Origin of the sequence: Streptomyces sp. NBC_00028 (genome assembly GCF_045041065.1) — a bacterium.
In the GTDB taxonomy this organism is placed as follows: Bacteria; Actinomycetota; Actinomycetes; order Streptomycetales; family Streptomycetaceae; genus Streptomyces.
In genome coordinates, this window is record NZ_CP108293.1 from 5138771 (window position 1) to 5195191 (window position 56421).

A 56421-nucleotide genomic window follows, 5' to 3' on the forward strand; every position below is an offset into this window, starting at 1 on the left:
ACGTCCGAGCCGAGCCGGGTGGCCTCCTCGGCCAGCCGCTCGTGCCCGAAGCCGTAGCCGTTGCCCTTGCAGACCGGGACGAGCCCTGGGAACTGGTCCTGCACGTGCTTGTGGTGCGCACGCCAGCGCGCGGTGTCGACGTAGAGCGTGAGCGCCATGGCCGGACCTGGAACCTTTCTCGTGGCTGCGGTGTATCAGAGGTGTGAAAGCAAATTGTGGTGTCTCAGCGGCGCGACATGTAGATGTCGAGCGCCTTGTGGAGCAGCTTGTTGAGCGGGAAGTCCCACTCGCCGAGGTACTCGGCGGCCTGACCACCGGTGCCGACCTTGAACTGGATCAGGCCGAAGAGGTGGTCGGTCTCGTCCAGCGAGTCGGAGATGCCGCGCAGGTCGTAGACGGTCGCGCCGAGCGCGTAGGCGTCGCGCAGCATGCGCCACTGCATCGCGTTCGAGGGCCGGACCTCACGGCCGATGTTGTCGGAGGCACCGTAGGAGTACCAGACATGCCCACCGACGATCAGCATCGTCGCCGCCGACAGGTTCACGCCGTTGTGGCGGGCGAAGTACAGCCGCATGCGGTTGGGGTCCTCGGTGTTGAGGGCCGTCCACATGCGCTGGAAGTACGACAGCGGGCGGGGCCGGAAGTGGTCGCGCACGGCCGTGATCTCGTACAGCCGCTGCCACTCCTCAAGGTCGTGGTAGCCGCCCTGGACGACCTCGACGCCGGCCTTCTCGGCCTTCTTGATGTTGCGGCGCCACAGTTGGTTGAAGTTCTTGTGGACCTCTTCCAGGGAGCGGTTCGCCAGCGGCACCTGGTAGACGTAACGAGGCTGGACGTCACCGAAGCCCGCGCCACCGTCCTCGCCCTGCTGCCAGCCCATACGACGGAGCTTGTCGGCGACCTCGAAGGCACGCGGCTCGATGAAGTCGGCCTCGATGTCGCGCAGTCGCTTCACGTCGGGGTTCTGGATGCCCGCCTTGATGGAGGTGGCCTCCCAGCGCCGGATGATCACCGGCGGGCCCATCTTCACGGAGAAAGCGCCCTGGTGCTTGAGGTGGGCGAGCATCGGTTCCAGCCAGTCGGTCAGATTCGGCGCGAACCAGTTGATGACCGGGCCCTCGGGCAGATAGGCCAGATAGCGCTTGATCTTGGGCAGTTGGCGGTAGAGGACCAAGCCCGCGCCGACCATGTCGCCGGTCTTGTCGTCGAACCAGCCGAGGCTCTCCGAGCGCCACTCCGCCTTGACGTCTGCCCAGGCCGGAACCTGCATGTGGCTAGCCGCCGGCAGGCTCTGGATGTACGCCAGATGCTGCTCGCGGCTGATCGTCCTCAGGGTCAGGCTCATTCGGGGCGCTCCTCGGGCTGGTGTGTCCCCATGGGTACAGGGGCTCCGGCTCTCGCGCCGAAGCCTACTGCGCCCAGCGAGCGCCCCGACTGGGCGTACGGAACCTGCGCCCCGGCTCGAGGGCCGCCGAGGTGTTCCGTGGTGCTTCTGGGTGATGTGAAGAGGACGGTGTCCCTGGCGTCAGCTGATCCAGCCGCCGAAGAGGCCGCCGTGGGCCATGCCGAGGAAGAAGCCGACCGCCGAGGCGCCGAGGCCGAGGATCAGTCCGAAGCGCTCACGGGTCGTCTCCGAGATCCACTGGCCGTACGCGCCGGTGCAGATCCCCACCAGGCCGGCCCAGGAGCTGAGCAGGTGGAGGTTGTGGAACATCGCCGTGACGAAAGCCAAGATCCCCAGCACCAGGGTCACCGCGAGCAGCGAGTCCTGGAGAGGGTGGGGTTTTCCGTCCGTGGCGAAAAGGCCTCCGACGGCGGTGTTGGGTCGCATTGCCTGTGCCATAGGGCACCTCCTGCGGAAGGCGGCGCATCGTAGCGCCATACACACCCGATGTGTACAGATTGTCGGTCCTGGCGGCCGGATTTCAACCGGAAGCCGGTGTGCGGGTAGTCTGTACCGTCTGCACTGGTGTCTGCCCATGTCACGACCGGGACTACCGCGAGGAAGCCCCGATTGTCAGTGGCGGCCGATACCGTTGCGTACGCATCACGACCCTCCTGCCACGGAACGACCGTGGCCGCTGAGTCCAAAGGAGGTGGGTTCCACATGCGTCACTACGAGGTGATGGTCATCCTCGACCCCGATCTGGAGGAGCGCGCTGTCGCCCCCCTGATCGAGAACTTCCTTTCCGTCGTCCGTGAGGGCAACGGAAAGGTCGAGAAGGTCGACACCTGGGGCCGTCGTCGTCTCTCGTACGAGATCAAGAAGAAGCCCGAGGGCATCTACTCGGTCATCGACCTGCAGGCCGAGCCTGCGGTCGTCAAGGAGCTCGACCGCCAGCTGAACCTGAACGAGTCGGTCCTCCGGACCAAGGTCCTCCGCCCCGAGACCCACTGAGCTCTCCCGCTCAGCTGATCTCGGGATTCGAGTAGCAGCAACCAAGCAGCCAGAGCAGCAAACCCGCCGAGAGGTACCCCCATGGCAGGCGAGACCGTCATCACGGTCGTCGGCAATCTTGTCGACGACCCCGAGCTGCGCTTCACCCCCTCCGGTGCGGCGGTCGCGAAGTTCCGTGTCGCGTCCACCCCCCGCACCTTCGACCGTCAGACGAACGAGTGGAAGGACGGCGAGAGCCTGTTCCTGACCTGCTCGGTCTGGCGTCAGGCGGCGGAGAACGTCGCGGAGTCGCTCCAGCGAGGCATGCGCGTCATCGTGCAGGGCCGGCTGAAGCAGCGGTCCTACGAGGACCGTGAGGGCGTCAAGCGCACGGTCTACGAGCTGGACGTCGAGGAAGTCGGCGCCAGCCTGAAGAACGCCACGGCCAAGGTCACCAAGACCGCCGGCGGTGCCGGCCGAGGTGGCCAGGGTGGTTACGGCGGCGGTGGCGGCCAGGGTGGCGGCGGCTGGGGTGGAAACTCCGGCGGCGGCCAGCAGGGCGGCGGCGGTGCTCCCGCCGACGACCCGTGGGCTACCGGCGCTCCCGCCGGTGGCAACCAGGGCGGCGGCGGTGGCGGCGGCTGGGGTGGAAACTCCGGCGGCGGCCAGCAGGGCGGCGGCTACTCGGACGAGCCCCCCTTCTAAGGGCTCGTATCCCCACTTCTTGATCACACAGGAGAAACACCATGGCGAAGCCGCCTGTGCGCAAGCCTAAGAAAAAGGTCTGCGCTTTCTGCAAGGACAAGGTCACGTACGTGGACTACAAGGACACGAACATGCTGCGGAAGTTCATTTCCGACCGCGGCAAGATCCGTGCCCGCCGCGTGACCGGCAACTGCACGCAGCACCAGCGTGACGTCGCCACGGCCGTCAAGAACAGCCGTGAGATGGCGCTGCTGCCCTACACGTCCACCGCGCGATAAGGGAAGGGTGACCGACTCATGAAGATCATCCTCACCCACGAGGTCTCTGGCCTCGGTGCCGCTGGCGACGTCGTCGACGTCAAGGACGGTTACGCTCGCAACTACCTGATCCCGCGGAAGTTCGCTATCCGCTGGACCAAGGGTGGCGAGAAGGACGTCGAGCAGATCCGTCGTGCTCGCAAGATCCACGAGATCCAGACCATCGAGCAGGCCAACCAGGTCAAGGGCCAGCTCGAGGCCGTCAAGGTCCGTCTGGCCGTGCGCTCCGGCGACGCTGGTCGTCTCTTCGGTTCCGTCACCCCGGCCGACATCGCCTCGGCGATCAAGGCTTCCGGTGGCCCCGAGGTCGACAAGCGTCGCATCGAGCTCGGTTCGCCGATCAAGACCCTGGGCGCCCACGAGACGTCCGTGCGTCTGCACCCCGAGGTTGCCGCCAAGGTCAGCATCGAGGTCGTCGCGGCCTGACCGCTGCGCTCGGCTTGAGCAGTTGTGAGAGGGGCCGTACCCACTGGGTACGGCCCCTCTTGTTCGCCCGAGTCGAGCGGCTTGGCGTCTCTCGGTGTTTCACGTGAAACGTCCCGGACCGGCATGCTTCATGTGAAGCGAAATATCGCGGGCTGACATCCCAGGAGGGCGTGTTTCACGTGAAACGAGCCAGCATCGAGCGTCGTTTTCATGGGAAACGTCAGCGGGTCGCGCCCGTGACGATCCAGCGCCCGGAACGAGCGCGCAGCCACAGGGTCAGCATGCGAACAGCCATCATCAGCGTCATGGCTCCCCACAGGGCGGTCAGGCCACCGCCGAGCACCGGTACCAGCAGAGCCACGGGCGTGAAGACCGCCAGCGTGAGCACCATCGCCCATGCCAGGTATGGCCCGTCTCCTGCACCCATCAGTACGCCGTCCAGGACGAACACGATTCCGCAGATCGGCTGGGAGAGTGCCACGACGAGCAATGCGGGCAGCGCGGCATCCTTCACTACGGGGTCACTGGTGAACAGGGGCAGGAACACGGGTCGGGTCACGACCACCAGCAGGCCGAGTATCACGCCGACCGCGATCCCCCACTGCACCATGCGGCGGCATGCCTCGCGTGCGCCCTGGGCGTCGCCCGCACCGAGGTAGCGGCCGATGATGGCCTGCCCCGCGATGGCGATGGCGTCCAGGGCGAAGGCGAGGAGGCTCCACAGGGACAGGATGATCTGATGCGCCGCGATGTCGGCGTCGCCGAGACGGGCCGCGACCGCGGTGGCGATCATCAGGATGGCCCGGAGCGAGAGCGTTCGGACGAGCAGGGGGACGCCGGCCTGAGCCGAGGCTCGGATGCCCGCCGCGTCGGGACGCAGAGAGGCGCCGTGGGCTCGGGCTCCGCGGACGACCACCGCGAGGTAGACGGTCGCCATGCCGCACTGGGCGATGACGGTGCCCCAGGCGGAGCCGGCGATGCCGAGGTCGGCGCCGTAGACCAGGCCCACGTTCAGGACCGCGTTGGCGACGAAGCCACCGATGGCGACGTAGAGGGGAGTCTTCGTGTCCTGCAGGCCCCGCAGAACTCCGGTCGCGGCGAGAACGATAAGCATGGCCGGGATGCCGAGGGAGGAGATCCGGAGATACGTGGTCGCGTACGGAGCGGCCGTGTCCGAGGCACCGAAGAGCTCCACCAGGGCGGGCGCCGTGGGCAGGACGACGGCGACGACCGCGGCGCCGATCAGGAGCGCCAGCCAGATGCCGTCCATGCCCTGCCGGATGGCGGACTGGAGGTCACCGGCGCCGACCCGCCGGGCGACAGCCGCTGTGGTGGCGTAGGCGAGAAAGACGAAGACGCTGACGGCGGTCACGAGGAGGGCCGAGGCGACGCCCAGACCCGCGAGTTGTGCGGTGCCGAGATGGCCCACGATCGCGCTGTCCGCCAGGACGAAGAGTGGCTCGGCGACAAGCGCGCCGAAGGCCGGGACGGCCAGGGCGACGATCTCTCGGTCGTGCTGGCGCCGGGCGGCGCGCGAGGTCGCGGGAGCGTGTGTCATGAGCACCAATCTAATCGTCCACAGGTAATGGATGCAATTGATTAGAGACCCTTACTTGGTGTCTTGTGCGGCACGCTTGCGCGGCTCGTTCGATCTGATCTTGGTCCGACTGGGAAAGTTTTTCTTCTGCACAGCCGGTGGATGGGAAGTATGCAGGTCAGGGTGGGTCTCTCGGAAGAAGGGCGAGCTTGTTCACAGGGCTGTCCACCGGGTCGTGCACAGGTTTTGCGGAGTTCTCCACAGCATCCGGGCCGTCGTCCACATGGCCTGTGGATAACCAGATTGGCTGACGGTGCCGACGGGCCTACGGTGGTCCGGCGCCCGCTCCATCCGTCGGCCGGGAAACCATCACAAAACCGACGCGCCACAAACGGAGTTGGGCCTCTCATTTGTCAGTGCCGTGCCGTAGAAAGAGACGCACGGCGAGGTCCGCTCGGCGGACGGGAGGAGGTGGCTCGGTGAGTATTTCCGAGCCCTTGGACGATCCGTGGGCCGACAGCGGTCCCAGTGATCGTCTGCCTGCCTCGCGCCGACGCGGCGAGGGGGGCAGGGGCCGCGACGAACAGCACGACCGCGGCCGGGAGAACGGTGAATGGGACGGCGGAGGCACCTCGTTCGAGCGGGTGCCGCCGCAGGACCTCGACGCGGAGCAGTCCGTGCTCGGCGGCATGCTCCTGTCCAAGGACGCCATCGCCGACGTCGTCGAGGTCATCAAGGGCCATGACTTCTACAAGCCGGCCCACGAGACGATCTTCCAGGCCATCCTCGACATCTACGCCAAGGGTGAGCCGGCCGACCCCATCACGATCGCCGCCGAGCTGACCAAGCGCGGCGAGATCAACAAGGTCGGCGGCGCATCGTATCTGCACACCCTCGTCCAGACGGTTCCGACGGCGGCAAACGCCGAGTACTACGCGGAGATCGTCCATGAACGGGCCGTGCTGCGGCGGCTGGTCGAAGCCGGCACCCGCATCACCCAGATGGGATACGCGGCCGACGACGACGTCGACGAGATCGTCAACCGCGCCCAGGCCGAGATCTACGCGGTCACCGAGCAGCGCACCAGCGAGGACTACCTCCCGCTCGGGGACATCATGGAGGGCGCGCTCGACGAGATCGAGGCGATCGGCTCCCGTACCGGCGAGATGACCGGTGTGCCCACCGGCTTCACCGACCTCGACTCGCTCACCAACGGGCTGCACCCGGGCCAGATGATCGTCATCGCGGCCCGACCCGCCATGGGTAAGTCCACCCTGGCGCTGGACTTCGCGCGGGCTGCGTCGATCAAGAACAACCTGCCGAGCGTCATCTTCTCCCTCGAAATGGGGCGCAACGAGATCGCGATGCGTCTGCTGTCGGCCGAGGCGCGCGTGGCCCTGCACCACATGCGGTCCGGCACCATGACGGACGAGGACTGGACACGCCTGGCCCGTCGGATGCCGGAGGTGTCGGCCGCACCGCTCTACATCGACGACTCCCCGAACCTGTCGATGATGGAGATCCGCGCGAAGTGCCGTCGGCTCAAGCAGCGCAACGACATCAAGCTCGTGATCATCGACTATCTCCAGCTGATGCAGTCCGGCAAGCGATCCGAGAGCCGTCAGCAGGAGGTCTCGGACATGTCCCGTAACCTCAAGCTCCTCGCCAAGGAGCTCGAAGTCCCGGTGATCGCGCTCTCGCAGCTCAACCGTGGCCCCGAGCAGCGCACGGACAAGAAGCCCCAGGTGTCCGACCTGCGTGAGTCCGGCTCCATCGAGCAGGACGCGGACATGGTGATCCTGCTCCACCGCGAGGACGCCTACGAGAAGGAGTCGCCGCGCGCCGGCGAGGCGGACATCATCGTCGGCAAGCACCGTAACGGCCCGACAGCGACGATCACGGTCGCCTTCCAGGGCCACTACTCCCGCTTCGTGGACATGGCCCAGACCTGAGCCGTCCCTCCCGCGCCAAATCAGCTCGACGCCCCGGCACTCGCCGGGGTGGACTGGGGCCATGACGACATCCCAGGAAGAGCTGCTCCCCGGCACGTGCCGCGCACTGCTGCACCGCATCGCCGTGGCCCAGGCCGAAGGGCGGACACCGTCGCTGGTCGCGGCGGTCGTGCGGGGCGGCCGGGCCGTCTGGCACGGCTCACGGACCTCGGTGGACGGACACGGCCCGGACGAGAACGTGCAGTACCGGATCGGCTCGATCACCAAGACCTTCACCGCCGTACTCGTGCTCCGGTTGCGCGACGAGGGCGTGCTGGACCTCGGTGACCCGCTGGAGAAGCACGTGCCGGGGACCGGCGCGGGGGAGGCGACCATCGCCGAACTGCTCGCACACACCGCCGGGTTGGCGGCCGAGTCACCGGGGCCGTGGTGGGAGCGGACCCCGGGCGCCCTGCGTCCCGAACTGTCGGACGTCCTGGGCGAGCAGCCCTTCCTGCATCCGGCCGGCCGCCGCCATCATTACTCGAACCCTGGTTACACCCTGCTGGGCGCCCTGGTGGAGAAGCTGCGCGGGGCACCGTGGGAAGAGGTGCTACGGCGTGAGGTGCTCGAACCCCTGGGCCTGGACCGTACGAGCGCTCAGCCCCGGGCGCCCCATGCGGGCGGCTGGGCCGTGCACCCCTGGGCCGACGTGATGCTGCCAGAGCCCACCGAGGACCTGAAGAGGATGGCTGCGGCGGGCCAACTCTGGTCCACGACGGGAGACTTGGCGAAGTTCGCGGCCTTCCTGGCCAACGGGGACGACCGGGTACTGAGCGCGGAGACGGTACGGGAGATGCGTACGCCCGCCGCGCCGGCCGAGGTCGCCGATGTGGTGGACGGTGCCTCCTACGGCCTCGGGTTGCAGATCCAGCACCGGGACGGCCGACTGCTGGTGGGGCACTCCGGTTCCCTGCCGGGGTTCCTGGCCAACCTCACGATCAGCGTGGCGGACGATGTCGCGGCGGTGGTGCTGACCAACTGCACCTCCGGACCGATGCTGTCCTCCGTGGGCGCCGACCTCGTCCGGATCGTCGCCGAGGCCGAGCCGCGCATTCCCGACCCGTGGCGCCCGCTGCCCGAAGTCGACGCCGACGTCCTGGAGTTGGCGGGGCAGTGGTACTGGGGCACGCACGCCTTCGCCCTGCGGCTCACCGCCGAGGGAGGAGTCTCCATGGGGCCGTTGTCCGGCGGTGGCCGTCGCTCACGCTTCCGCGCCAACGGTGGCGGCACCTGGACGGGGCTGGAGGGCTACTACGCCGGAGAGCTTCTACGGGCCGTACGGCGGCCGGACGGCAGCGTGAGCCACCTGGACCTGGGGTCGTTCGTGTTCACGCGTGAGCCGTACGACGAGGGGGCTCCTGTGCCGGGTGGGGTGGACCCGGAGGGATGGCGCGGCATCGGTTGAGCGGTGCGGGGGCTTGTTTCACGTGAAACAAGCCCCCGCGCTACACGGAACATCAGAGCGGCAGTTTGAAGCCCACGTGCGAGGCCTCGAAACCGAGCCGTTCGTAGAAGCGGTGGGCGTCGGTACGGGTGACGTCGGAGGTCAGCTGTACCAACTGGCAGTTCTGGCGCCGGGATTCGTCGATCGCCCACTCGATGAGCTGCGTGCCCAGACCGCTGCCGCGCTCGTCGGCGTGTACGCGGACGCCTTCGATGATCGACCTGGTGGAGCCGCGCCGGGACAGGCCGGGGATGACCGTGAGCTGGAGGGTGCCGACGACGCGGCCCTCGCGCACGGCGACCATCAGGTGCTGGTTGGGGTCGGCGCTGAGCCGCTCCAGGGCCGTCAGATACGGGGCGAGGTCGTCGGGTGACTCGCGCTGGGCACCCAGCGGATCGTCGGCGAGCATCGCGACGATCGCGGCGACGTCGTCGGAGCCGGCGGCACGTATTTCAAGATCTCCCATGCCGTCAGCCTATGCGGGCGCCTTCAGCGACTCGACGACCTTGACCAGGGGCGCCAGCTCGGGGTTCCTGGCCGCTTCGTCCAGCGCCTCGCGCAGCGCGGAGTCGTTGGTCGGCCGCGCCTCCTCCAGCAGGGCAAGGCCTGCCGGCGTGACGTTGGTGTAGATGCCGCGGCGGTCGGTGGGGCACAGGTAGCGGGTCAGCAGGCCGCGGTCCTCCAGCCGGGTGACGAGTCGCGTGGTGGCGCTCTGGCTCAGCACGACCGCGTCGGCCACCTGCTTCATCTGGAGGTGGCCGCCGTCGCCGTCGTGCTGGCGGCTGAGGACGTCGAGCAGGGAGTACTCGCGCACGCTGAGGTCGTGCCGGGTCTGGAGGGCTCGCTCGATATGCGCCTCGATCCTCCCGTGCAGCAGGGAGAGGGCGCACCAACCCTGGGCGAGGGCGGTGAGTGCGGGGTCCGTCGCTGTCATTGGCGCTTCCTTCGTCCCGGAACGGCTGAAACCAGGATAGGGCAGACCCGCAATAGCCTGCGCTTGCAATTAACGAGCGTCTGCAAGTATTGTCATCAACCGTAAAGCGCTCATGCAATCAACCGGGAAGGTGCAGACCTCCATGCCTCTCGCGCTTCTTGCCCTCGCGATCGGGGCCTTCGGCATCGGAACCACCGAGTTCGTGATCATGGGCTTGCTGCCCGAGGTCGCGGGAGACTTCGGTGTCTCCATCCCCACGGCCGGCTTCCTGGTGACGGGCTACGCGCTCGGCGTCATGTTCGGCGCCCCGCTCATGACCGTGCTCGGCACCAAGGTCTCCCGCAAGCGCATGCTGATGGCGCTCATGGGCCTGTTCATCGCCGGCAACCTGCTCTCCGCCCTCGCCCCCGCGTTCGGCGTCATGCTGATCGGCCGGATCGTCGCCTCGCTCGCCCACGGCGCCTTCTTCGGCATCGGATCGGTCGTCGCGGCCGATCTGGTCGCCCCGGACAAGAAGGCCGGCGCCATCGCGATGATGTTCACCGGTCTGACGGTCGCCAACGTCGTCGGTGTGCCGCTCGGCACCCTCGTCGGACAGACCGCCGGCTGGCGGGTCACCTTCGCCGTCGTCGCCGCGCTCGGCGTCGTCGGCCTGGTCGGCATCGCCAAGCTGGTCCCCGACCTGCCCAAGCCCGAAGGCGTGCACCTGCGCCACGAACTGGCCGCCTTCAAGAACACCCAGGTCCTGCTCGCCATGGCGATGACCGTGCTCGGCTTCGGCGGTGTCTTCGCTGCGATCACCTATATCGCGCCGATGATGACCCACGTCACCGGCTTCGCCGACGGCTCCGTCACCTGGCTGCTCGTCCTCTTCGGCCTCGGCATGGTCGGCGGCAACCTGGTCGGAGGCAAGTACGCGGACCGAGCCCTGATGTCCATGCTGTACGTCTCCCTGGGCGCCCTCGCGATCGTCCTCGCGCTCTTCACGCTCACCGCCCACAACAAGGTGCTCGCGGCCGTCACGATCGCGCTCATCGGCGCCCTCGGCTTCGCCACCGTCCCGCCGCTCCAGAAGCGCGTCCTCGACCAGGCGCACGGCGCCCCGACGCTCGCCTCGGCCGTGAACATCGGCGCCTTCAACCTCGGCAACGCACTCTCCGCCTGGCTCGGCGGCCTCGTCATCAGCGCCGGCCTCGGCTACACCGCCCCCAACTGGGTGGGCGCGGCCCTCGCGGCGGGCGCCCTGGGCCTCGCCGTCCTCTCGGCGGCCCTGGAACGCCGGGACAACGGGCCCAGCGTGATAGTCGCCGGAGCCGGAGCCGGAGCCGGAGCCGGAGCCGGAACTGGGACTGGGACTGGAGCGGCAGCCGTGTCCGCCGAGCAGCGGTCCGTCGCCCACCACTGAGGCTGCGCCCGCCGCCGACCTGGCGGTGCGGACATCGCGCCGGTCCCCGTAACTCCTCGGGGACCGGCGCAGTCGTATATCGGCGCTCCTCAGCTCTCCGTGGCGGTCACGGTCACCCCGCCGCCACCGTCACCGGCGCGAACCGACGGTTCCAGTCGCCCGGCAGCTCCGGGATGCCGTACGTCATGACCGCGTTGAATGCGATGGACGCCAGGCCGTGCTCCTTCGCCCAGGCCAGCAGTTCTTCGTGACGTACGTCGATGTCGGTGCGCAGCGGGCGGTCCGTGTGGGCGGCGAGGGAGGCGATGAGCGCCTTGGCCGTCTCCGTGTCCCGGGCCACGAGCGGGCCCACGACATGGGTGTCCATGTTGGGCCACGCGGCCGCGTATCCGATGATCCGGCCGCTCTCCTCGGCGACCCGCAGCTGGTCGGCGAAGGCGGGCAGGCGCGTGACGATGTGCGTGCGGTCGGCGCCGAACACCGCTTCGTCGAGCCGGAGGATGGCGGAGAGATCTCCACCCGTGGCCGCCCGTGTCGTGACGGTGGGCCGGTAACCGTCGGCGTTGAAGTGGCCTCGCACCATCTCCGCTCGGCCGGTGGCCTTGAAGCCGAGTTCCTCGTAGAGGGGGCGGCCGTTCGGTGTCGCGTGCAGGGTGAGGGGTGTGGTGCCCATCGCCGCGAGCACATGGCGCATCAAGCGGCGGCCGATGCCTTTCCGGGCGTGCCGTTCGGCGACCAGGACCATGCCGATGGCTCCCAGTTCCGGGCGCTCCTGCGGCCCGTACGTGGTGACGACGCAGGCGCTGACGAGTCCGCCCTCGGGATCGTCGATGCCGTATCCCGTTCCGGAGGCGAGGAGGTAGCCCCACTTGTGCTCCTCGCGCGGCCACCCCCGGTCCTCGGACAAGTCGGCGCAGGCGACGAGATCGCGATGCGTCAGACGGCGGATGGGCAGAGAAGCGGGGGAAGGTGTCGACACGCAGGTCAGGCTGTCTGAAGGGCACCCCTGGCGTCCACCTGTTTCCGCGGAGAAGTACGAGCTTTTGGCCATGCCGTAGCCGTCCGCACAGCCCGACGACAGCTGGTCGTCGTTTCACGTGAAACATGGGCGAGCCGCAGGAATCCGGCGTCCTCGTCGATGTACCGAAAGCCGGCCCGGCTAGCCTCGGGGCCCATGGCCAGACTTCATCTCTTCGATCTCGACGGCACGTTGTTGCACGGAACCTCCGCCCCTGTCGAGATATCCCGGCAGCTCGGCCTGGAAGCCGAGGTCGTGGCCCTCGACCAGGCGATCTCGTCGGGTCTCATCGAGCCGCCCGAGTATGCGACGCGGGTGCACACCCTGTGGGCGGATCTCACGGACGCCCATGTGACGGCCGCATTCGAGGGGGCGCCTTGGCTGGCCCGTATTCGTGAGGTCTGGGGGGAGATCCGAAGCAACGGCGACTACTGCGCCGTGGTGTCGCTGTCGCCGTCCTTCTTCGTGGAGCGACTCATCGACTGGGGTGCGCATGCGGCGCACGGGTCGCGCTTTCCCGCCGTGCCGTTCACCGAGCCCGTGGATCCGGCCGGGGCGCTCAGTGCGGCGGCCAAGGTCGTGATTGCCGATCGGTTGTGCAAGGAGTTCGGGGTCACTCGGGCCGATTGTGTCGCTTATGGAGACTCGTCGTCCGACAGGGACCTCTTCGGTGTGGTTCCGGTCTCCGTGGCGGTCAATGCCGACAGTCATCTGACCGGTCTCGCGACCCACTCCTATGCGGGGAAGGATCTGTGGGGAGCCTATGAATTGGCGCGTCGCTCCTGGTAATTGAGCGAATTCATGGTGAGTGCCCTTGGCTCATTCATGGCGGACCGAGGGGGGACTTGTGTGCGGAGCGGTGCCCGGTAGGGTCGACTCCGGTTCTCGTCCGGCGAGGAGCGTGTTCTCTGTGCACCTCCCCGTGTCGGGCCGCGAACGAGGCAACGCAGCCTAATGGGACGGAGAGATCGAAGACCCGCATTTTCGGTTATGCGGCCGGGTATCCGTGCGCGATGGGATGCTGCGGTGAGAGCGCTGCGGCCAATGTCGCACTGTCTCCTTACTTGTCCGTATGGGGCGTTAATACGGGTCGAACAAGGCCGCATCGGCCGTGGCCATCGACGGAGAAAGCAAGCCGTCTGCGGGGGCAGCAGGCACATTCCGACCGGGGAAGTGCGCAGACCGACCGAAAGATGTTCGAGGCGAGGCACACCATGGACGCTCCGACCACCACGTCGGCCGACAACGGCACTTCCGGCGGCGGGGGCGGCTGGTTCACGCCGCACCAGCAGCCGGTGACGGCGCCGGACGGTGAGCAGGAAGCTGCCGAGGGCAACCGATTGGCGGCACTGCGCCCCGTCGGCAGGACCACGACCGGCCACGACGAGCACACGGCGGCACCAGAGACGGGGCAGCATCACCAGCCCGCACCACCTGCCCCTCAGCAGCCCGTATCCCCCGTCCCGCAGTCACTCGCCCCTCACCAGCCCGCGCCCCCCGCCCCGCCGTCACCCGTACCGACCCCACAGACGCCCCCGATATCGGCCTCCGCGGCCCCTCCAGCCGAACGGCGTGTGCCGCCTCAGCGGGCCGCCTCCGCGAGGGCTCAGCAAGCCTCCCCGGACGCGGTTCTCATCCGCCGGACCATGGCGGAGGTCGGCCCCGTGGCCGACAAGGTCACCTCGTACTTCTACGCCCTGCTCTTCGTCCGCCACCCCGAGTTGCGCTCGCTCTTCCCCGCGGCGATGGACACCCAGCGGGACCGGCTGCTCAAGGCGCTGCTCACCGCCGCGGAACACATCGACAACACCCCCGTGCTCGTTGACTACCTCCAGAACCTAGGCCGCGGTCACCGCAAGTACGGCACCCGTCCTGAGCACTACCCGGCCGTCGGCGAGTGCCTCATCGGCGCGCTGAGCAAGTACGCCGAGCACGTCTGGGGGCCGGAGTTCGAGGCGGCGTGGGTCCGGGCGTACACGACGATCTCGCAGGTGATGATCGACGCGGCAGCCGCGGATGAACTGCGTGCGCCCCCCTGGTGGCACGCGGAGGTCGTCGCGCACGACCTGAGGACGCCGGACGTCGCCGTCGTGACCGTCCGCCCGGACCAGCCCTATCCCTTCCTCGCCGGGCAGTACACGAGCCTGGAGACGCCCTGGTGGCCGCGGATCTGGCGGCACTACTCCTTCGCTTCGGCACCCCGTTCCGACGGCCTGCTGTCGTTCCATGTGAAGGCCGTCCCCGCGGGCTGGGTCTCGGGCGCCCTGGTGCACCGCGCCCGGCCCGGCGACATCCTCCGCCTCGGCCCGCCGGCCGGCTCGATGACCGTGGACCACACCACCGACAGCGGCCTGCTCTGCCTGGGCGGCGGTACCGGCATAGCGCCCATCAAGGCACTGGTCGAGGACGTGGCCGAACGCGGCGAGCGCCGCCCGGTCGAGGTCTTCTACGGCGCCCGCACCGACATCGACCTGTACGACATCGACACGATGCTCCGTCTCCAGCAGTCCCACCCCTGGCTCTCGGTCCGCGCGGTCATCGACCAGCAGGCGCGTCTCCAGCTCCCCGACGCGATCCGCAGGTACGGCCCCTGGAACGAGTACGACGCCTACGTCTCGGGCCCTCCCGGGATGATCCGCAGGGGTGTGGACGCGCTGAGGGACAGCGGCATCCCTTCCGAGCGCATCCGCCACGACTCGGTCGAGGAGCTCGTCGTCATCGGCGACTGAGCAGCCCGGCTCTGCCTCATCCCAGGTCGGGCGCGTGCATGGCACGTACGCCCTCGATGTTGCCGTCCAGGTAGTGGCGCAGCGACAGCGGTACGAGGTGGACGGAGGCGATCCCGACCCGGGTGAACGGCACCCGCACGATCTCGTACTCGCCGATGGGCTCATCGACCTCGGGGCCGTGCCGCAGGGAGGTGTCCATGGACTCCAGACGGCAGACGAAGAAGTGCTGGACCTTCACCCCGGTCGCACCGCCGTCCTCGCCGATGTGCTCGACGGTGTCGACGAAGCAGGGGACCACGTCGGTGATCTTGGCGCCGAGCTCCTCGTACACCTCGCGGTGCAGCGCGTCGACGACGGTCGTGTCACTCGGCTCGACCCCGCCACCGGGGGTGAGCCAGTAGGGATCCACACCAGGCTTGGTGCGCTTGATCAGGATCAGGTCGTCGCCGTCCAGGAGAACGGCACGTGCGGTGCGCTTGACCACGGGTCGGACGGTCATGGGTGAAATGTGGCCCGCTTGGTTCCACGTGAAACATCGCCCGCGGTCATTGCCCGAGTGCATCGGGCACCTGGTCGAGAATCGCAGGTCAGCCCCAGTCGTCTGCCGCCCGCAACAGCCACTCGTGCGCCCGTGCCACATGCGGCATCGCCAGCGTGCCGGTGCGGACCACCAGGAAGTACGTCCGCAACGGCGGCACCGCGGGATGGTGCAGCGCGACCACGTCCCCTCGCTCCAGCGCCTCGGCGCACAGATAGCGGGGCAGCACCGCCAGCCCGGCTCCCGCCGCAGCGCAGGCCAGTACGGCGCGCAGGTCGGGGACGATGACGGTACCCGGAGCGGCCGGTCGGGAGTCGAAGACGGACGCCCAGTAACGGGAGACCAACGGCAGCGACTCATGCACCTCGACCACCGGAACGTTCTCCAGGGCGTGCGCGCCCTTGTGGCGCACTGTTCCCGCGCCGATCTGCTCGGCCCGGCGCGGGGAGGCGACCAGGACGTGGACCTCGTCGCAGAGCGGAGTCGCGGTGAGCAGGGCACCGCGCGGACGGGCCGTGCAGATGGCCAGATCATGATGTCCGGCGGCCAGCCCCTCCAGGGTCTCCTCGGCGTTCCCGAAGGAGGCGCGCAGTGCGAAGCCCTGGCCGTCCTCGCCGGTCAGTTCGGTGAGCGCGGGGAGGGCCCGTTCGGCGGTGAACTCGGGTGGCCCGGCGAGGTGCAGGGTGCGTAAGGACGACTCGTCGTCGAGCCCCGTCTCGGCTATCTCCACGAGGGCGTCGAGGTGCGGCGCCGCCTTGTGGGCGAGCTCGTCGCCGATGGTCGTCGGGGTCACGCCACGCGCCTGCCGCAGGAACAGGGGGCGGCCCAACTGCCGTTCCAGGGTGCGGATCTGCGAGGTCACAGCGGGCTGCGAGAGGCCCAACAGCGCGGCGGCGCGGGTGAAGGAGCCGGCCCGGTGCACGGTCACGAAGGTCCGCAACAAGGCCAGATCCATGCTGCGCCCTCCCCTTCCGTGCCTGTTCCAGCCCCCGGCCGGGCCCCAACTATAAATATGTCGATAGGTCTCTGTCGCTACTGTGATTGGACACTGACACAGAGTCAACTAGCCTTGTTCGCGCGGTTCTTCGCGCGCGGAACCGAGGACGGTCCGAGCCACGAGGGGGGAGGCTCGGACCGTCCGTTGTACGTAGCTCGACACCGACCGACGGGTACGTGTAGCGGTCATTCGGCCGACTCCCGCAGCGCACGCAGCACATCCGTCACCAGGTCCTCGGTGTCCTCGGCGCCGGCCGAGAAGCGGATGAAGCCTTCCGGCACCGCGTCCCCGCCCCAGCGCCCTCGCCGTTCGGCCGTCGAGCGCACCCCGCCGAAGCTGGTCGCGTCGTCCACGAGCCGCAGCGCCTGAAGGAAGCGCTCGGCACGCGCGCGCGTGGGCAGCGTGAAGGAGACCACGCACCCGAAGCGGCGCATCTGCCGCGCGGCGATCTCGTACGACGGGTCGTCCGGCAGCCCCGGATAGCGCACCCCGAGCTCCTCCGGCCCGTCCCGCAGCGCCTCGGCGACGGCCAGCGCGTTGGCGCTCTGCCGCTCGACACGCAGTTGGAGCGTGGCGATCGAGCGGTGCGCCAGCCAGGCCTCCATGGGCCCGGGGATCGCCCCGACGAGCTTGCGCCAGCGTCGTACGGCCGTCATCGCCTCGGCGTCGCGGGCGCTGACGTAGCCCAGGAGGACGTCTCCGTGCCCTGTGAGCTGCTTGGTGCCGCTCGCCACGGAGAAGTCGGCACCGAGCTCCAGGGGGCGCTGTCCGAGCGGTGTGGCGAGCGTGTTGTCGACCGCGACGAGGGCACCACGCGCGTGTGCCGCGTCCACGAGCCGCCGGATGTCGCAGACGTCGAGCCCGGGGTTGGACGGCGTCTCGAGCCACAGCAGCCGCGCGCCCTCCAGCACGGCCAGCTGGGCGTCCGCGCCGGTCGGAGCGGTGCGGACCTGGATGCCGTACGCCCGCAGCTGTTCGTGGACCAGGGGCAGCGCCTGGTAGCCGTCGTCGGGCATGACGACCGTGTCCCCGGCGCGCAGTTGGGAGAAGAGCACCGACGAGATGGCGGCCATCCCGGAGGCGAACACGAGCGTCCGGACGTCGTCCCGCCCGGGTGCCTCCAGCTCACTGACGGCCCGCTCCAGCAGGGTCCAGGTGGGGTTCTCGTCGCGGCCGTAGGTGTACGGCCCCTCGACGTCGCCCGGCAGATGGAAGTGGGCGGCGAAGACCGGGCCGGGAAGGGTGGGCTCGTTCTTGACGGGCTCGGGGAGTCCGGCCCGCACCGCGCGCGTGCCCTCCCCGGTGCCCCCGGTCGATTCGCTCATGCGGCCTGTCCCTCCACGTGTTCACGGACGGCGGCGAGCAGCCCCTCGCTCGCCGCCTCCACCATCTCCAGACACTCCTCGAAGCCGTCCATGCCGCCGTAGTAAGGGTCCGGTACGTCGAGATCGTCGCCCGCCGACCTGTCGTACGAGCGCAGCAGACGCACCTTCGCCGCGTCCTCCGGGGTGGGCGCGAGACGGCGCAGGGCCCTGAGGTGGCCGTGGTCGAGGGCGATCACGAGGTCGAGGCGGGCGAACCACGACGGCCGGAACTGACGGGCCGTGTGGGCGCTGTCGTACCCGTGTTCCTCGAGGACGGACACGGTGCGCGGATCGGCGCCGTCGCCCTCGTGCCAGCCGCCCGTGCCGGCGCTGTCGACCTCGACCCGGTCGTCGAGCCCGGCCTCCGCGGTGCGGGCGCGGAAGACGGACTCGGCCATCGGCGAGCGGCAGATGTTGCCGGTGCAGACGAAACAGACGCGGTAGGTCATCCCCGGGCTCAGTCCCCGTCGGGGAGGATGACGTTGAGCGCCCAGGACACGATCGAGATGATCAGGCCACCGAGGACGGCGGTCCAGAAGCCGTCGACGTGGAAGCTCAGGTCGAGCTTGTCCGCCAGCCACGACGTCAGCAGCAGCATCAGCGCGTTGACGACCAGGGTGAACAGGCCGAGCGTCAGGATCAGCAGCGGGAGGCTGAACAGCTTCACGATCGGCTTGACCAGGAAGTTGACCACGCCGAAGATCAGCGCGACGAGGATCAGGGTCCCGATCTTCTTACCAGTGCTGTCACCGGTCAGGGTGATCTTGTCGAGCAGCCACACGGCGACCGCCAGGGCGCCCGCGTTGGCGATCGTCTTGACTACAAAATTCTTCATGTGTCTGATCGTGGCAGAAGAGATCGGTTACCAGCAGTGGGACGAGGGTGGACAACGGCGATGAAGGCATTCCGGCTGGACGAACTGGAGGCGGAGCGCGCCGCCAATGACGGCGCCTACCTGCAGTTTCTGCGGGAACGGAACATGTCGGTCGGCCTGTACGCACTGGACGCCGGTGAGCATGATCCACAGAAGCCGCACAACCAGGACGAGGTCTACTTCGTTGTGAGCGGCCGTGCCGCGATCACGGTGGGGATGGAGACGACCCAGGTGGCCCGGGGCAGCGTGGTGTACGTGCCGGCCGGTGTCGCCCACAAGTTCCACCACATCAGCGAGGACCTGAGGGTCCTGGTGGTGTTCTCTCCGCCGGAAAGCTGAGCAGCCGTCTCGGGGTTCCCTAGGGGTTCGATCAGGGGAGGACGGGGGGTGCGAAGCCCCCGCCCGGGCCCTTGCCCGTCCTAGCATCGAAGCAGGACATCGGAATGATCCGGCGCCAAGAGAAGCCGGGACGAGAGAGGTAAGGGCGATGCGTGAGATCTTCGCGGGACTGCCGTGGTGGGTGAAGTGGATCGCGGTGCCCGTCATCGCCCTGGTCGTGTTCGGCGGGCTGATAGCCAGTGTTCTGCACTTCGTCGTCTGGCTGCTCTTCAGGGCACTGGTCTTCGTGGCCCTGGTCGGCGGGCTCATCTATGTCGTACGGAAGTTCACGTCGAGCTCCTCGTCGCGCAGCGACTGGTGAGGAGCGCGTGGGGCATCGGTGATCGGTAACAGGAATCACCGGTTCCCTCGGGCGAGGGAAGTTTTCGGCACAGGCCGTCTGTGAGCGGTGGCAGGCGGTTAAAGTCCGGAATTCGACGCGGGGACGATCCCCCGCGAGCGGCGTACACCCCCTCCCGTGTCCCCCCGCACGGGCAGCCCCCTCGTGCTTCGGGAGTGACCCTTGGCCACGGTTGACACCGCCCCCGCAGAACTTCACGTACCCCTACAGACGGCGCCCCCGGCACGACCGGAGAGTTCCGTACGACGGGACGGGACGACGGCGGCCCCGGACCAGCCGGATCCGTCCGAGCAAGCCCCTTCCGGGACCCTCATCGGCTCCGTGCAGCGCGCGATGCGCCTGCTGGAGTCCGTCGCCGGACACGAGCACGGCGCCCCCGCCAAGCAACTGGCCCGGGAGACCGGCCTGGCCCTGCCGACGGCCTACCACCTACTGCGCACGCTGGTCCACGAGGGCTATCTGCGCCGCGACAAGGGCCTGTTCTTCCTCGGCGCGGCGGCTGAGCGACTGAGCAGCAGCGGAGCCCAGGAGAAACGTCGCAGCACCGTTGTCGAGGCCCTCGCGCACTGGCGGGACGTGATCGGCGTACCCGTGTACTACGCCATGTACCGCGACGGCGAGATCGAGGTCATGTGCGTCTCCGACACCCCGGGCAATCCCGCGGTCGAGGAGTGGGCCGACTTCCGTGAGACCGGGCACGCGCACGCCATCGGTCAGTGCCTGCTCTCCCAGCTCGACGAGAGCGCCCGCCGCGACCACCTCGAGCGCTACCCCGTACAGGCCATCACCCCGTACACCGTGCGTGACAGCCATGTGCTGCTCCGGCGGCTGGACCGGATGGGGCGGATGGACCCGGTCTTCGAAGAGCAGGAGTACGCCCTCGGGACGGTGTGCGCGGCGATTCCCATCACCATCGGGCCCACCGCCGCGACGATGGCCATTTCTCTCCCTTCCCACCAGGCCGATCGACTGCTAAGCGCCACACGTCAGCTACAGAGCGAGATCGGACAGCTCCTGGGGTCGCTCGCGATCTCTATCAGTATCTGAAAACTCACTCCTTGTGATCTCCCGTATACGTTCAGCAAGATTCCTACAGTGTCAAAGGGATCATTCCCGGCCAGTCAACTCAGATGACGGGGTAGGCGATGGACGAGTCCGTGCAGGCAGAGGTCATGATGAGCTTTCTCGTCTCCGAGGAGCTCTCTTTCCGTATCCCGGTGGAGCTGCGCTACGAGACCTGTGATCCCTATGCCGTGCGACTGACCTTCCATCTGCCCGGGGACGCGCCGGTGACCTGGGCCTTCGGGCGCGAGCTGCTGATCGACGGTGTGGGACGGCCGAGCGGTGACGGGGATGTGCGGATCGCGCCGGCCGAGGCGGACACGCTCGGTGAGGTTCTGATCCGGCTTCAGGTCGGTGCCGACCAGGCGCTGTTCCGTTCGTCGACGGCGCCGCTGATCGCCTTCCTCGACCGCACCGACAAGCTGGTGCCGCTGGGGCAGGAAGGGGCCCTCGCGGACTTCGACGCCCATCTCGACGAGGCGCTGGACCGCATCCTGGCGGAGGAGCAGAGCGCGGGCTGAAGCGCCCCGCCGGGAGGGAGGCGGAACGCTTCAGCGGGAGACGTGGAGCTATGCAGGAACGCTTCTTCTGGGATCCTCTCGGAGGATCTCCTCTAGGCAGATCCTCTGTGGAGGCGGGGTTCCTGGTGCCGCGGTTTCCACAGACCTCGGGCTTCGGCGGCGGACCGCCGGACCGGCGTCAGCGCTTGCGCCGGCGGCCACGGCCACCCCGTGCGGCGGCAGCCTGCGGAACTTGGGCGCCCTGCGGACCGTACGCTCCCGCCTGGCCCCCCGCCCCCGCCCCGGCCGGAGTCGGCTCGCCGCCCGTGGGAACCGTCGCGGAGCCCGGCCGGTCGGCCGCGACGACCAGGGCCGCGAGAGCGGTGGTGACCGGTACGGACGCCACCAGGCCGATCGAGCCGACCAGCGTGCGCACGATCTCCTCCGCGACCAACTCGCTGTTGGCGACCGTTCCCACGCTGCTCTGCGCGATCGAGAAGAGCAGCAGCAGGGGGAGCGCGGCGCCCGCGTAGGCCAGGACGAGGGTGTTGACGACCGAGGCGATGTGGTCGCGGCCGATGCGGATGCCCGCGCGGTACAGCCCGCGCCAGCCCATCGAGGGGTTGGCCTCGTGCAGCTCCCAGACCGCCGAGGTCTGTGTCACGGTCACGTCGTCGAGGACACCGAGCGAGCCGATGATGACACCTGCGAGCAGCAGACCGCTCATGTCGATCGACGGATAAAGGCCGTGGATCAGACCGGTGTTGTCGTCCGTGTTGCCGGTCAGCGCCGCCCAGCCGATGAACAGCGAGCCGAGGACGCCGATCAGCACCAGCGAGATCAGTGTGCCGAGCACCGCCACGGAGGTTCTCGCCGACAGCCCGTGGCACAGATACAGCGCGATCAGCATGATGGCGCTCGCCCCGACCACTGCCACGACCAGCGGGTTCGAGCCCTGCAGGATCGCGGGCAGGATGAAGAAGTTGAGGATCAGGAAGCTGATGGCCAGCGCGACCAGCGCCATGACGCCCCGCAGCCGCCCGACGACCACGACGGCGAGCGCGAAGATCCCGGCGAGCAGCGCCATGGGGAACCTGCGGTTGACGTCGGTGACCGAGTACTGAAGATCCTTCGGCGCGGAAGGCTCGTAGGCGACCACGACCTTCTCACCCTCGTCCAGCTGACGTGACTGGTCCGGTTGCACGATCTCGGTGAACGTACGGCCCTTGTCCTTGCCGGTGTCGACTCGGATCGTGGCCTTCTTGCAGGTGCCGTCGGCCTCCTGCTGGGCGGAGGAGCCCTCCGCGGTGGAGGTGTCGCCGGTCGGGGTCCCACCCGAGGCGTTCACGGACTTGCAGCTCACCTTGTCGACCTTGGTGACCGTGGCCTGCTGGGTCTGCCGGTCGAACCCGACGCCGGTGCGCTCGTGCGCGGGCGCGCCCCCGGGCCACAGCACGGCGAGACCGACCAGGACGGCGGCGCCGAACGGGATGAGGATCGCCGCGATGACCTTGCGCAGGTGCTGGGAGACGGGGGCGGCCGGGCCGTGGCTGTGACTGTGGCCGTGCGAGTGTCCGTTCCCGCCGTTCCCTCCGGCGCCACCACCTCCACCCTCACCGTCACCGCCGCCGGGGCCTGAGCCGGTGCCGTGCCGGTGTACGACATCGGCGCCGCGGCCGTGATCGTGGTCGTGGCTCTGCTGGCCGTGCTGGCCGTGCTGGCCGTGCTGGCCGTGCTGGCCGTGCTGGCCGCGGTGGTCGTCGTGACCGCCGCCAGGCCCGGGTCCGCGCTGACCTCCGCCGCCACCGATGCCGGGACCGCGCTGCCCCGGGCCACCGACGGCGGGACCGCCTCCGACCGGGCCGCCCGTGCCGGGACCCTGCCTGCTCCAGTCACCCGGTCCAGGCGTGTTCCAGCTGCCCGTTGCGGGCCCGCTCCAGTCGTCCGATCCGCGCTGGGGGCCGTACCCGGAACCGTGCCCAGCACCATGCCCGGTCCTGCCGCCGACGCCGCTGCCCGCGTCGCCCGCGCCTCCGCTCCCGGGCCGGCGCCCGCCCCCGGTGCCAGGCGCTTCGCCTCTGCTGCCGGGGCCACGGGGTGGCTCGGGCGGGTACGGGGGCTGAGGTGTCGTGGTCACCGACCGATCATCGCAAGAACGGCAGGGGCCCTCTGTTCACCGCGCCCGAATTGACGCTAGCGTGGAGGCACCTTTGTACACGCGGGAGCTCGGAGCACCGGGCTGAGAGGGCGCTGACCTTCGTCCCAGCGATGTTTCACGTGGAACGTCGTCACCAGTGAGTGACGTTCCCCACGAAACGTCGGCGGACGGAAGCCGCTGCGTCGACCGCCGAACCTGTTACCGGGTAATGCCGGCGTAGGGAGTAGGTCTCATGACCATCAAGGACGCACGCACGCCTGCCTCCAGCCAGGACGAACAGCCCATTCAGGGCGAAGAGTCCACGGAGAGCGGGAAGTCCATCGGCTGGCACAAGGCGTACGTCGAGGGTTCGCGCCCCGACCTGCGGGTGCCGGTCCGACAGGTGCACCTCACCAACGGGCAGTCGGTCACGCTGTACGACACCTCGGGCCCGTACACCGATCCAGCGGCCGAGACCGATGTCCGCCGTGGCCTGGCCCCGCTGCGGGAGAACTGGATCATCGCCCGCGGCGACACCGAGGAGTACGCGGGCCGCCCCGTCCGTCCCGAGGACGACGGCATCAAGCACACCTCGCCGCGCGGCGGCAATCTGCGCAACCTCGACGCCGTCTTCCCGGGTCGCCCCCGACTGCCGCGCCGGAGCCGTGACGGCGAGGCGGTGACCCAGCTGGCGTATGCGCGCCGCGGCGAGATCACGCCCGAGATGGAGTACGTGGCCATCCGGGAGAACGTGGCGCCCGAGGTCGTACGGGAGGAGATCGCCGCGGGACGCGCGGTGCTCCCGGCCAACGTCAACCACCCGGAGATCGAGCCGATGATCATCGGCAAGCGGTTCCTGGTGAAGGTCAACGCCAACATCGGCAACTCGGCGGTCACCTCCTCCATCGAGGAAGAGGTGGAGAAGATGACCTGGGCGACCCGCTGGGGCGCCGACACGGTCATGGACCTGTCCACCGGCCGCAACATCCACACCACGCGCGAGTGGGTGCTGCGCAACTCCCCCGTCCCCATCGGCACGGTGCCGCTCTATCAGGCGCTGGAGAAGGTCGACGGCCGTGCCGAGGAACTGACCTGGGAGATCTACAAGGACACGGTCATCGAGCAGGCCGAGCAGGGTGTGGACTACATGACGGTCCACGCGGGTGTGCGGCTGCCCTACGTGCCGTTGACCGCCAACCGCAAGACGGGCATCGTCTCGCGCGGCGGGTCGATCATGGCGGCGTGGTGCCTGGCCCACCACAAGGAGAGCTTCCTCTACGAGAACTTCGAGGAACTGTGCGAGATCCTCGCCACCTACGACGTGACGTACTCGCTCGGTGACGGCCTCCGGCCCGGCTCGATCGCGGACGCCAACGACGAGGCGCAGTTCGCGGAGTTGAGGACGCTCGGGGAACTCAACACGATCGCCAAGCGTTTCAACGTTCAGACCATGATCGAGGGCCCGGGGCATGTCCCGATGCACAAGATCAAGGAGAACATCGACCTTCAGCAGGAGATCTGCGAGGAGGCTCCGTTCTATACGCTCGGCCCGCTGACCACGGACGTCGCCCCGGCGTACGACCACATCACCTCGGGCATAGGCGCCGCGATGATCGCGTGGTGGGGCACTGCGATGCTCTGCTACGTCACGCCCAAGGAGCACTTGGGCCTGCCCAACCGTGACGACGTGAAGACCGGCGTCATCACCTACAAGATCGCGGCCCATGCGGCGGACCTCGCCAAGGGACACCCTGGCGCACAGGAGTGGGACGACGCGTTGTCGGACGCCCGCTTCGAGTTCCGCTGGGAGGACCAGTTCAACCTGGCCCTCGACCCCGACACGGCCCGGGAGTTCCATGACGAGACCCTCCCGGCGGAGCCGGCCAAGACGGCCCACTTCTGCTCGATGTGCGGCCCGAAGTTCTGCTCGATGAAGATCAGCCAGAGCATCACAGAGCGGTTCGGCGGTGCGGCGGCCGAGGGGGCGTCGCAGGAGGAGATCGCTGAGGGGATGCTGCAGAAGTCGAAGGAGTTCGCGGCGAGCGGGAGCCGGGTGTACCTGCCGCTGGCGGACTGACGTCCGTTCATCGGCGCTGCTCCGGAGGGGGCTTGGTGTCTTCGGGGCAGCGCCGTCGTGCATTCAGGGATGAGGGGTGGGTGGAGCCTTGATCGTTCTCAAGGTGACGGATGAGGCGCAGTCGCTGGCGTGGGACGGCGATGATCTGGTCGATCTGGTGGGTGGGGGCCGCCGATGGGGTCCCGACGGCGTGGAGCAGCCTGCCTCGTTCATCCACGGGTTTCCCTTCGACCGGAGCGTCGTCTCCCCGTCCGGTCGCTACTCCGTCGTCTATACCGAGCGTGGGACCAAGGCCCTGCTGTTCGATGGTGATCAGCTCGTCCGTGAGCTGAACCGGAGCTACTACCAGGCCGATGTCTTCGACTATCCGGTGACGCTCGGCGCGTTGCAGGACGGCCGCGAGGTTCTGGTCCACTGCCCGGATGAATACAACATCCTGGAGATCGAGGACGCGGAGTCGGGAGAGTGGCTCACCGATGGCGAACGTGATCCCAAGGACGTCTTCCACTCGCGGCTGGCGATGAGCCCGGGTGGGACTCACCTGCTGTCGGCGGGCTGGGTGTGGCATCCGCACGGCGTGGTCGAAGTCTTTGACCTGACCAGCGCGTTGACCGACCCCGCTCTGCTCGACGGCCAGGGCGTGCTGCCCGCGGACCCGGGCATCGCCGGCGAGGTCGCCTCGGCCTGCTGGCTTGACGATGATCGCCTGGCTGTGGCGACCGTAGGGGAGCCTCGCGACGGTGAGGAGACCCCTGACCTCGGTCCAGGGGAGTTGGGCGTGTGGTCGCTCTCCGCAGGGGGGTGGATCCATCGCAGCAAGGTCGATTTCTGCATCGGCACCCTGATCGCGCGGGGCGACACGGTCGTCTCGCTGTACGGGCACCCGCGGCTGATCGATGTCACGACCGGCGCGGTGGTGGCGGAATGGCCCACCGTGAAGGTGCCCCAGAGAGACGGCAGCTACGGGGTCACCCACATTCCGACGCCCGTCGCTGCTCTGCACCCGGACGGCACCCGCCTGGCCGTGGCCCAGCCGGACACCATCGCCGTCATCACCCTTCCGGAGTTCACGGTTGCCGGGAACCGGGTGCATCCGCCGATCGCGGAGTGATCGTCGGGCGGCGGGGACAGGCGTATCCCGTACTCCTGTCCATGCCGCCGGCCGGGCATCCGACTTGCGCTCCCCCGTAGGCGGCTCGCCGCGGCGAGGGGCGCAAGCCGGGGTTACTCCGGCTGGTGTTCCGGGCCGCCGAAGTCCGGGCTGGTGTAGTCCGGGCTGGTGAAGCTGGGGCGGGAGCCCGTGGAGCCGTCGTCCGGGCTGCTGAAGCCCGGGCGGCCGTAGCCGAGGTTCGGCATACGGCTGGGTGCCGGCGGTGTCGCGCGGTGCAGGGCGGCCGCGGTGCCGGGGTCGGCCAGGGCGTCCCGCAGGAAGGGCAGCACGCCCCGCTCCAGCAGGGCGTCGTGCCAGGCCTCCCTGGCACGGGCGACCTCCCCGGTGAGCTCGGCGTACGGCCCGGTGTCGACGAGCGAGGGGCGGTTGCGCAGGGCGGTGATGAGGAGCCCCACCGCGGCGACCAGGATGGCCACCGCGGTCATCGCGCCGAAGACCCAGCCCGTCGTCAGCATCGTTCTGGCGAACGCCTGTTCGGGATTGAGCATCTTCAGGATGTAGCCGACGAGCAGGAATATCGCCGCGGCGGTCCCGGCGAGGACGGGAGCGAGCACCGCGACGACGGCGACGGCACCCGCGCCGGCCGTCTCGGCGACTTCTCCCATGGTGGCGGCGAGCCCCGCCGCGCCCGAGCCGGACTCCGCAGAGCCGGTCTCGCGCACGGATGTCGGGGTGGACGGCGCCGGCTGGCGCAGTTCCTCGCGGACCTTCACATAGTGCTGGTACTCGGTCGCCGCGGCCGCCGTGATGATCGCGGTGGCGTTCAGCGCCATGGTGCGCAGCTGTTCGGGATTCAGCCGCTGCCCCACAGCGGCCAGTTCCGGGCGGTGTGGGGCGGAGCGCAGCGCCTCATCGAGGATCCGCTCGTATTCCTGGCGGTCCTCGCTCAGCAGGTGCTGCGGAACGCTGTTCATGTGCATCCCCCGATGCTCCGTAGGGCTTGGGGCTCGCATGACTGTGAGCCGTCGGGCAGAAACGGAGGGGAGCCTGCTACGGATAAGCCGATGGTAGAGCGGTGACGGCACAGGGTGACAGGGGGTTTCCAGAAATTGGGCCCTGGCCTGCGCCGTCTCGGCTCAGTCCGTCATGGGGGATCGTCTGCCCTGTGAACGTTCAGATATCCAGGGGAAGTTGCTGGACCAGCAGCTTTCCGGCCATGGTCACGCCGCCGTCCATCGCGATGGCCAGCCCGTCGGCGTAGACGTGCGGTCCCTCGACCACCGGGCCGCCCCCGTCCTCGCCGTCCTCGGAGCCGACCTCGCCCAGCAGATAGGGAATCGGGCTGTGACCGTGAACGATGCGGGTGCCGCCGTACGTATCCAGCAGCGAACGGACGGCGTCTGCACCTCCCTCGTCGCGGAAGGAGAAACGCTTGGTGAACTTGCGGAACAGGTCCCACACCTCGTCCGCGTCGTTGCGCGTGAGGGTCTCGCGGACGGTGTCGTTGACCGCCTCGATCGAGTCGCCGTAGTCGAGGTAGGCGGTGGTGTCCGAGTGGACCAGCAGATGACCGTCGACGGACTCCATGGCGTCGAGGCGGGCCATCCACTGCAGATGGTGGTCCTGGAGACGGTCCATGTCGGTCTTCTGGCCGCCGTTGAGCAGCCAGGCCGCCTGGAAGGTGGCGGTGCCCGCCCCGGAGTTGACGGGGGTGTCGGCGAACCGCTTCGCGCCGAGCAGCAGCAGCTCGTGGTTGCCCATGAGGGCCTTGCAGTAGCCGCCGGCCGCGGCGGCCTCGGCGGACAGCCGCATCACGAGGTCGATGACGCCGATGCCGTCCGGGCCGCGGTCGGTGAAGTCACCGAGGAACCACAGCCGGGCGGTGCCGGCGCACCAGTTGCCCGCGGAGTCGAGGAGGCCCTTCTCCTGGAGGGCCGCCACCAGCTCGTCGAGATAGCCGTGCACATCGCCCACGACGTACAGCGCGCCCGACCCGTCCACGGGCTGCGGGAGCACGGCCGGGTCGACGGTCACCTGGAGGGTGTCACCGCGGTTGACGACCGGCAGGTTCCGCTCGGTCGGGGTGTACCCCTCCGGGTAGCCCTCGGGGTACGCCTCCTCGTGGGGCGGCGCGACATCGCCAGGGTGTGTGCTCTGGCCGTACGGACCGGTCTCGTGGACGTACGCGGGCACCCGGAAGTCGCGCAACGTCGCCGTCCGCTCCGCTTCGGGTCCCTGACCGGCCCCCTGAGTCATCAGACCCCTCCACCATCACGCCGCATCTGCACCGCTTCGGACTGCCTGGTCGCAGCGGCCCGCGGTGTCGTGGGCCCATCATAGGAATGCGGATCGCGCCATGTGATGACCCAGGGGTGGTGAATCGGCGCAAGAGTCCAGTTCACCGCGGCTTTCGCCCCGATTGGGCAGGGCTTCGGCCACCTGCTGACGGCGCTGCCGTCGCCCCTTTTCGCGGACCCGGCGCCCCTTCCCGTGGGCCCGGCGCCCCTTTCCGCGGCCCCGGCACCCCGTTCCGTGCGGAGGAGCATCCGTCCGTCGCCCCGCGGCCGCTTCCCGGACGGACGCCTCTCGGTCCGCCGCTTCCGCCGCCGCTCCCGTGCCGACCGCCCTCGGTCGGCACGCCTCTCCCGGCCGGGTTCTGTCACTCCCGGCCGGGCTTCGGCTGCTCGCGACCGGAGTGCTACTTCTCCTCCGGCGACCGGGGCGGGCTGACCGTCGTCCGGGGCGGGCGCCGCTGGGACGAGGTGCGCACGATCAGTTCGGTCGGTATCACCTGCTCGACCGGCTGGTCCGACTCCACCCCCTCGATGGCGTCGATGAGGAGCTGGACGACCGCTGTGCCGATCCGCCGGGGCTTCAGCGAGAGCGTCGTGATGGGCGGTTCGGTGCTGGCGTACACGGTCGACTCGCTGCAGCAGACCAGAAGCAGGTCCTCCGGTACGCGCAGTCCGTAGCGGCGGGCGGCGGCCAGCAGGTCGGTGCCGTTCGGGTCGAACAGTCCGTAGACGGCGTCGGGCCGGTCGGGCCGGGCCAGCAGCCGGTCGGCGGCCACGGCGCCCGCACAGGGGTCGTGGGCCGGGTAGGCCTCGTACACCGGGTCCTGGCCGACACGTTCGCACCAGCGCAGGTACGCCGTCGTCGACAGATGGGTGTACGTGTCCGTCGTCGTCCCGGTCAGCAGGCCGATGCGGCGGGCGCCGGCGTCGGCCAGATGGTCGAGGATGCCGAGGACGGCGGCCTCGTGGTCGTTGTCGACCCACGCGGTCACCGGCAGCTCGCCGGCCGGGCGGCCGTCGGAGACGACCGGCAGGCCCTGCCGGACGAGTTCGCTGACGACGGGGTCCTGGTCGGAGGGGTCGATGACGACCGTGCCGTCCAGGGCGACGTTCGACCACACGTCGTGCCGCGAGGTCGCCGGGAGGATGACGAGCGCGTAGCCGCGGGCGAGCGCGGCCGAGGTGGCAGCCCGGGCCATCTCGGCGAAGTACGCGAACTCGGTGAAGGTGAAAGGTTCATCCCCGTACGTCGTCACGGTCAGGCCGATGAGTCCCGACTTGCCGGTACGGAGGGTTCGGGCCGCTGCCGACGGGCGATAGCCCAGCCGGTCGGCGACTTCACGGACATGGCGTCGGGTGGCGTCCGGGAGCCGGCCCTTGCCGTTGAGGGCATCGGAGACGGTCGTGATGGAGACTCCGGCGGCGGCGGCCACGTCTCTGATGCCCGCCCGGCCCGGTCGGCTGCCTCGACGTGAGGTTTCCGCGCGGCTCACCTGGTGCTTCCCTGCTGCTGTCATGGCGAGCCGATAGTAGGGCTCATGCGGTGGGGTAGTGCGGACGCATATGCACGCGTTGACAGGCACGTTTCTGCATGGTCATCATCCGTCAATTCCCTTCGAATGAAAGGGAGTTGAACGATCCAATGGCACTACGTGACTTGTCGACACGCATGAGCCTGCCAACTCCTCGATGTTTCGAAGAGGTCTCAACTCACCTTCACGAGGGATGCGCGCCACGGCGCGCACTACCGGCGCATAGATATATGTGAGAGCGCCCTGCGATTCGTCTGCCTTCGGCCGGTGATGCCCCTGATGCCTGTGGGGCTGATGGGGTTTGCGGTCTCCTACGTCTCACCTGTACGCACCGGGGCCGAATCCTCATAAGGTGTGGAGTATTGGAAGCCGGCGGCGTGGACGGGCCGCCGGTGGTCGCGAGGAGGACTGCGGTGAGCGAGACGAGCCCCAAGCTGCGCGCCGAGCTGGAGGGTATCCCCACCTACAAGCCGGGCAAGCCTGCCGCGGCCGACGGCCCGGTCGCCTACAAGCTGTCCTCCAACGAGAACCCCTATCCGCCGCTGCCCGGTGTGATGGAGAGCGTCACGGCCGCGGCCTCGTCCTTCAACCGCTACCCCGACATGGCCTGCACAGGCCTGATGAACGAGCTGTCGGAGCGCTTCGGCGTCCCGCTCGCCCATCTGGCCACCGGCACCGGTTCCGTCGGCGTGGCCCAGCAGCTCATCCAGGCGACCTCGGGCCCGGGCGACGAGGTCATCTACGCCTGGCGGTCCTTCGAGGCGTACCCGATCATCACGCAGATCAGCGGCGCGACCTCGGTGAAGGTGCCGCTGACGCCGGGTGATGTGCACGACCTGGACGCGATGGCCGGCGCCATCACCGAGCGGACGCGGCTGGTCTTCGTCTGCAACCCCAACAACCCGACCGGCACGGTGGTCAAGCGGGCCGAGCTGGAGCGGTTCCTCGACCGGGTGCCGAGCGATGTGCTCGTCGTCCTCGACGAGGCGTACCGCGAGTTCATCCGCGACCCCGAGGTGCCCGACGGCGTGGAGCTGTACCGCGACCGGCCGAACGTGTGCGTCCTGCGGACCTTCTCCAAGGCGTACGGCCTCGCCGGCCTCCGCATCGGATTCGCCATCGCCCATGAGCCGGTGGCGGCGGCGCTGCGCAAGACCGCGGTGCCCTTCGGCGTCAGCCAGCTCGCGCAGGACGCGGCGATCGCCTCGCTGCGCGCGGAGGACGAACTGCTCGGCCGGGTGGGCTCTCTGGTGTGTGAGCGCAACCGGGTCGTCGAGGGGCTGCGCGCTCAGGGCTGGACGGTGCCCGAGACCCAGGCCAACTTCGTGTGGCTGCGGCTGGGGGAGCGCACGGTCGACTTCGCGGCGGCGTGCGACCGGCATGGTGTGGTGGTCCGTCCGTTCCCCGGCGAGGGTGTGCGGGTGACGGTCGGGGAGGCCGAGGCGAACGACATCTTCCTGAAGGTGGCGGAAGGGTTCCGTAAGGAGCTCTAGTCGTCGGCCAGTTCCAGGCGGACCGGGTCTCCGTCCCGTACAGAGGCCAGCAGGCCCGGGTCGCCGTTCAGGCGGCCCAGAACATTGCACGGACTCACGAGGCGGCACTCGTCGCCCCGCGAGATCGGCGTGGGCCCGTAGGGGAGCGCGAGGGCGTCGCCGTCGGTCCAGAAGGCCACGGTGCCCGGTTCCACGACCTCTTGGGCGTTGGTTTCACGTGGAACCGAGACGCCGGTGTCGAAGTAGACCTCCTGTCCCCAGATGTGGGCGGTGGAGGCGAGCGGCAGTGCCTTGGTGAGGGCCTGTGCCGTCGGGGTGTCGTCGAGGGATGCGGTGAGGTGGCCCGAGGGCCATGAGAGTCGTATCTGCACGGCATGGGATTCAACAAGATGTTGAAGTTGCTGCCAAGGGGCCGGGGTGCGGCGGCCGGGGTGACGCAGGAGACATGACCCCCCTGCCGTCCGTCGAAATTCAGTACGTCATACTGGGCTTGTGAATGTGAACGCGTTCACAAGCGTGTCCCGGTTGATCCCTTGATGTGTGTTGCATAAGGGGCAAACTGCCGCTTTACCACGGCACGTAAGGAGACTGACGACGTGGACCTGGCTCTGGCGCCGGAGACACTGGCGCGATGGCAGTTCGGCATCACCACCGTCTACCACTTCCTCTTCGTCCCCCTGACGATCTCGCTCGCCGCCCTCACGGCGGGTCTGCAGACGGCCTGGGTGCGCACGGAGAAGGAGAAGTACCTCAGGGCCACGAAGTTCTGGGGCAAGCTCTTCCTGATCAACATCGCGATGGGCGTCGTCACCGGCATCGTGCAGGAGTTCCAGTTCGGCATGAACTGGTCCGACTACTCGCGCTTCGTCGGTGACATCTTCGGTGCGCCGCTCGCCTTCGAGGCTCTGATCGCCTTCTTCTTCGAGTCGACGTTCATCGGCCTGTGGATCTTCGGCTGGGACAAGCTGCCGAAGAAGATCCACCTGGCCTGCATCTGGATGGTCTCGATCGGCACCATCCTGTCGGCGTACTTCATCCTCGCGGCCAACTCGTGGATGCAGCACCCGGTCGGCTACAAGATCAACGAGGCGAAGGGGAGGGCCGAGCTCACCGACTTCTGGCTGGTGCTGACCCAGAACACCGCCCTCGCCCAGGCCTTCCACACGCTGTCCGCCGCGTTCCTGACCGGTGGCGCGTTCATGGTCGGCGTCTCCGCCTTCCATCTGCTGCGCAAGAAGCACATCAGCGACATGAAGACCTCGCTGCGGCTCGGCCTGGTCACCGTCATCGTCGGCGGCATGCTCACCGCGATCAGCGGTGACACCCTCGGCAAGATCATGTACGAGCAGCAGCCGATGAAGATGGCCGCGGCCGAGGCGCTGTGGGACGGCGAGAAGCCGGCTCCCTTCTCGATCTTCGCCGTCGGCGACGTCGACAAGGGCCACAACAGGGTCGCCATAGAGGTCCCGGGCCTGCTGTCCTTCCTGGCCAAGGACGACTTCACCTCGTACGTCCCCGGCATCAACGACATCAACAAGGCCGAACAGGAGAAGTACGGGCCCGGCGACTACCGGCCCAACATCCCCGTCGCCTACTGGGGCTTCCGCTGGATGATCGGCTTCGGCATGACGTCCTTCGCGATCGGTCTGCTCGGACTCTGGCTGACCCGCAAGAAGTTCATGCTGCCGCAGCACCTGCGGGTGGCCGACGACGAGGTGCCGCGTCTCGTGCTGCTGCCCCGGGGCCAGAAGGCCCTCGGCCCGAAGCTCACCCGGTGGTACTGGCGCATCGCCGTACTCACCATGGGCTTCCCGCTGATCGCCAACTCCTGGGGCTGGATCTTCACCGAGATGGGCCGTCAGCCGTGGGTCGTCTACGGCGTCCTGCAGACCCGTGACGCGGTCTCCCCCGGTGTCTCCCAGGGCGAGATCCTCACCTCGATGATCGTCTTCACGACGCTGTACGCCATCCTCGCCGTCGTCGAGGTCAAGCTGCTCGTGAAGTACGTCAAGGCCGGCCCGCCCGAGCTCACCGAGGCCGACCTCAACCCGCCCACGAAGATCGGCGGCGACACCCGTGACGCCGACAAGCCGATGGCCTTCTCGTACTAGGCCCAGGGAGATCGAGTCATGGAACTTCACGACGTCTGGTTCGTCCTCATCGCCGTCCTGTGGACCGGCTACTTCTTCCTGGAGGGCTTCGACTTCGGGGTCGGCATCCTCACCAGGCTGCTGGCCCGCAACCGGCCCGAGAAGCGGGTGCTGATCAACACCATCGGCCCCGTCTGGGACGGCAACGAGGTCTGGCTGCTCTCGGCGGGCGGCGCGACCTTCGCCGCCTTCCCCGAGTGGTACGCCACGCTCTTCTCCGGCTTCTATCTGCCGCTGCTGTTCATCCTGGTCTGCCTGATCGTCCGCGGCGTGGCCTTCGAGTACCGGGCGAAGCGGCCCGAGGAGAACTGGCAGCGCAACTGGGAGACCGCGATCTTCTGGACCTCGCTCCTCCCCGCGTTCCTGTGGGGCGTCGCCTTCGGCAACATCGTGCGGGGTGTGAAGATCGACAGGAACTTCGAGTACGTCGGCACCCTCTGGGACCTGCTCAACCCCTACGCCCTCCTCGGCGGACTGGTGACGCTCACGCTCTTCACCTTCCACGGGGCGGTGTTCACGGCCCTCAAGACCGTCGGCGACATCCGGGAGCGGGCACGGAAGCTGGCGCTCCAAGTCGGCCTCGTCACGGCCGTGTGCGCGCTGATCTTCCTGACGTGGACGCAGGTCGACGGCGGTGACGGCAAGAGCCTGGTCGCTCTCGTGGTCGCGGTGGCCGCGCTGGTCGCGGCGTTGGTGGCAAATCAGGCGGGGCGCGAGGGCTGGTCGTTCGCCCTCTCGGGGGTGACGATCGTGGCCGCCGTGGCCATGCTCTTCCTGACCCTCTTCCCGAACGTCATGCCCTCCAGCCTCAACGGGGACTGGAGCCTGACGGTCACCAACGCCTCGTCGAGCCCGTACACCCTGAAGATCATGACCTGGTGTGCCGGTATCGCCACGCCGATCGTCCTGCTCTACCAGAGTTGGACCTACTGGGTGTTCCGCAAGCGCATCGGAACGCAGCACATCGCCGAAGCCACGCACTGAGGTGTGTTTCACGTGAAACCAATCGATCCGCGTCTGCTCCGATACGCCCGTGCCACGCGCCTGTTCATGGTGGCGGTCGTCGGCCTGGGCATGGTCGGAGCAGCGCTGGTCATCGCGCAGGCGATGCTCATCGCCGAAGTGGTGGTCGGCGCGTTCCAGCACGGCCTGTCGGCCGGTGAACTCCGCACTCCCCTGCTGCTGTTGGTGGCCGTCGCCTGCGGGCGTGCCCTGGTCTCCTGGCTCACCGAACTCGCCGCCCACCGGGCGAGCGCGGCGGTGAAGTCCGAGCTTCGGGGGCGGTTGCTGGAACGGGCCGCGGCACTCGGACCGGGGTGGCTGAGCGGACAACGGACGGGCTCGCTGGTCGCACTCGCCACGCGGGGAATCGACGCCCTGGACGACTACTTCTCGCGCTATCTCCCACAGTTGGGGCTGGCGGTGGTCGTGCCGGTGGCGGTGCTGGCGCGGGTCGTCACCGAGGACTGGGTCTCGGCCGCCATCATCGTGGGCACCCTCCCCCTCATCCCGATCTTCATGGTGCTGATCGGCTGGGCCACGCAGTCCCGGATGGACCGTCAGTGGCAGCTGCTGTCCCGGCTGTCGGGGCACTTCCTCGATGTGGTCGCCGGTCTGCCCACCCTGAAGGTGTTCGGCCGGGCCAAGGCGCAGGCCGAGTCGATCAAGCGCATCACCGGCGAGTACCGGCAGGCGACCATGCGGACGCTGCGGATCGCCTTCATCTCCTCCTTCGCCCTGGAGCTGCTTGCCACCCTGTCGGTGGCCCTGGTCGCCGTGACGATCGGCATGCGGCTCGTGCACGGCGAGATGGACCTGTACGTCGGTCTGGTCATCCTGGTGCTGGCGCCCGAGGCCTATCTGCCGTTGCGTCAGGTGGGGGCGCAGTACCACGCGGCGGCGGAGGGGCTGGCCGCCGCCGAGGAGATCTTCGAGGTGCTGGAGACGCCGGTGCCGGCGGCGGGTACGGCCGCGGTGCCGGCCGGCGTATCGGCTGGTGCCCTGGCCTTCGAGGGCGTCACCGTTCGCTACCCGGGGCGTTCCGGCGACGTCGTCCATGACGTGTCGTTCGCCGTAGAGCCCGGGGAGACGGTGGCGCTCGTCGGGCCGAGCGGGGCGGGCAAGTCGACGCTGCTGAACGTCCTGCTGGGATTCGTGGCGCCCGCAGAGGGGCGGGTGTTGGTCGGGGGCGTGGATCTTGCCGAGGCAGATCTCGGCCGGTGGCGTTCGCAGGTGGCGTGGGTGCCGCAGCGGCCGCACCTGTTCGCCGGGACGATCGCGGAGAACGTCCGGCTGGCGCGGCCCGAGGCCGACGCCGCCGCCGTACGGCAGGCGCTGGCGGACGCGGGAGCCCTGGAGTTCGTCGACGCCCTGCCGCAGGGCGCCGACACCGTGCTCGGCGAGGACGGCGCCGGTCTGTCCGCCGGCCAGCGGCAGCGGCTCGCGCTGGCCCGGGCGTTCCTCGCGGACCGGCCCGTGCTGCTGCTGGACGAGCCGACGGCCGCGCTCGACGGGGCCACCGAGGCCGAGGTCGTGGCGGCGGTGCGCAGGCTCGCGGTGGGGCGCACGGTGTTGCTCGTCGTGCACCGGCCGGCCCTGTTGGGAGTGGCGGACCGGGTGGTGCGGCTGGAGGAGCCTGCGGTGCCCACGTCCGCGGCGCCCGATTCCTCTGTCCTCGCCGAGGCCGGAACGGTGCAGGATGCTCCCCGGGCGGCGAGCCGCCAGGTCGAGACGGAAAGGTCTCCCACTGCCGACCACCCGGCCTCCGAGGCGGCACCGGCGGCCGCAAACCGCGGTCTCCTCGCCCGCGTCCGTGCCATGTCCGGCCCCCGGCGCGGCCGGCTGGCGCTCGCCCTGCTGCTCGGCAGCCTCGCGCTCGGCAGTGCCGTCGGGCTCATGGCGACCTCCGGGTGGCTGATCTCGCGGGCCTCGCAGCAGCCGCCCGTGCTCTATCTGATGGTGGCCGTGACGGCGACCCGGGCCTTCGGGATCGGACGGGCCGTCTTCCGGTACGCCGAACGCCTCGTCTCGCACGACGCCGTGCTGCGGATGCTGGCCGACACCCGGGTCGCCGTGTACCGGCGCCTGGAGCGGCTGGCGCCCGCGGGGCTGCGGCAAACCCGCCGGGGTGACCTGCTCTCGCGGCTCGTCGCCGATGTCGACACGCTCCAGGACTACTGGCTGCGCTGGCTGCTTCCCGCGGGCGCGGCGCTCACGGTGTCCGCCGCGACCGTCGGCTTCACCGCCTGGCTGCTGCCCGAGGCCGCCGCGGTGCTCGCCGTAGGCCTGCTGGCGGCCGGGGCCGGGGTGCCGCTGGTCACCGGCGCGGTGGCCCGGCGCGCGGAGCGGCGGCTGGCACCGGCGCGCGGTGTACTGGCGACGCGGGTGACCGACCTGCTGACCGGGACCGCCGAACTGTCCGTCGCCGGCGCCCTGCCGGCCCGTACCGCCGAGGCTCGGGAGGCCGACGGAGTGCTGGCGCGGATCGCCTCGCGCGCCGCCACCGCCACCGCTCTCGGTGACGGGCTCACCGCGCTCTTCTCCGGCCTCACCGTCGCCGCCACGGCCCTCGTGGGCGCCCGGGCGGTCGGCGACGGCCGGCTGAGCGGGGTGGCCATGGCTGTCGTCGTGCTCACCCCGCTGGCCGCCTTCGAGGCCGTCCTCGGCCTCCCGCTCGCCGTCCAGTACCGCCAGCGGGTGCGCAAGAGTGCGGAGCGGGTGTACGAGGTGCTGGACGCCCCGGAACCCGTACGGGAGCCGGAGCAGCCGGGCGAGGCGCCCGTCTCCCCGTTCCCGGTCGTCCTGAAGGGTCTGTCAGCGCGCTACGCCGGACAGGACCGGGACGCCCTCGCCGCGCTCGACCTCACCGTCACGGAAGGCCGCCGGATCGCCGTCGTGGGCCCGTCCGGGTCCGGCAAGACGACCCTCGCGCAGGTGCTGCTGCGGTTCCTGGACGCGGGGAACGGCTCGTACACGCTGGGCGGGGTGGACGCGTACGCGCTGGACGGGGACGACGTACGGCGCCTCGTCGGGCTGTGCGCGCAGGACGCGCACCTCTTCGACAGCTCGCTGCGCGAGAACCTGCTGCTCGCCAGGAAGGACGCCACCGAGGCCGAACTGCGCGACGCCCTGCGGCGGGCCCGGCTGCTCGACTGGGCAGAGGGGCTGCCCGACGGGCTGGACACGTTGGTCGGCGAGCACGGAGCGCGGCTGTCCGGGGGCCAGCGGCAGCGGCTGGCGCTGGCCCGCGCGCTGCTCGCCGACTTCCCGGTCCTCGTCCTCGACGAGCCCGCCGAACACCTCGACCTGCCCACCGCCGACGCCCTCACGGCCGATCTGCTGGCCGCCACCGAGGGCCGTACGACGGTGTTGATCACCCACCGGCTGGCCGGGCTGGACGCGGTGGACGAGATCGTCGTCCTGGACGAGGGGCGGGTCGTCCAGCGAGGCACCTACGCCGAGCTGGCCGCCGTGGAGGGGCCGCTGCGGCGGATGGTGGAGCGGGAGGCGGAGTCGGAGGCGCTGGCGCTCACGGCGTGAACCGTCGCCGAGGCACCTGGAACGGCATGAGCCGTTGCCCAGCCATCGGTCCCCAAGGTGTCGACTTTCTGTATCAAATGGGACTAATTACTCTCAGTTCATGTCCGACACCACGCGTCCACGCCCCGGCCCGCTGCCTTCCACGCTGTCGGCCGAGCTGACCGCGAGGGTGCCGCAGTTGCTGGAGGCCATGCGGTCCGTCGGCGGCGGACTCGAACTGCACTCCACGCTGGACCGGATCTGCGAGACCGCGGCCGAGCTGACGGACGCCCGCTACGCGGCCATCGGCGTCGTCGACGAGGACGGGCGCGGTTTGGCCGACTTCGTCCACCACGGCGTCGACGAGGCGACCGCCCGCCGTATCGGACGTCAGCCGGACGGGCACCGGGGCCTGCTCGGCGCACTCATCCGGGACCCGGAGCCGGTACGCCTGGCGGATCTCACGACCGACCCGCGCTCCTGCGGCTTTCCGGAGCACCACCCGCTGATGCGCGGGTTCCTGGGCCTGCCGATCCGGGTGCAGGGGGAGATCTTCGGGAACCTGTATCTGACGGAGAAGCGCGGCGGCGAGCCGTTCAACGACCACGACCTCAACATGGTCCGGGTGCTGGCCACCGAGGCCGGGATCGCCATCGGCAACGCACGCCTGTACGAGGCGGCCAAGCAGCGCGAGCGCTGGATCGACGGGTCGGTCGCCGTCACCACCGCCCTGCTGTCAGGCGGCGACACCGACGACGCCCTCCAGGTCGTCGCCGAGCAGGCCCGCGGACTGTCGGGGTCGACGGCCGGGATCGTGCTGCTGCCCGCCGACGAGGGCGGCCTGGAGATCGCCGCCGTGGCCGCGGATGAGCCGTCGGCGATGCTGGGCACCGTCGTCCCGCCGGAGAGCGGCATCGTCGCCGAACTCCTCGACGGGCAGGCGGTGTTCCTGGAGGACGCGGCCGGGGACCCCCGCGTGATCACCACGCTGGCGCACGGCTACGGGCCCACCATGATGGTGCCCCTGCACAGCGACGGCCGGATCCTGGGCGCCCTCGTCACACCCCGGGCGCGGGGGGAGCGGCCGTTCACGGAGACCGAGCGCACCCTGGCGATCCAGTTCGCCGCGCAGGCCGCGCTCGCGCTGATGATGGCCGACGCGCAGCGCGACCGGGAACGCCTCGCGGTCTACGAGGACCGCGACCGCATCGCCCGTGACCTGCACGATCTCGTCATCCAACGGCTGTTCGCCACCGGGATGATGCTGGAGAGCGCGCAGCGCGGAGCGGTCGAGCCCGAGGTACGCGACGGCGTCGGCAACGCCGTCGACGAACTCGACGTCACCATCCAGGAGATCCGTACCGCGATCTTCGCGCTCCAGCAGGGGCCCGCCGAGGCGCCCTCCGGACTGCGCACGCGGGTGCTGCGGGAGATCAACACGGCCGCCGTGCCGCTCGGCTTCAAGCCCACGCACCGCTTCGTCGGCCCGGTCGACGCCCTGGTCGGCGACCTCACCGGCAAGAACCTCATCGCGGCCCTGCGCGAGACCCTCTCCAACGCCTTCCGGCACGCCCACGCGGCACGCATTGACGTCGTCGTCGACGCCACCGTGACCCTGCCGGACGGGCGCGAGGGCGTCCGCCTGACCGTCGCGGACGACGGTGTCGGCATCCCGGAGGGCGGCCGGCGCAGCGGCCTGAAGAACCTCAGGCGGCGTGCGGAGTCCCTCGGCGGGGCGAGTCGGCACGGGCCGGGTATCGGGGAGGACGGGGGTGGTACGACGGTGGTGTGGGAGGCGCCGCTGGAGTAGAGCGGCATGACTGACCGTCACTCCGCATCCCCACGGCGTCCGTTCAGTCGTACGACCGACCCGTCCGAGCTCCGCTGTCCCCCGGCCGTACGACTTCAACAGGACCGCCCGCGCGGGGCCGGGTCAGGATCGCTGGCATGCGACCGTCCCGCCGTCATCCCCTGCTCGTTCCGGCGCTGCTGTGCGCGCTCGCCGTGCTGGCAGCCCGTCCGACCGACGCCACGGAGAAGAAGGCGAGCGACGACGGCGGCGCGGACCCAGGGCTCAACGCGCAGGTGGTGCGGCTGTACGAGGACGCGGCGCGGGCGACCCAGCAGTACGAGGCGGGGCGGCTGGAGGCGGAGGCGCAGCGGGCGACGGCACTGAGGCTGGAGGGGCTGCTCGACCGGGAGCGCCGGGACATCTCCGTCCTGCACGAGGACCTGGGCCGGATCGCGCGCGCCCAGTACCGCAACGGCGGCGACCTCCCCCTCACCGCGCAGATCATCCTCGCCGGCAGTCCGGATCAGCTGATGCGCGGTCAGCAGGTGTTCTCCCAGACGAACCTGGCCGTGAACAACGCCATCGAGAAGAGCCGGCGGGCCGAGGCGAAGCTCGCGGCGGACGAGGCGAAGGCCGCGGCGGCGTGGCAGTCGCTGGAGAAGCGGAACGTCGAACTCGCCGGGCTGAAGCGGGGCATCGAGCAGCAGCTCGAAGAGGCGCGTGGGCAGTTGCAGGGCCAGGCGGACGCGTCGGTCGCGGCGGGTGCGTGTCGGGGTGCCGTCCGGCTGGATCAGCCGGCGGTGCAGGTGACGGGCGCGTGGGTCGCGCCGGTGGAGACGTACGAGCTGTCCGCGGGTTTCGGCAGCGGCGGTTCACGGTGGGCCAACCGGCACACCGGGCAGGACTTCGCGGTGCCGATCGGCACGCCCGTGCGGGCGGTCGGCTCGGGGCGCGTGGTGCGGGTGTCCTGCGGGGGAGCCTTCGGCATCGAGATCGTGATCGAGCACGCCGGCGGCTACTACACGCAGTACGCCCATCTCGCCGCCGTCACCGTCGACCAAGGCGACCGGGTGGCGCCGGGGCAGTGGATCGGCCAGTCCGGCACCACCGGCAACTCCACCGGCCCGCACCTGCACTTCGAGGTGCGGGTCACCCCGGAACTGGGCTCGGGCGTGGACCCGGTGCCGTGGCTGGCGGCACGGGGCGTGCCCCTCGGCTAGGACAGGCTCTCGCGCTGGGCCACCAGCTGCTCGATGACGACCGCCACACCGTCCTCGTTGTTGTCGACCGTCCGGCCGGAGGCAGCGGCGAGCACGTCCGGGTGCGCGTTGCCCATCGCGTACGACCGGCCCGCCCAGGTCAGCATCTCGACGTCGTTGGGCATGTCACCGAAGGCGACGACCTCCTCGTGCGAGATGCCACGCTCGGCACAGCACAGGGCGAGGGTGCTGGCCTTGGAGACGCCCGGCCCGCTGATCTCCAGCAGGGCGCTGGGGCTGGAGCGGGTGACGTTGGCGATGTCACCGATCGCGAGACGGGCCAGGGTGAGGAAGGCGTCCGGGTCGAGCGTGGGATGGAACGCGAGGATCTTCAGGACCGGCTCACCGGCGCCGGGCCCGCCCGCCGCCAGCAGCTTCTCGGCGGGCTGGAGCTCGTCCGGGATCTCCATGTGCAGCTTCGGATAGTCCGGCTCCTGGTGGAAGCCGTACGTCTGCTCCACCGCGTACACCGTGCCGGGTGCCGCGTCCCGCAGCAGGCGTACGGCCTCCAGCGCGTTCTCCCTGGCCAGCTCGCGCACCTTCACGAACCGGTGGGAGCCGGGGTCACCGTGCAGATCGACGACCGCGGCGCCGTTTCCGCAGATGGCGAGGCCGTGGCCGTGGACGTGGTCGCTGACGACGTTCATCCAGCGGGCGGGCCGGCCGGTGACGAAGAAGACCTCGATGCCCGCCTCCTCGGCGGCGGCGAGGGCCGCGACCGTCCGCGGGGAGACGGACTTGTCGTCGCGCAGCAGGGTGCCGTCGAGGTCGGTGGCTATCAGGCGCGGCGGGACGGCGGCGGCCGGGGTCTCGGGCTGTCGAGTCGCTGAAGTCACCCGGCCATTCTCCCGCATATGCCCGCACGGTCGTGCAGAGGCCCGCACAGGTGAGTGATTACAGCCTCCCACCTGCCCCCTCACCCACCGTGGTCTCAGCGCAGCTGCGCCGGGGCCTCCATGGCGATCTGCTCGAAGACCTTCTCGTCGGCGGCGAAGTCCGAGTCGGGGATGGGCCAGTGGATCACGATCTCGGTGAAGCCCAGCTCCCGGTGGCGCCCCGCGAAGTCCACGAACGCGTCGAGCGACTCCAGCGGACGGGCCCGGTCCGGGGTGAATCCGGTGAGCAGGATCTTGTCGAGTTCCCTCGTGTCCCGCCCGATCTCGGCGCACGCGTCGGCCAGCTTCTCGACCTGTCCGCGAATGGCTTGAATCGACTGTTCAGGAGTGCCGTTCTCGTACAGCTTGGGGTCGCCGGTGGTCACCCACGCCTGTCCGTGGCGCGCGGCGAGGCGGAGCCCGCGCGGGCCGGTGGCGGCCACCGCGAAGGGCAGCCGGGGCCGCTGGACACAGCCCGGGATGTTGCGGGCCTCGTGCGCCGCGTAGAAGTCGCCCTCGTACGACACCGAGTCCTCGGTCAGCAGCCGGTCCAGCAGCGGAACGAACTCAGCGAACCGGTCGGCGCGCTCACGCGGCGTCCACGGTTCCTGGCCGAGCGCGGTGGCGTCGAAGCCGGTGCCGCCCGCACCGATGCCGAGCGTGACGCGGCCGCCGGAGATGTCGTCCAGGGAGATGAGCTCCTTGGCGAGGGTCACCGGATGCCGGAAGTTCGGCGAGGTCACCAGCGTGCCCAGACGCAGCCGGTCGGTGACGGCCGCGGCGGCGGTCAGCGTCGGCACGGCACCGAACCACGGGCCGTCGCGGAAGGTCCGCCAGGACAGGTGGTCGTAGGTGTACCCGGTGTGGAAGCCGAGCTGCTCCGCCCGCTGCCATGCCCCACGGCCCCCTTCGGACCAGCGGCGGTACGGGAGGATCACGGTGCTCAGACGCAGACTCATGTTTCGAGCGTATGCGGCCGGACGGGTTTCACGTGAAACAGTGACCCACGGTCACGGTCTCACCGGCTCCCGGTCAGCGTGCGCGGCCGCTCAGCCACGGGCTCAGGCCGACCAGGATGAACTCCTTGTGCACCCGGTCGCCCGGCAGCGGCACCATCAGGAAGTTGCCCGGCGGGAAGCGGCGCGCCTTGACCCAGGCGTGGCCCTCGTAGAGGGAACGCAGGAAGGCGGGGACGTCGCCGCGGGCGATGTCGGGACATTCGACGCCGTCGACGGTGATCAGCGCGTCGTCGTCCGCGTAGAGCCGCACATCCACCCGGGGCCGGCCGCCGAGTTCGACGTAGGCCTCATGGGGCAGGGAGCCGTCGGGGTCCGCGGTGACGCCGACGCCTGCGGCCGTGCGGCGCGAGGTCTGGTCGGCGCCGATGTCATGGGTCACCTCGATCGCGAGGGAGTACTCGGCGGCGAGTGCGCGCAGGGCGGTGACGGCTGCCTCGGTGGTGGGGAGGTGGTCCATGGCGCCGATCATGCCGGTCCTGCCTTCGGGGCGTGGCGGAAGGGGGGGGCGGAGTGAGCGTGCGGAGGGGATCACCGCGCGCGGAGGGGGTCAGTGCGACTCGGGGAAGCGCAGATACCGCGGCGGTACGGCCTCGGTCAGCCAGACGCCGTTCGCGCTGACGTGGAAGACATGGCCGTCGCGGTCCATGGCGCCGGCGTCCACCGAGAGGACGACGGGGCGGCCACGGCGGGCGCCCACCCTGGTCGCGGTCTCGCGGTCCGCCGAGAGGTGCACGGCATGCCGGTTCATGGGCCGCAGGCCCTCGGCGCGGATCGCGTCCAGGCTGCGGGCCACGGTGCCGTGGTAGAGGTACGGCGGTGGCGTCGCCGGAGGCAGGCCGAGGTCCACGTCGATGCTGTGGCCCTGGCTGGCGCGGATGCGGGTGCCTTCGACGGCGAAGCGCTTCTTGTCGTTGGCGGCGACCACGTGGTCCATCTCTTCCCGGGTGAAGCGGAACCCGTGCGCCGCCGCCGCGGCGATCAGCGTGTCGATCTCGACCCAGCCGGCCTCGTCGAGCGTGAGCCCGATGCGCTCCGGCTGATGGCGCAGATGCTTCGAGAGGTACTTCGACACCTTCACGGTGCGTCGTTCGTCCATGTCCCTCAGCGTGACGGGCGAGACGTGAATCACGCGAATGATTTTGCCTCGGATGTTTGGTCCACAACCAAGTCTAGTTATCCACAGGCTAGTTGGCGGTTCTGTGGACAACTCCCGGCAGTGTCAGCCCTCTTCGTCAAGATCGCTGGGGGGCCCGCCCCTTGACGTGAGCGCGTCCAACGCCCGTGCCCGCACCTCCCGTTCAGCCGCCAACGCCACGAACTCCGCCACCCTCTCCGCACCAACCAACCCCTCCACAGCCCGCATTGTGTCCTCGGGCAGCGACACAGAGCGTGCCGCGGACCGCTGCGCAGGATCCTCGCCCGTACCGAGGTGCTGCCTCAGATGTCGTACGGCCAACAGCCGCATCGCCCGCGCGAGTTCCGCGTCCACCGTCTGCTGCGCGAGCGGCCTGAGCCGGCGTACGAGCGTGGCCGCCTCGGCCGCTTCCGCGTCCGTCGGACGGTGCGGTCCGTCGAGGTAGCGCGCGAAGACATGCTCGGTGGTGAACTCCAGGAAACGGGCGGCGATGTGCTCGACCTGTCCCCTCAACTCCCGTAGATGAGCCGAGATCGCGGACAGCGGTACCCCGGCGGCATGCAACTCCACGGCGACGGCGAGCTCTTGAGGGCTCGGCACGAGGAAGGAGTCCTCGTCGCCGGGCACCGGCTCCAGCACCCCGAGTTCCACCGCCTCGGCGACCGCCGCGACGTCCGGGCTGCCGCCGAACCGCTCGTCCAATTCGGCGCGCGAGATCCGTACCGCCTCCTCGTCGCTCCACGGCCCGTCGACCTCGGCGACCAGCCCGAGCACCCCGCCGAGCCCACGTCCGGCGTCCCAGGCCTCCAGGAGCTCCTTGATGGAGGCCAGGGTGTAGCCGCGGTCGAGGAGCCCGGCGATCTGGTGGAGACGGGCGAGATGGGCGTCCGAGTAGAGGTTGGCGCGGCCGCTCCGCTCGGGACGGGGGAGGAGGCCGCGGTCCTGGTAGGCGCGGATGGTGCGGACGGTGGCGCCGCTGAGGTGGGCGAGGTCCTCGATGCGGTACGCGGGACCGGCACTCACCGGACCGCCCTTGCCGTCCGTGCCCACCGCGGAACGGCGGTCGGCCTGCCGGGCGGCCGGCGTGCAGGCGCGGCCGACCGGATGACGGAGCCCCTGGGAGAGCCAACTCCCGGGATCACAGCGGTGGTTCCAGCCGCGCGATCGCTCGCAGCGCGCGCGGCGTGAAGCGGGACATGAGGTGGGCGCCGCGCGCCTCCGGTGTCACCGGCACGACCGCCTCGTTGCGCACGACCGCCCGCAGGATCGCGTCGGCGACCTTCTCCGGCGGGTAGTTCCGCAGCCCGTACAGCCGCGCCGTCCTCTTCTGGCGCCGTTTCTCCTCCGCGCCGTCGACGCCGGCGAACCGGGCGGTCGAGGTGATGTTGGTGTTCACGAAACCGGGGCAGATCGCGCTGACGCCGATGTCCTGACCGGCCAGTTCGGCGCGCAGGCACTCGCTGAGCATCAGCACCGCCGCCTTGGAGGTGCTGTAGGCGGGCAGCGCCTTGGAGGGCTGGTACGCCGCCGCCGACGCGGTGTTGACGATGTGGCCGCCCTGTCCGCGCTCGGCCATCTGCTTCCCGAACAGCCGGCAGCCGTGGATGACGCCCCAGAGGTTGACGTCGAGGACCTTCTTCCAGTCCTCCGGGGTGGTGTCGAAGAAGGAGCCCGACAGACCGATCCCGGCGTTGTTGACCAGGACGTCCACCACCCCGTACTCGGCGGCGACCCTGTCGGCGAGCTTCTCCATGGCCTGTTCGTCGGAGACGTCGACGGTCTCGGCCCAGGCTTCGGGCGCCCCCAGCAGACGGGACATCTCGGCGGTACGGGCCGCGCCCTCCGCGTCCCGGTCGACGGCGATCACGCGCGCGCCGGACTCTGCGAACGCGTACGCCGTCGCCCGCCCGATGCCACTGCCCGCTCCGGTGACCAGCACCAACTGGCCGCCGAACCGGTCGGCGTACTTTCCGTTCGGCGCGGTGACGGTCCTGCCGCCCTCGTTGACGGTCACGAACTCTCCGATCCAGGCTGCCAGTTGGTCGGGCCGGGACCGGGGTATCCAGTGCCGGGCCGGGAGGGTGCGCCGCGTCAACTGCGGAACCCACTGCTCCAGTTCGTCGTAGAGCCGCTCGGACAGGAACGCGTCGCCGAGTGGCGTGATGAGCTGCACGGGCGCGTGCGCGTAAGCGTCGGCGCGGGGGTGGCGCAGTCGGGCTCGCACGTTGTCCCGGTACAGCCAGGCTCCGTGCGCCGCGTCCGTGGGGAGGGACGAGGTGGGGTAGCCGTCTGCGGGGACCCGTTCGAACCGCTCCAGGAGGCGTGGCCACACCTTGCCGAGCGGGCCGCGCCAGGCCAGTTCGGGCAGCACGGGCGTGTGCAGCGCGTACACGTACCAGGACTTGGCGCCCTGGCCGAGGAGCTGGCTGACGCGGCGCGGGGTGGGGCGCCTGAGGCGGGTGTTGATCCAGTGTCCGAAGTGGTCGAGGGACGGGCCGGACATCGAGGTGAAGGACGCGATCCGGCCCTCGGTACGCGCAACCGTGGCGAACTCCCAGGACTGCACCGAGCCCCAGTCGTGCCCGACCAGATGCACCGGCCGGTCCGGGCTGACCGCGTCGGCCACGGCGAGGAAGTCGTCCGTGAGCTTCTCCAGGGTGAAGCCGCCCCGCAGCGGCCGCGGGGCCGTGGAGCGGCCGTGGCCCCGGACGTCGTAGAGCACGACGTGGAAGCGGTCGGCGAGGCGGGCGGCGACCTGGGCCCACACCTCCTTGCTGTCCGGGTAGCCGTGCACGAGGACCACGGTCGGCTGCCCGGGCTCGCCGAGCTCGGCTACGCACAGCTCGACACCACCGGTCCGCACCCGGCGCTCACGCGCGTTCTCCAGCATGCTCACTTCGCCTCCGCCCAGCGCCGCGTCCCGCGCTCACGCGCGCCTTCGAGAACCAACCCGGTCACTTCCCCTCCGCCCAGCGCCGCACATGCGGCAGGTCGTCGTCCAGCCAGAAGGCGCTCTCCTCGGGATCCCTGGAGTCGGTGACCACGAGGATCTCCTCGAACTTCGCGCCCGTGCCCCGGAATCCGAGGTGGGGTTCGACCGCCCACAGGCCCGGCTGCGGCGGGTGGTCGGAGAAGCGGTACGGCGACCAGAGCGGGGACCAGCCCTCTCGGTGGCCGTGCAGGGCGTCGGCCGCGAGGCCCTTGAGGGACTGGGCGCCGAACCCGAAGACCTTCGGCGACCAGCGGCGTTCCCGCACCCGGTCCACCTTGTGGGCGATCACCCCGAAGGGGTAGGCCCGGTGCCGGTTCGCGTAGCCCTGGCGGACCATGAGGCGGTCCACGTCCTCGTAGATCGCGCGCAGCGGGCGCCGCTCGCGGACCTCGCGCAGGATCAGCGCGCGGTGGGCCTCCAGGTCGTCCATCAGCTTGTCCTGCACGGGGTTCAGACCGAGCGAGCCCGAGTAGCCGATGTCCGCGGTGAAGCCGTCGTGGACCGGGGCCATGTCCAGGATGAACGGCATCCCGGGCTCCAGGCGCCGGTTGGTGGGGAAGAACTGGAGCGGGAGACGGAAGTTCACGAACGCCGTGCGGTCCCCGAACCAGGCGAAGGGGAGATGGAACCAGTCCCGCACCCCGCGCTCGCGCAGCCACTCGCGCTGCATCCGCGCCGCCTCACGCTCGGTCACCCCGGGTTCCAGCCGCGCCGCCACGGCCTCGGCGCACTCGTACGCGAGGCGCTGCACCCTTCTGAATCCGCGCAGTTCCGCGGCCCGTTCGCCTGCCACTGCCGTCGTCATGCCACCCCGTCCCACCCAGTCCACGCCGACTGCGCTACGTGCTCGTAACTTGACACCGCCGAATGTGACAGTTGTTAGAGGCTGCGTCAATAGGAGGGTCGGGCCTGTGGAAAACACCGACGCCACCCGACGGCCCGGGCCCATCCGTAACTCTCAGGCATGGCATCCCCTACGGGCCCGTACATCTGGAGGCTGACCCGAAGACAGCTCTGCGGTGTGACGACCGGAGTGGCGCGGGTCACTACTGTCGAAGACGTGACTGTGATCGCGACCGAAAGCCTGAGCAAGCGGTTCCCCCGGGTGACCGCGCTTGACCGGCTCTCCGTGGACGTCGGACCGGGTGTGACCGGACTCGTCGGAGCCAACGGAGCCGGCAAGTCCACACTGATCAAGATCCTGCTGGGTCTGTCCCCCGCCACCGAGGGCCGCGCCGAGGTGCTCGGCCTCGATGTCGCCACCCAGGGCGGTGCCATCCGCGAGCGCGTGGGCTACATGCCGGAGCACGACTGCCTGCCGCCCGACGTCTCGGCCACCGAGTTCGTCGTCCACATGGCGCGCATGTCCGGCCTGCCCCCGACCGCCGCCCGCGAGCGCACTGCCGACACCCTGCGCCACGTCGGGCTGTACGAGGAGCGCTACCGCCCCATCGGCGGCTACTCGACCGGCATGAAGCAGCGCGTGAAGCTCGCCCAGGCCCTCGTCCACGACCCTCAGCTGGTCTTCCTGGACGAGCCGACCAACGGCCTCGACCCGGTCGGCCGCGACGACATGCTCGCCCTCATCCGGCGCATCCACACCGACTTCGGCATCTCGGTCCTGGTCACCTCGCACCTCCTGGGCGAACTGGAACGCACCTGCGACCACGTGGTCGTCGTCGACGGCGGCAAGCTCCTGCGCTCCAGCTCCACCACCGACTTCACCCAGACCACCACCACCCTCGCGATCGAGGTCACCGACACCGACGAGCACCCGGACGGCACCCGCGCGGTGCGCGAGGCGCTCCACGCGCGCGGGGTGAGCGTCGAGGCCGGCAGCGGCCTGCCCGGCGCCGGCCACGTCCTGCTGCTCACCGCACAGGGCGAGGAGACCTACGACGTCGTACGGGACGTCGTCGCCGACCTCGGCCTCGGCCTGGTCCGCATGGAGCAGCGCCGCCACCACATCTCGGAGGTCTTCCAGGACGACCAGGAGACCGCGGAACAGCAGCGGAAGGAGGCCGTCGGCCATGGCAGCTGAACACCCGGTCACCGCCCCCGCGGGCGACCAGACCCGCATCCACAACATCGGCTACCGCGCCTACGACGGCCCCCGGCTCGGCCGCTCCTACGCGACCCGCTCGCTCTACTCGCAGTCCCTGCGCGGCGCCTACGGCCTCGGCCGCTCGGTCAAGTCCAAGGTGCTGCCGATGCTGCTGTTCGCCGTGATGTGCGTGCCCGCGGCCATCATGGTGGCCGTCGCGGTCGCCACCAAGGCCAACGACCTGCCCGTCGACTACACGCGCTACGCGATCATCATGCAGTCCGTGATCTGCCTGTACGTCGCCTCGCAGGCACCCCAGTCCGTCTCCCGCGACCTGCGCTTCAAGACCGTCCCGCTGTACTTCTCGCGGCCCATCGAGACCGCCGACTACGTCCGCGCGAAGTACGCGGCCCTGGCCTCGGCCATGTTCATCCTGACCGCGGCTCCCCTGCTCGTCCTGTACGTGGGCGCGCTGCTGGCCAAGCTGGACTTCACCGACCAGACCAAGGGATTCGCGCAGGGACTCGTCTCCGTGGCACTGCTCTCGCTGCTGTTCGCCGGCATCGGCCTGGTCATCGCCGCGGTCACCCCGCGACGCGGCTTCGGCATCGCGGCCGTCATCGCCGTCTTCACCATCTCCTACGGCGCCGTCACCACCCTCCAGGCCATCGCCGACGCCCAGGGCAGCACGTCCGCCATCCCGTGGATGGGCCTCTTCTCGCCGGTCACCCTCATCGACGGCGTCCAGACCGCCTTCCTCGGCGCGACCCCCTCGCTGCCGGGCGGCCACGGCCCCTCGAACGGCCAGGGCGTGGTCTACGTCCTCGTCACCCTCGGTCTGATCGCCGCGAGCTACGGCCTGATGATGCGCCGCTACAAGAAGGTGGGACTGTGACCACGCTCTCCATCGACCACGTCTCACGCTGGTTCGGCAACGTGGTCGCCGTCAACGACGTCACCATGACGATCGGCCCCGGCGTCACCGGCCTCCTCGGCCCGAACGGCGCAGGGAAGTCCACCCTGATCAACATGATGGGCGGCTTCCTCGCCCCCTCCACCGGCACGGTCACCCTCGACGGGCAGCCGAGCTGGCGCAACGAGGCCATCTACAAACACATCGGCATCGTCCCCGAGCGCGAGGCGATGTACGACTTCCTCACCGGCCGCGAATTCGTCGTCGCCAACGCCGAGTTGCACGGCCTGGGCGCCAAGGCCGCCCAGAAGGCGCTCGCGACGGTCGAGATGGAGTACGCGCAGGACCGCAAGATCCAGACCTACTCCAAGGGCATGCGCCAGCGCGTGAAGATGGCGTCCGCCCTGGTCCACGACCCCTCGCTGCTCCTCCTCGACGAGCCCTTCAACGGCATGGACCCGCGCCAGCGCATGCAGCTCATGGACCTGCTGCGCCGCATGGGCGACGAGGGCCGCACGGTCCTGTTCTCCTCCCACATCCTCGAAGAGGTCGAGCAACTCGCCTGGCACATCGAGGTCGTGGTCGCGGGGAGGCACGCGGCCAGCGGTGACTTCCGCAAGATCCGCCGCCTGATGACCGACCGCCCGCACCGCTACCTGGTGCGCTCCAGCGACGACCGCGCCCTCGCGGCCGCGCTGATCGCCGACCCGTCCACGTCCGGCATCGAAGTCGACCTGGCCGAGGGCGCGTTGCGCATCCAGGCCGTCGACTTCGGCCGCTTCACCGCCCTGTTGCCGAAGGTCGCCCGCGACCACGGCATCCGGCTGCTGACGGTCTCGCCGTCCGACGAGTCCCTCGAGTCCGTGTTCTCTTACCTGGTCGCGGCGTAGGAGGCCGAAGATGTACGACCCCACAGTCGCCCGACTCACCTACCGGGCCCTGCTCGGCCGTCGCCGGGCCCTCATCCTGGGCGCCCTGCCCCTGCTGCTGATCGTGATCTCCGTGATCGTGCGCGCCCTGGTCGGCGCCGACGACCAGACCGCGTCCGACCTGCTCGGCGGTCTCGCGCTGGCCACGATGGTGCCGATCATCGGCGTCATCGCCGGTACCGGCGCGATCGGCCCGGAGATCGACGACGGCTCGGTGGTGTACCTGCTGTCCAAGCCGATCAAGCGGCCCACGATCATCTTCACCAAGCTCATCGTCGCGATCGCGGTCACCATGGTCTTCTCGGCCCTGCCGACCCTGATCGCGGGCCTCATCCTCAACGGCAACGGCCAGCAGATCGCCGTGGCCTACACGGTCGCCGCGCTGGTCTCCTCCATCGCCTACGCCGCGCTCTTCCTGCTGCTGGGCACGGTGTCCCGGCACGCGGTCGTCTTCGGCCTCGTCTACGCCCTCGTCTGGGAGGCCCTGTTCGGCTCCCTGGTCTCCGGGGCGCGCACCCTCAGCGTCCAGCAGTGGTCGCTCGCCGTCGCTCACAAGGTCGCCGGCGGGGACCTGGTCACCTCGGACGTGAGCCTGCCGACGGCGACGGTGCTGCTGGTCGTGGTGACGGTGGCGGCGACCTGGTACGCCGGGCAGAAGCTGCGCACGTTGAAGCTGGCGGGCGAGGAGTAGACGCCGCGCTTATTGACTGGGGCTTCACGTCTGCCCAGGCAAACTGGGCAGACGGGGATGTACGACTAGGAGGAACGGGGATGGCGGACGCGTACGACGACCGACAGGCACGCTCCGGGGACGACACCTGGAACGACCTCGTCCTGGACGAGGACTTCATACGTTCCGCGGAGACCTCCGAGCCGTCCGCCCGCGCCCGTATGCTCGCCGCCCGCTGGCGCGACGAGGCCCCCGAACCGCAGCCCTGGCGCTCCGACGAGCCGCCGGCGGGCTGGTTCTTCAGCAGAGCCCGCCGCAGGTGGTGGCGCAAGTAGGGGAACAGCCGGCCGATTAATTCGGTGGCGCCCAACTCGGCGTACAGGCACGATGGTTGTGTCCAAGCGGCCGGGACCGACCGGCGCCACTGACCGGGGAGGTGTTCGGCGATGTCCATGCACGGCAGTCCGTCGAGCACCCTTCAGGGCAGTCCGCGGAGGACTCCGGTGTAGTTACCCCACCGTCGAGTCCACCGCACCGGAACTGCCCGGGGCGGCCGCTTCGAGCACGCGATGTCGCTCTCGCGTGGGCCGCCCACCCGGAGGATTGGCCGAGAGGCAAGGCACCGGCTTGCTAAGCCGAGGTCGGGGGAAACTCCGCGCACGTTCGATCCGTGCATCCTCCGCAAGACGCAACTAAGTTCAGGCGCCATGGCGGAACCCATCCACTACATCGACCGCTCGGACATCCGAGAGGGCAGACTCGCCGAGGTCAGGGCCGGCATGCGCGAGCTGGCCGACTTCATCGAGGCCCGCGAACCGCAGCTCATCGCCTACCGCTTCTACATCGACGAGTCCGAGTCCACGATGACGACGATCGCGGTCCACCCCGACCCGGCCTCGCTGGAACTCCACATGGAACTCGGCGGCCCCAAGCTCCGCGCCTTCCGCGAGCTCATCCGCATGAACTCCATCGACGTCTACGGCCGACCGAGCCCGGCAGCGGCGGAGCAGCTCCGCCGCAAGGCAGAGATGCTAGGCGGCGGTACGGTCACCTTCCACACCCTGCAAGCAGGCTTCAGCCGCTTCACCGACGCTTCCTAGAGCCCGTCCTAGCGCCCCTCAGCCGAGCAACCGCTCCAGCACCACGGCGATCCCGTCCTCCTCGTTGGAGGACGTCACCTCGTCGGCCACCGCCTTCAGCTCCTCATGGGCGTTGGCCATGGCCACGCCCCGAGCCGCCCAGCCGAACATGGGGATGTCGTTGGGCATGTCACCGAAGGCGATCGTGTCCGCGGCCTTCAGACCGAGCCGGCGTGCCGCCAGCGACAGTCCCGTCGCCTTCGACAGCCCCAGCGGCAGCAGTTCCACGATGCCCGCGCCCGCCATGGCGACGTTCACGAACCCGCCCGCCGCCTGCCGCGAGGCCTCCGCCAGCTCGTCGTCCGACAGCTCCGGATGCTGTATGTAGATCTTGTTCAGCGGCGCGGTCCACAGATCGGCCGAGTCCGTGAAGGGAGTGGCGGGCAGATCGCCGGTGAGCGCGTAGCCCTGCCCCACCAGCACCTCCCCGTCCAACCCGTCCCGGCTGGCGGCCAGATACAGCGGACCGACCTCCGCCTCGATCTTCGCGAGCGCCACCCCGGCCAGCTGCCGGTCCAGCGTCACGGACGTCAGCAGCCGGTGCGCGCCGGCGTCGTACACCTGCGCGCCCTGCCCGCACACCGCGAGGCCCTCGTAGCCGAGGTCGTCGAGGATGTGCCGGGTCCACGGGACCGCGCGGCCGGTCACCACGATGTGCGCGGCACCGGCCGCCGTGGCCGCGGCGAGCGCGGCACGGGTGCGGTCCGAGACCGACTCGTCGGAGCGCAGGAGCGTCCCGTCGAGGTCGGTCGCGATCAGCCGGTACGGAAATCCCCCGGCCGGGGTCGAAGGCGCGTCGCTCACTTGGCGATCGGCTCCAGGACCTCACGGCCGCCCAGGTACGGGCGCAGCACCGCGGGGACGTGGACGGAGCCGTCGGCCTGCTGGTGGTTCTCCAGGATCGCCACGATCGTGCGCGGTACGGCGCACAGCGTGCCGTTGAGGGTCGCCAGCGGCTGCACCTTCTTGCCGTCGCGCATGCGGACGGAGAGGCGGCGGGCCTGGAAGCTGTCGCAGTTGGACGCCGAGGTCAGCTCGCGGTACTTGCCCTGGGTCGGGATCCACGCCTCGCAGTCGTACTTGCGGGAGGCGGAGGCGCCCAGGTCGCCGGAGGCGACGTCGATGACCTGGAACGGCAGCTCCAGGCCGGTCAGCCACTGCTTCTCCCAGTCCAGGAGCCGCTTGTGCTCGTTCTCGGCGTCCTCGGGGGCGACGTACGAGAACATCTCGACCTTGTCGAACTGGTGCACGCGGAAGATGCCACGCGTGTCCTTGCCGTAGGTGCCGGCCTCGCGGCGGAAGCACGGCGAGAAGCCGGCGTAGCGCATCGGCAGCTGGTCGGCGTCGAGGATCTCGTCCATGTGGTACGCGGCGAGCGGGACCTCGGAGGTGCCGACCAGGTAGTAGTCGTCCTTCTCCAGGTGGTACACGTTCTCCGCGGCCTGGCCGAGGAAGCCGGTGCCCTCCATGGCGCGCGGGCGGACCAGCGCGGGGGTGAGCATCGGGACGAAGCCGGCCTCGGTGGCCTGGGCGATCGCCGCGTTGACGAGCGCGAGCTCCAGGAGGGCGCCGACGCCGGTCAGGTAGTAGAAGCGCGAGCCGGAGACCTTCGCGCCGCGCTCGACGTCGATGGCGCCCAGCGCCTCGCCGAGCTCCAGGTGGTCCTTGGGCTCGAAGCCCTCGGCGCCGAAGTCGCGGATGGTGCCGTGCGTCTCCAGGACGACGAAGTCCTCCTCGCCGCCGACGGGCACGTCGGGGTGGACGAGGTTGCCGAGCTGGAGGGCGAGGCGCTTGGTCTCGTCGTCGGCTTCGTTCTGCGCGGCCTCGGCGGCCTTGACGTCGGCCTTGAGCTGCTCCGCCTTCTGGAGCAGCTCGGCCCGCTCCTCCGGAGTGGCCTTGGGGATGAGCTTGCCGAGCGACTTCTGCTCGGAACGCAGCTCGTCGAAGCGGACGCCGGACGACCTGCGCCGCTCGTCGGCGGACAGGAGAGCGTCGACGAGCGCGACGTCCTCTCCACGGGCGCGCTGGGACGCGCGCACTCGGTCGGGGTCCTCACGAAGCAGGCGAAGGTCAATCACGCGCTCAAGGCTACCGGTGCCGGATGTGAGCCCACGACTCACTATTCCGAACTACGCCTTACGTACCGTTATGGGGGAATTGCCCTGTGTGTTCACCCGTGTCAATAAAAGGTGTCTCACTCCCTGGAACGAAGCAGGTTCCGGGTGCCTGGTTGACTGGACTCCCTTGCGGAGAACGGGATTTGAGGGCGGCTCCGGCCGGGCTCTGTCCACAGGAATCCACACCCCGAATGAGTTATCCACAGGCTGTGCGAAAGATCTGTGGACTTCGGAATTGATCATTCCGATCCGGGGGTGCCGGGCGAAGAATTCCCGTTCCAAACCGTCTTCACGCCCACTTTCGAGTGGAAATGGGTCGCTCCAAAGGATTGATCGATGGAAACGGGTGGACGAAGGGTGACCTGTGGGGCTGTGGACGAAGTTGGGCGCTGTAGGCCGATTTGTCGACTAGGTAGGGGTTCCGTGTCGACTTGTCCCCAGGTCGAGAAGGCAGCCTGTGGATAACGCCTGTGGATAACGAAAATATGCAGGTAAGAGCGGCTGGAAACCTGCGGGAAACCTGCGAGTCGCCTGCGGGACGCCGGTCAGAAACGCCCGTCCTGGCAGCGCGCCACCCAGTCCGACGCCGCCACGAACTCGTCGTCCGAGGTTCCGCGCAGCGGTCGGCGCACCTCGCCCTCGGAGGCGTCCGCACGTGGGTACGAACCGAGGAACCGGACCTCCAGGCAGATCCGCTTGAGCCCCATGAGGGCCTCGGCGACCCTGCGGTCCGAGATGTGGCCCTCGGCGTCGATGCAGAAGCAGTAGTTGCCGATGCCGGCGCCGGTGGGCCGGGACTGGAGCAGCATCAGGTTGATGCCACGGGTGGCGAACTCGCCGAGCAGGTCGCGCAGGCCGCCGGGGTGGTCGTCGCGCTGCCACAGCACGACGGAGGTCTTGTCGGCGCCGGTCGGTGCGGCGGGCCGGGCGGGCCTGCCGACCAGTACGAAGCGCGTCTGGGCGTTCTCGGCGTCGTGGATGCCGGTCTCCAGGGCCTCCAGGCCGTACAGGGCCGCGGCGAACTCACCGGCGAAGGCGGCGTCGTACTGGCCCTGCTGAACCAGCCGGGCGGCGTCCGCGTTGGAGGCGGCGGACTCCCAGTGGGCGTCCGGGAGGTTCTTCTTCAGCCAGTTGCGGACCTGCGGCTGGGCCGCGGGGTGCGCGGAGACGGTCTTGATCTCCGAGAGCTTGGTGCCGGGACGCACCAGCAGCGCGAAGGTGATCGACAGCAGCACCTCGCGGTAGATCGTCAGGGGTGCGCCCGC

At 69.6% G+C, this 56421-nt stretch carries 54 protein-coding genes, 1 tRNA gene and 1 riboswitch (2 of these 56 only partly in view); of the genes, 28 read left to right on the forward strand and 27 right to left on the reverse strand.

The window, feature by feature from the left end:
- From OG885_RS23070 to OG885_RS23080, 3 genes are all read right to left on the reverse strand, one after another.
- Window positions 1-158, reverse strand: partial view of an alanine racemase gene (locus OG885_RS23070; RefSeq protein WP_405734574.1) — the 5' portion only. The gene continues 874 nt to the left of window position 1, outside the view; only the first 158 of its 1032 coding nucleotides appear in the window; the start codon lies at window positions 156-158; its stop codon lies off the left edge, out of view.
- 65 nt (window positions 159-223) lie between these two features.
- Window positions 224-1345: a peptidoglycan bridge formation glycyltransferase FemX gene (femX, locus tag OG885_RS23075; protein WP_329337129.1), complete on the reverse strand. Its 1122-nt coding sequence runs from the start codon at window positions 1343-1345 to the stop codon at window positions 224-226.
- 180 nt (window positions 1346-1525) lie between these two features.
- Window positions 1526-1843 carry a hypothetical protein gene (locus tag OG885_RS23080; RefSeq protein WP_329337130.1) on the reverse strand — a complete coding sequence of 106 codons (318 nt, stop codon included), beginning with the start codon at window positions 1841-1843 and terminating at the stop codon, window positions 1526-1528.
- 264 nt (window positions 1844-2107) lie between these two features.
- Between OG885_RS23080 and rpsF the strand changes: the two genes are divergently transcribed.
- From rpsF to rplI, 4 genes are all read left to right on the forward strand, one after another.
- On the forward strand, window positions 2108-2398 hold the full coding sequence (gene rpsF, locus OG885_RS23085; RefSeq protein ID WP_007383258.1) for a 30S ribosomal protein S6: 291 nt from the start codon (window positions 2108-2110) through the stop codon (window positions 2396-2398).
- 81 nt (window positions 2399-2479) lie between these two features.
- Window positions 2480-3082 (forward strand): single-stranded DNA-binding protein, encoded by a 603-nt coding sequence (gene ssb, locus OG885_RS23090; protein WP_399953380.1) that lies wholly within the window; start codon window positions 2480-2482, stop codon window positions 3080-3082.
- Between the two features lie 41 nt (window positions 3083-3123).
- Complete coding sequence (rpsR, locus tag OG885_RS23095; RefSeq protein ID WP_003949403.1) at window positions 3124-3360, forward strand: 30S ribosomal protein S18; 237 nt, start codon at window positions 3124-3126, stop codon at window positions 3358-3360.
- 18 nt (window positions 3361-3378) lie between these two features.
- Window positions 3379-3825, forward strand: coding sequence for a 50S ribosomal protein L9 (gene rplI / locus OG885_RS23100; protein WP_329337132.1), 447 nt, complete (start codon window positions 3379-3381; stop codon window positions 3823-3825).
- Window positions 3826-4045: 220 nt separating this feature from the next.
- Here the strand turns inward: rplI and OG885_RS23105 are convergent, their stop codons facing one another.
- Window positions 4046-5383, reverse strand: a complete 1338-nt coding sequence (locus tag OG885_RS23105; RefSeq protein ID WP_405734578.1) for an MATE family efflux transporter — start codon at window positions 5381-5383, stop codon at window positions 4046-4048.
- A 458-nt stretch (window positions 5384-5841) separates the two neighbouring features.
- On the opposite strand from OG885_RS23105, the gene dnaB reads away from it, so the two are divergent.
- Together dnaB and OG885_RS23115 are read left to right on the forward strand one after the other, a co-directional pair.
- Window positions 5842-7314 (forward strand): replicative DNA helicase, encoded by a 1473-nt coding sequence (gene dnaB / locus OG885_RS23110; RefSeq protein ID WP_405734580.1) that lies wholly within the window; start codon window positions 5842-5844, stop codon window positions 7312-7314.
- A gap of 61 nt (window positions 7315-7375) precedes the next feature.
- Window positions 7376-8761, forward strand: coding sequence for a serine hydrolase domain-containing protein (locus tag OG885_RS23115; RefSeq protein ID WP_405734582.1), 1386 nt, complete (start codon window positions 7376-7378; stop codon window positions 8759-8761).
- Between the two features lie 52 nt (window positions 8762-8813).
- Here the strand turns inward: OG885_RS23115 and OG885_RS23120 are convergent, their stop codons facing one another.
- Both OG885_RS23120 and OG885_RS23125 read right to left on the reverse strand, forming a co-directional pair.
- Entirely contained in the window at window positions 8814-9266 is a 453-nt protein-coding gene (locus tag OG885_RS23120) for a GNAT family N-acetyltransferase (RefSeq protein ID WP_405734584.1), read from the reverse strand.
- 9 nt (window positions 9267-9275) lie between these two features.
- The gene (locus OG885_RS23125) at window positions 9276-9734 is read right to left on the reverse strand and encodes a MarR family winged helix-turn-helix transcriptional regulator (protein ID WP_405734586.1); all 459 of its coding nucleotides are present in this window, start codon (window positions 9732-9734) and stop codon (window positions 9276-9278) included.
- Window positions 9735-9876: 142 nt separating this feature from the next.
- Here OG885_RS23125 and OG885_RS23130 point away from each other — a divergent pair, with 142 nt between their 5' ends.
- On the forward strand, window positions 9877-11139 hold the full coding sequence (locus OG885_RS23130; protein ID WP_405734588.1) for an MFS transporter: 1263 nt from the start codon (window positions 9877-9879) through the stop codon (window positions 11137-11139).
- 112 nt (window positions 11140-11251) lie between these two features.
- On the opposite strand, the gene OG885_RS23135 is transcribed toward OG885_RS23130, so the two are convergent.
- The gene (locus tag OG885_RS23135) at window positions 11252-12118 is read right to left on the reverse strand and encodes a GNAT family N-acetyltransferase (protein WP_405734590.1); all 867 of its coding nucleotides are present in this window, start codon (window positions 12116-12118) and stop codon (window positions 11252-11254) included.
- A 195-nt stretch (window positions 12119-12313) separates the two neighbouring features.
- On the opposite strand from OG885_RS23135, the gene OG885_RS23140 reads away from it, so the two are divergent.
- Window positions 12314-12946 (forward strand): HAD family hydrolase, encoded by a 633-nt coding sequence (locus OG885_RS23140; protein ID WP_405734592.1) that lies wholly within the window; start codon window positions 12314-12316, stop codon window positions 12944-12946.
- A gap of 425 nt (window positions 12947-13371) precedes the next feature.
- Entirely contained in the window at window positions 13372-14886 is a 1515-nt protein-coding gene (locus OG885_RS23145; RefSeq protein WP_405734594.1) for a globin domain-containing protein, read from the forward strand.
- 16 nt (window positions 14887-14902) lie between these two features.
- On the opposite strand, the gene OG885_RS23150 is transcribed toward OG885_RS23145, so the two are convergent.
- From OG885_RS23150 to OG885_RS23170, 5 genes are all read right to left on the reverse strand, one after another.
- Entirely contained in the window at window positions 14903-15385 is a 483-nt protein-coding gene (locus OG885_RS23150; RefSeq protein WP_059194394.1) for an NUDIX domain-containing protein, read from the reverse strand.
- A gap of 88 nt (window positions 15386-15473) precedes the next feature.
- On the reverse strand, window positions 15474-16379 hold the full coding sequence (locus OG885_RS23155; RefSeq protein WP_405734597.1) for a LysR family transcriptional regulator: 906 nt from the start codon (window positions 16377-16379) through the stop codon (window positions 15474-15476).
- Window positions 16380-16606: 227 nt separating this feature from the next.
- On the reverse strand, window positions 16607-17746 hold the full coding sequence (locus OG885_RS23160) for a cystathionine gamma-lyase (RefSeq protein WP_405734599.1): 1140 nt from the start codon (window positions 17744-17746) through the stop codon (window positions 16607-16609).
- Window positions 17743-18234, reverse strand: coding sequence for a low molecular weight protein-tyrosine-phosphatase (locus OG885_RS23165; RefSeq protein ID WP_405734601.1), 492 nt, complete (start codon window positions 18232-18234; stop codon window positions 17743-17745). Before OG885_RS23165 ends, OG885_RS23160 begins: the two co-directional genes overlap by 4 nt.
- 8 nt (window positions 18235-18242) lie before the next feature.
- Window positions 18243-18620, reverse strand: coding sequence for a phage holin family protein (locus tag OG885_RS23170; protein WP_405734603.1), 378 nt, complete (start codon window positions 18618-18620; stop codon window positions 18243-18245).
- Window positions 18621-18680: 60 nt separating this feature from the next.
- Here OG885_RS23170 and OG885_RS23175 point away from each other — a divergent pair, with 60 nt between their 5' ends.
- From OG885_RS23175 to OG885_RS23190, 4 genes are all read left to right on the forward strand, one after another.
- Window positions 18681-18998 (forward strand): cupin domain-containing protein, encoded by a 318-nt coding sequence (locus tag OG885_RS23175; RefSeq protein ID WP_405734605.1) that lies wholly within the window; start codon window positions 18681-18683, stop codon window positions 18996-18998.
- Window positions 18999-19146: 148 nt separating this feature from the next.
- Entirely contained in the window at window positions 19147-19359 is a 213-nt protein-coding gene (locus tag OG885_RS23180; protein WP_405734607.1) for a DUF5326 family protein, read from the forward strand.
- A 360-nt stretch (window positions 19360-19719) separates the two neighbouring features.
- Entirely contained in the window at window positions 19720-20445 is a 726-nt protein-coding gene (locus OG885_RS23185) for an IclR family transcriptional regulator (protein ID WP_405742826.1), read from the forward strand.
- Window positions 20446-20543: 98 nt separating this feature from the next.
- The gene (locus OG885_RS23190; RefSeq protein WP_399953421.1) at window positions 20544-20981 is read left to right on the forward strand and encodes an SsgA family sporulation/cell division regulator; all 438 of its coding nucleotides are present in this window, start codon (window positions 20544-20546) and stop codon (window positions 20979-20981) included.
- A gap of 178 nt (window positions 20982-21159) precedes the next feature.
- On the opposite strand, the gene OG885_RS23195 is transcribed toward OG885_RS23190, so the two are convergent.
- Window positions 21160-22770 (reverse strand): YibE/F family protein, encoded by a 1611-nt coding sequence (locus OG885_RS23195; RefSeq protein WP_405742828.1) that lies wholly within the window; start codon window positions 22768-22770, stop codon window positions 21160-21162.
- A 398-nt stretch (window positions 22771-23168) separates the two neighbouring features.
- A riboswitch (TPP riboswitch) is annotated at window positions 23169-23358 on the forward strand.
- Here OG885_RS23195 and thiC point away from each other — a divergent pair.
- A complete protein-coding gene (gene thiC / locus OG885_RS23200; protein WP_405734609.1) occupies window positions 23351-25174 on the forward strand; it encodes a phosphomethylpyrimidine synthase ThiC in 1824 nt (607 codons plus the stop codon). Its footprint overlaps the riboswitch before it by 8 nt.
- An 88-nt stretch (window positions 25175-25262) precedes the next feature.
- Complete coding sequence (locus OG885_RS23205; protein ID WP_405734611.1) at window positions 25263-26285, forward strand: hypothetical protein; 1023 nt, start codon at window positions 25263-25265, stop codon at window positions 26283-26285.
- A gap of 113 nt (window positions 26286-26398) precedes the next feature.
- Here OG885_RS23205 and OG885_RS23210 read toward each other — a convergent pair whose 3' ends face one another.
- The 3 genes from OG885_RS23210 to OG885_RS23220 form a co-directional block, all read right to left on the reverse strand.
- On the reverse strand, window positions 26399-27265 hold the full coding sequence (locus tag OG885_RS23210; protein WP_405734613.1) for a hypothetical protein: 867 nt from the start codon (window positions 27263-27265) through the stop codon (window positions 26399-26401).
- A 193-nt stretch (window positions 27266-27458) separates the two neighbouring features.
- Complete coding sequence (locus OG885_RS23215) at window positions 27459-28541, reverse strand: metallophosphoesterase (RefSeq protein ID WP_399953433.1); 1083 nt, start codon at window positions 28539-28541, stop codon at window positions 27459-27461.
- A 442-nt stretch (window positions 28542-28983) separates the two neighbouring features.
- Window positions 28984-30096: a LacI family DNA-binding transcriptional regulator gene (locus tag OG885_RS23220; protein ID WP_329337166.1), complete on the reverse strand. Its 1113-nt coding sequence runs from the start codon at window positions 30094-30096 to the stop codon at window positions 28984-28986.
- 428 nt (window positions 30097-30524) lie between these two features.
- On the opposite strand from OG885_RS23220, the gene hisC reads away from it, so the two are divergent.
- Window positions 30525-31604, forward strand: coding sequence for a histidinol-phosphate transaminase (gene hisC / locus OG885_RS23225; protein WP_405734616.1), 1080 nt, complete (start codon window positions 30525-30527; stop codon window positions 31602-31604).
- On the opposite strand, the gene OG885_RS23230 is transcribed toward hisC, so the two are convergent.
- A complete protein-coding gene (locus OG885_RS23230) occupies window positions 31601-31975 on the reverse strand; it encodes a cyclophilin-like fold protein (RefSeq protein WP_405734618.1) in 375 nt (124 codons plus the stop codon). The genes hisC and OG885_RS23230 overlap by 4 nt on opposite strands.
- Window positions 31976-32200: 225 nt before the next feature.
- Here OG885_RS23230 and OG885_RS23235 point away from each other — a divergent pair, with 225 nt between their 5' ends.
- The 5 genes from OG885_RS23235 to OG885_RS23255 all read left to right on the forward strand — a co-directional run bounded on the left by OG885_RS23235 (window position 32201) and on the right by OG885_RS23255 (window position 41284).
- On the forward strand, window positions 32201-33715 hold the full coding sequence (locus OG885_RS23235; RefSeq protein WP_405734620.1) for a cytochrome ubiquinol oxidase subunit I: 1515 nt from the start codon (window positions 32201-32203) through the stop codon (window positions 33713-33715).
- A gap of 18 nt (window positions 33716-33733) precedes the next feature.
- Window positions 33734-34738: a cytochrome d ubiquinol oxidase subunit II gene (gene cydB, locus OG885_RS23240; RefSeq protein WP_405734622.1), complete on the forward strand. Its 1005-nt coding sequence runs from the start codon at window positions 33734-33736 to the stop codon at window positions 34736-34738.
- 12 nt (window positions 34739-34750) lie between these two features.
- Window positions 34751-38293 (forward strand): thiol reductant ABC exporter subunit CydD, encoded by a 3543-nt coding sequence (cydD, locus tag OG885_RS23245; RefSeq protein WP_405734624.1) that lies wholly within the window; start codon window positions 34751-34753, stop codon window positions 38291-38293.
- A gap of 100 nt (window positions 38294-38393) precedes the next feature.
- A complete protein-coding gene (locus OG885_RS23250) occupies window positions 38394-40082 on the forward strand; it encodes a GAF domain-containing sensor histidine kinase (protein WP_405734626.1) in 1689 nt (562 codons plus the stop codon).
- Window positions 40083-40219: 137 nt separating this feature from the next.
- On the forward strand, window positions 40220-41284 hold the full coding sequence (locus OG885_RS23255; RefSeq protein ID WP_405734628.1) for a M23 family metallopeptidase: 1065 nt from the start codon (window positions 40220-40222) through the stop codon (window positions 41282-41284).
- On the opposite strand, the gene OG885_RS23260 is transcribed toward OG885_RS23255, so the two are convergent.
- The 7 genes from OG885_RS23260 to OG885_RS23290 all read right to left on the reverse strand — a co-directional run bounded on the left by OG885_RS23260 (window position 41281) and on the right by OG885_RS23290 (window position 48149).
- On the reverse strand, window positions 41281-42177 hold the full coding sequence (locus OG885_RS23260; protein ID WP_405734630.1) for a Cof-type HAD-IIB family hydrolase: 897 nt from the start codon (window positions 42175-42177) through the stop codon (window positions 41281-41283). The genes OG885_RS23255 and OG885_RS23260 overlap by 4 nt on opposite strands.
- A 77-nt stretch (window positions 42178-42254) precedes the next feature.
- A complete protein-coding gene (locus tag OG885_RS23265; RefSeq protein ID WP_405734632.1) occupies window positions 42255-43157 on the reverse strand; it encodes an LLM class flavin-dependent oxidoreductase in 903 nt (300 codons plus the stop codon).
- A 73-nt stretch (window positions 43158-43230) separates the two neighbouring features.
- Window positions 43231-43674: a hypothetical protein gene (locus OG885_RS23270; RefSeq protein ID WP_405734634.1), complete on the reverse strand. Its 444-nt coding sequence runs from the start codon at window positions 43672-43674 to the stop codon at window positions 43231-43233.
- A gap of 90 nt (window positions 43675-43764) precedes the next feature.
- The gene (locus tag OG885_RS23275) at window positions 43765-44313 is read right to left on the reverse strand and encodes an RNA 2'-phosphotransferase (protein WP_405734636.1); all 549 of its coding nucleotides are present in this window, start codon (window positions 44311-44313) and stop codon (window positions 43765-43767) included.
- A 123-nt stretch (window positions 44314-44436) separates the two neighbouring features.
- Window positions 44437-45375 (reverse strand): MerR family transcriptional regulator, encoded by a 939-nt coding sequence (locus tag OG885_RS23280; protein WP_405734638.1) that lies wholly within the window; start codon window positions 45373-45375, stop codon window positions 44437-44439.
- Between the two features lie 115 nt (window positions 45376-45490).
- On the reverse strand, window positions 45491-47242 hold the full coding sequence (locus tag OG885_RS23285; RefSeq protein WP_405742830.1) for an SDR family oxidoreductase: 1752 nt from the start codon (window positions 47240-47242) through the stop codon (window positions 45491-45493).
- 64 nt (window positions 47243-47306) lie between these two features.
- The gene (locus OG885_RS23290) at window positions 47307-48149 is read right to left on the reverse strand and encodes a M24 family metallopeptidase (RefSeq protein WP_405734640.1); all 843 of its coding nucleotides are present in this window, start codon (window positions 48147-48149) and stop codon (window positions 47307-47309) included.
- 261 nt (window positions 48150-48410) lie between these two features.
- Between OG885_RS23290 and OG885_RS23295 the strand changes: the two genes are divergently transcribed.
- The 7 genes from OG885_RS23295 to OG885_RS23325 all read left to right on the forward strand — a co-directional run bounded on the left by OG885_RS23295 (window position 48411) and on the right by OG885_RS23325 (window position 53000).
- Window positions 48411-49385, forward strand: a complete 975-nt coding sequence (locus OG885_RS23295; RefSeq protein ID WP_405742832.1) for an ABC transporter ATP-binding protein — start codon at window positions 48411-48413, stop codon at window positions 49383-49385.
- Window positions 49375-50283, forward strand: a complete 909-nt coding sequence (locus tag OG885_RS23300) for an ABC transporter permease subunit (protein WP_405734642.1) — start codon at window positions 49375-49377, stop codon at window positions 50281-50283. The genes OG885_RS23295 and OG885_RS23300 overlap by 11 nt, the downstream gene beginning before the upstream one ends.
- Window positions 50280-51191, forward strand: a complete 912-nt coding sequence (locus OG885_RS23305) for an ABC transporter ATP-binding protein (protein ID WP_405734644.1) — start codon at window positions 50280-50282, stop codon at window positions 51189-51191. The genes OG885_RS23300 and OG885_RS23305 overlap by 4 nt, the downstream gene beginning before the upstream one ends.
- 10 nt (window positions 51192-51201) lie before the next feature.
- Window positions 51202-51921, forward strand: a complete 720-nt coding sequence (locus OG885_RS23310; RefSeq protein ID WP_405734646.1) for an ABC transporter permease subunit — start codon at window positions 51202-51204, stop codon at window positions 51919-51921.
- Window positions 51922-52001: 80 nt separating this feature from the next.
- On the forward strand, window positions 52002-52235 hold the full coding sequence (locus OG885_RS23315) for a hypothetical protein (RefSeq protein WP_399953480.1): 234 nt from the start codon (window positions 52002-52004) through the stop codon (window positions 52233-52235).
- 262 nt (window positions 52236-52497) lie between these two features.
- Window positions 52498-52582: transfer RNA gene (locus tag OG885_RS23320), tRNA-Ser, on the forward strand.
- 25 nt (window positions 52583-52607) lie between these two features.
- The gene (locus tag OG885_RS23325) at window positions 52608-53000 is read left to right on the forward strand and encodes a hypothetical protein (protein ID WP_405734648.1); all 393 of its coding nucleotides are present in this window, start codon (window positions 52608-52610) and stop codon (window positions 52998-53000) included.
- A gap of 18 nt (window positions 53001-53018) precedes the next feature.
- Here OG885_RS23325 and OG885_RS23330 read toward each other — a convergent pair whose 3' ends face one another.
- The 3 genes from OG885_RS23330 to pheA all read right to left on the reverse strand — a co-directional run.
- Entirely contained in the window at window positions 53019-53843 is an 825-nt protein-coding gene (locus tag OG885_RS23330; RefSeq protein WP_405734650.1) for an HAD family hydrolase, read from the reverse strand.
- Window positions 53840-55117 (reverse strand): serine--tRNA ligase, encoded by a 1278-nt coding sequence (gene serS / locus OG885_RS23335; protein ID WP_405734652.1) that lies wholly within the window; start codon window positions 55115-55117, stop codon window positions 53840-53842. Before serS ends, OG885_RS23330 begins: the two co-directional genes overlap by 4 nt.
- A gap of 584 nt (window positions 55118-55701) precedes the next feature.
- Window positions 55702-56421 carry the 3' portion of a prephenate dehydratase gene (gene pheA / locus OG885_RS23340; protein WP_405734654.1) on the reverse strand. The gene runs 213 nt beyond the window's last position, so 720 of the gene's 933 nt are visible here — the last part of the coding sequence; the start codon falls outside the window, past its right edge — the gene reads right to left on this strand; it ends in the stop codon at window positions 55702-55704.

What these genes read in the sequence shown, in the direction of transcription:
- femX (WP_329337129.1), bottom strand. Translation starts at nt 1,345, where the DNA reads ATGAGCCTGACCCTGAGGACGATCAGCCGCGAGCAGCATCTGGCGTAC.
- OG885_RS23080 (WP_329337130.1), bottom strand. Translation starts at nt 1,843, where the DNA reads ATGGCACAGGCAATGCGACCCAACACCGCCGTCGGAGGCCTTTTCGCC.
- rpsF (WP_007383258.1), top strand. Translation starts at nt 2,108, where the DNA reads ATGCGTCACTACGAGGTGATGGTCATCCTCGACCCCGATCTGGAGGAG.
- ssb (WP_399953380.1), top strand. Translation starts at nt 2,480, where the DNA reads ATGGCAGGCGAGACCGTCATCACGGTCGTCGGCAATCTTGTCGACGAC.
- rpsR (WP_003949403.1), top strand. Translation starts at nt 3,124, where the DNA reads ATGGCGAAGCCGCCTGTGCGCAAGCCTAAGAAAAAGGTCTGCGCTTTC.
- rplI (WP_329337132.1), top strand. Translation starts at nt 3,379, where the DNA reads ATGAAGATCATCCTCACCCACGAGGTCTCTGGCCTCGGTGCCGCTGGC.
- OG885_RS23105 (WP_405734578.1), bottom strand. Translation starts at nt 5,383, where the DNA reads ATGACACACGCTCCCGCGACCTCGCGCGCCGCCCGGCGCCAGCACGAC.
- OG885_RS23115 (WP_405734582.1), top strand. Translation starts at nt 7,376, where the DNA reads ATGACGACATCCCAGGAAGAGCTGCTCCCCGGCACGTGCCGCGCACTG.
- OG885_RS23120 (WP_405734584.1), bottom strand. Translation starts at nt 9,266, where the DNA reads ATGGGAGATCTTGAAATACGTGCCGCCGGCTCCGACGACGTCGCCGCG.
- OG885_RS23125 (WP_405734586.1), bottom strand. Translation starts at nt 9,734, where the DNA reads ATGACAGCGACGGACCCCGCACTCACCGCCCTCGCCCAGGGTTGGTGC.
- OG885_RS23130 (WP_405734588.1), top strand. Translation starts at nt 9,877, where the DNA reads ATGCCTCTCGCGCTTCTTGCCCTCGCGATCGGGGCCTTCGGCATCGGA.
- OG885_RS23140 (WP_405734592.1), top strand. Translation starts at nt 12,314, where the DNA reads ATGGCCAGACTTCATCTCTTCGATCTCGACGGCACGTTGTTGCACGGA.
- OG885_RS23145 (WP_405734594.1), top strand. Translation starts at nt 13,372, where the DNA reads ATGGACGCTCCGACCACCACGTCGGCCGACAACGGCACTTCCGGCGGC.
- OG885_RS23150 (WP_059194394.1), bottom strand. Translation starts at nt 15,385, where the DNA reads ATGACCGTCCGACCCGTGGTCAAGCGCACCGCACGTGCCGTTCTCCTG.
- OG885_RS23155 (WP_405734597.1), bottom strand. Translation starts at nt 16,379, where the DNA reads ATGGATCTGGCCTTGTTGCGGACCTTCGTGACCGTGCACCGGGCCGGC.
- OG885_RS23160 (WP_405734599.1), bottom strand. Translation starts at nt 17,746, where the DNA reads ATGAGCGAATCGACCGGGGGCACCGGGGAGGGCACGCGCGCGGTGCGG.
- OG885_RS23165 (WP_405734601.1), bottom strand. Translation starts at nt 18,234, where the DNA reads ATGACCTACCGCGTCTGTTTCGTCTGCACCGGCAACATCTGCCGCTCG.
- OG885_RS23170 (WP_405734603.1), bottom strand. Translation starts at nt 18,620, where the DNA reads ATGAAGAATTTTGTAGTCAAGACGATCGCCAACGCGGGCGCCCTGGCG.
- OG885_RS23175 (WP_405734605.1), top strand. Translation starts at nt 18,681, where the DNA reads ATGAAGGCATTCCGGCTGGACGAACTGGAGGCGGAGCGCGCCGCCAAT.
- OG885_RS23180 (WP_405734607.1), top strand. Translation starts at nt 19,147, where the DNA reads ATGCGTGAGATCTTCGCGGGACTGCCGTGGTGGGTGAAGTGGATCGCG.
- OG885_RS23190 (WP_399953421.1), top strand. Translation starts at nt 20,544, where the DNA reads ATGGACGAGTCCGTGCAGGCAGAGGTCATGATGAGCTTTCTCGTCTCC.
- thiC (WP_405734609.1), top strand. Translation starts at nt 23,351, where the DNA reads ATGACCATCAAGGACGCACGCACGCCTGCCTCCAGCCAGGACGAACAG.
- OG885_RS23210 (WP_405734613.1), bottom strand. Translation starts at nt 27,265, where the DNA reads ATGCACATGAACAGCGTTCCGCAGCACCTGCTGAGCGAGGACCGCCAG.
- OG885_RS23215 (WP_399953433.1), bottom strand. Translation starts at nt 28,541, where the DNA reads ATGACTCAGGGGGCCGGTCAGGGACCCGAAGCGGAGCGGACGGCGACG.
- OG885_RS23220 (WP_329337166.1), bottom strand. Translation starts at nt 30,096, where the DNA reads ATGACAGCAGCAGGGAAGCACCAGGTGAGCCGCGCGGAAACCTCACGT.
- cydB (WP_405734622.1), top strand. Translation starts at nt 33,734, where the DNA reads ATGGAACTTCACGACGTCTGGTTCGTCCTCATCGCCGTCCTGTGGACC.
- OG885_RS23250 (WP_405734626.1), top strand. Translation starts at nt 38,394, where the DNA reads ATGTCCGACACCACGCGTCCACGCCCCGGCCCGCTGCCTTCCACGCTG.
- OG885_RS23255 (WP_405734628.1), top strand. Translation starts at nt 40,220, where the DNA reads ATGCGACCGTCCCGCCGTCATCCCCTGCTCGTTCCGGCGCTGCTGTGC.
- OG885_RS23260 (WP_405734630.1), bottom strand. Translation starts at nt 42,177, where the DNA reads ATGCGGGAGAATGGCCGGGTGACTTCAGCGACTCGACAGCCCGAGACC.
- OG885_RS23265 (WP_405734632.1), bottom strand. Translation starts at nt 43,157, where the DNA reads ATGAGTCTGCGTCTGAGCACCGTGATCCTCCCGTACCGCCGCTGGTCC.
- OG885_RS23270 (WP_405734634.1), bottom strand. Translation starts at nt 43,674, where the DNA reads ATGGACCACCTCCCCACCACCGAGGCAGCCGTCACCGCCCTGCGCGCA.
- OG885_RS23275 (WP_405734636.1), bottom strand. Translation starts at nt 44,313, where the DNA reads ATGGACGAACGACGCACCGTGAAGGTGTCGAAGTACCTCTCGAAGCAT.
- OG885_RS23285 (WP_405742830.1), bottom strand. Translation starts at nt 47,242, where the DNA reads ATGCTGGAGAACGCGCGTGAGCGCCGGGTGCGGACCGGTGGTGTCGAG.
- OG885_RS23290 (WP_405734640.1), bottom strand. Translation starts at nt 48,149, where the DNA reads ATGACGACGGCAGTGGCAGGCGAACGGGCCGCGGAACTGCGCGGATTC.
- OG885_RS23300 (WP_405734642.1), top strand. Translation starts at nt 49,375, where the DNA reads ATGGCAGCTGAACACCCGGTCACCGCCCCCGCGGGCGACCAGACCCGC.
- OG885_RS23310 (WP_405734646.1), top strand. Translation starts at nt 51,202, where the DNA reads ATGTACGACCCCACAGTCGCCCGACTCACCTACCGGGCCCTGCTCGGC.
- OG885_RS23315 (WP_399953480.1), top strand. Translation starts at nt 52,002, where the DNA reads ATGGCGGACGCGTACGACGACCGACAGGCACGCTCCGGGGACGACACC.
- OG885_RS23325 (WP_405734648.1), top strand. Translation starts at nt 52,608, where the DNA reads ATGGCGGAACCCATCCACTACATCGACCGCTCGGACATCCGAGAGGGC.